At 71.4% G+C, this 57671-nt stretch carries 52 protein-coding genes (2 of these 52 only partly in view); 22 read left to right on the forward strand and 30 right to left on the reverse strand.

Annotated features, from left to right (window positions below; all coding sequences use genetic code 11):
* Positions 1-945, reverse strand: the 5' portion of a protein-coding gene (locus IE278_RS05910) for a DeoR/GlpR family DNA-binding transcription regulator (protein WP_107020346.1). 18 nt of this gene lie to the left of the window's left edge; 945 of the gene's 963 nt are visible here — the first part of the coding sequence; it begins with the start codon at positions 943-945; the stop codon falls past the left edge of the window.
* A 239-nt stretch (positions 946-1184) separates the two neighbouring features.
* A complete protein-coding gene (locus IE278_RS05915; protein ID WP_189769485.1) occupies positions 1185-2633 on the reverse strand; it encodes an NAD(P)H-quinone dehydrogenase in 1449 nt (482 codons plus the stop codon).
* A 153-nt stretch (positions 2634-2786) separates the two neighbouring features.
* On the opposite strand from IE278_RS05915, the gene IE278_RS05920 reads away from it, so the two are divergent.
* From IE278_RS05920 to IE278_RS05930, 3 genes are all read left to right on the forward strand, one after another.
* Positions 2787-3224, forward strand: a complete 438-nt coding sequence (locus IE278_RS05920; RefSeq protein ID WP_107020348.1) for a gamma-glutamylcyclotransferase family protein — start codon at positions 2787-2789, stop codon at positions 3222-3224.
* A 111-nt stretch (positions 3225-3335) separates the two neighbouring features.
* The gene (locus IE278_RS05925; protein ID WP_189769487.1) at positions 3336-4160 is read left to right on the forward strand and encodes a purine-nucleoside phosphorylase; all 825 of its coding nucleotides are present in this window, start codon (positions 3336-3338) and stop codon (positions 4158-4160) included.
* A gap of 139 nt (positions 4161-4299) precedes the next feature.
* Positions 4300-5940 (forward strand): phospho-sugar mutase, encoded by a 1641-nt coding sequence (locus IE278_RS05930; protein ID WP_189769489.1) that lies wholly within the window; start codon positions 4300-4302, stop codon positions 5938-5940.
* Positions 5941-5986: 46 nt separating this feature from the next.
* Here the strand turns inward: IE278_RS05930 and IE278_RS05935 are convergent, their stop codons facing one another.
* From IE278_RS05935 to IE278_RS05945, 3 genes are all read right to left on the reverse strand, one after another.
* On the reverse strand, positions 5987-6874 hold the full coding sequence (locus tag IE278_RS05935) for a hypothetical protein (RefSeq protein WP_373311911.1): 888 nt from the start codon (positions 6872-6874) through the stop codon (positions 5987-5989).
* 75 nt (positions 6875-6949) lie between these two features.
* Entirely contained in the window at positions 6950-8641 is a 1692-nt protein-coding gene (locus tag IE278_RS05940; protein WP_189769491.1) for a hypothetical protein, read from the reverse strand.
* Between the two features lie 340 nt (positions 8642-8981).
* A complete protein-coding gene (locus IE278_RS05945; protein WP_189769492.1) occupies positions 8982-9659 on the reverse strand; it encodes a PH domain-containing protein in 678 nt (225 codons plus the stop codon).
* A 454-nt stretch (positions 9660-10113) separates the two neighbouring features.
* Here IE278_RS05945 and deoC point away from each other — a divergent pair, with 454 nt between their 5' ends.
* Genes deoC through IE278_RS05960 form a run of 3 tightly spaced genes read left to right on the forward strand, consistent with a single transcriptional unit; the run spans position 10114 to position 13467 of the window.
* Positions 10114-11073, forward strand: a complete 960-nt coding sequence (gene deoC, locus IE278_RS05950; protein ID WP_189769494.1) for a deoxyribose-phosphate aldolase — start codon at positions 10114-10116, stop codon at positions 11071-11073.
* A gap of 17 nt (positions 11074-11090) precedes the next feature.
* The gene (locus tag IE278_RS05955) at positions 11091-12527 is read left to right on the forward strand and encodes an aldehyde dehydrogenase family protein (RefSeq protein ID WP_189769495.1); all 1437 of its coding nucleotides are present in this window, start codon (positions 11091-11093) and stop codon (positions 12525-12527) included.
* On the forward strand, positions 12520-13467 hold the full coding sequence (locus IE278_RS05960) for an aldehyde dehydrogenase family protein (protein ID WP_189769496.1): 948 nt from the start codon (positions 12520-12522) through the stop codon (positions 13465-13467). The genes IE278_RS05955 and IE278_RS05960 overlap by 8 nt, the downstream gene beginning before the upstream one ends.
* Before the next feature lie 196 nt (positions 13468-13663).
* On the opposite strand, the gene IE278_RS05965 is transcribed toward IE278_RS05960, so the two are convergent.
* Positions 13664-14068 carry a hypothetical protein gene (locus IE278_RS05965; RefSeq protein ID WP_189769497.1) on the reverse strand — a complete coding sequence of 135 codons (405 nt, stop codon included), beginning with the start codon at positions 14066-14068 and terminating at the stop codon, positions 13664-13666.
* Between the two features lie 127 nt (positions 14069-14195).
* Between IE278_RS05965 and IE278_RS05970 the strand changes: the two genes are divergently transcribed.
* Positions 14196-14852: a uridine kinase gene (locus IE278_RS05970; RefSeq protein WP_246569996.1), complete on the forward strand. Its 657-nt coding sequence runs from the start codon at positions 14196-14198 to the stop codon at positions 14850-14852.
* Positions 14853-15216: 364 nt separating this feature from the next.
* Here IE278_RS05970 and IE278_RS05975 read toward each other — a convergent pair whose 3' ends face one another.
* Positions 15217-15978 carry a SigE family RNA polymerase sigma factor gene (locus IE278_RS05975; RefSeq protein ID WP_189769500.1) on the reverse strand — a complete coding sequence of 254 codons (762 nt, stop codon included), beginning with the start codon at positions 15976-15978 and terminating at the stop codon, positions 15217-15219.
* 342 nt (positions 15979-16320) lie between these two features.
* Here IE278_RS05975 and afsQ1 point away from each other — a divergent pair, with 342 nt between their 5' ends.
* The 5 genes from afsQ1 (at position 16321) to IE278_RS06000 (ending at position 20370) form a co-directional block, all read left to right on the forward strand.
* Positions 16321-16998 (forward strand): two-component system response regulator AfsQ1, encoded by a 678-nt coding sequence (afsQ1, locus tag IE278_RS05980; protein WP_099505496.1) that lies wholly within the window; start codon positions 16321-16323, stop codon positions 16996-16998.
* On the forward strand, positions 16995-18590 hold the full coding sequence (locus IE278_RS05985; RefSeq protein WP_281403127.1) for an ATP-binding protein: 1596 nt from the start codon (positions 16995-16997) through the stop codon (positions 18588-18590). Before afsQ1 ends, IE278_RS05985 begins: the two co-directional genes overlap by 4 nt.
* Positions 18590-19306 (forward strand): hypothetical protein, encoded by a 717-nt coding sequence (locus IE278_RS05990; protein WP_246569998.1) that lies wholly within the window; start codon positions 18590-18592, stop codon positions 19304-19306. The genes IE278_RS05985 and IE278_RS05990 overlap by 1 nt, the downstream gene beginning before the upstream one ends.
* Before the next feature lie 192 nt (positions 19307-19498).
* Positions 19499-20065: a VanZ family protein gene (locus IE278_RS05995; protein ID WP_189769501.1), complete on the forward strand. Its 567-nt coding sequence runs from the start codon at positions 19499-19501 to the stop codon at positions 20063-20065.
* 101 nt (positions 20066-20166) lie between these two features.
* Positions 20167-20370 carry a PspC domain-containing protein gene (locus IE278_RS06000; RefSeq protein ID WP_189769503.1) on the forward strand — a complete coding sequence of 68 codons (204 nt, stop codon included), beginning with the start codon at positions 20167-20169 and terminating at the stop codon, positions 20368-20370.
* Positions 20371-20524: 154 nt separating this feature from the next.
* Here IE278_RS06000 and IE278_RS06005 read toward each other — a convergent pair whose 3' ends face one another.
* Both IE278_RS06005 and IE278_RS06010 read right to left on the reverse strand, forming a co-directional pair.
* A complete protein-coding gene (locus tag IE278_RS06005; RefSeq protein ID WP_189769505.1) occupies positions 20525-20875 on the reverse strand; it encodes an ATP-binding protein in 351 nt (116 codons plus the stop codon).
* Between the two features lie 126 nt (positions 20876-21001).
* Positions 21002-22156: an adenosine deaminase gene (locus IE278_RS06010; RefSeq protein WP_189769507.1), complete on the reverse strand. Its 1155-nt coding sequence runs from the start codon at positions 22154-22156 to the stop codon at positions 21002-21004.
* Between the two features lie 113 nt (positions 22157-22269).
* Here IE278_RS06010 and IE278_RS06015 point away from each other — a divergent pair, with 113 nt between their 5' ends.
* Positions 22270-23034: a dienelactone hydrolase family protein gene (locus tag IE278_RS06015; RefSeq protein ID WP_189769509.1), complete on the forward strand. Its 765-nt coding sequence runs from the start codon at positions 22270-22272 to the stop codon at positions 23032-23034.
* 388 nt (positions 23035-23422) lie between these two features.
* Here IE278_RS06015 and IE278_RS06020 read toward each other — a convergent pair whose 3' ends face one another.
* Entirely contained in the window at positions 23423-24376 is a 954-nt protein-coding gene (locus IE278_RS06020; protein WP_194709344.1) for a LysR family transcriptional regulator, read from the reverse strand.
* A 62-nt stretch (positions 24377-24438) separates the two neighbouring features.
* Between IE278_RS06020 and IE278_RS06025 the strand changes: the two genes are divergently transcribed.
* Together IE278_RS06025 and IE278_RS06030 are read left to right on the forward strand one after the other, a co-directional pair.
* Entirely contained in the window at positions 24439-25749 is a 1311-nt protein-coding gene (locus tag IE278_RS06025) for an MFS transporter (protein WP_189769513.1), read from the forward strand.
* A 188-nt stretch (positions 25750-25937) separates the two neighbouring features.
* Positions 25938-26960, forward strand: a complete 1023-nt coding sequence (locus tag IE278_RS06030; protein ID WP_189769515.1) for a sigma-70 family RNA polymerase sigma factor — start codon at positions 25938-25940, stop codon at positions 26958-26960.
* Here the strand turns inward: IE278_RS06030 and IE278_RS06035 are convergent.
* Positions 26844-27230, reverse strand: coding sequence for an STAS domain-containing protein (locus IE278_RS06035; RefSeq protein ID WP_189769517.1), 387 nt, complete (start codon positions 27228-27230; stop codon positions 26844-26846). The two genes, IE278_RS06030 and IE278_RS06035, sit on opposite strands and share 117 nt — an antisense overlap.
* 429 nt (positions 27231-27659) lie before the next feature.
* Between IE278_RS06035 and IE278_RS06040 the strand changes: the two genes are divergently transcribed.
* The gene (locus tag IE278_RS06040) at positions 27660-28580 is read left to right on the forward strand and encodes an AEC family transporter (protein WP_189769519.1); all 921 of its coding nucleotides are present in this window, start codon (positions 27660-27662) and stop codon (positions 28578-28580) included.
* A 66-nt stretch (positions 28581-28646) separates the two neighbouring features.
* Here the strand turns inward: IE278_RS06040 and IE278_RS06045 are convergent, their stop codons facing one another.
* The 12 genes from IE278_RS06045 to IE278_RS06100 form a co-directional block, all read right to left on the reverse strand.
* Positions 28647-29924 (reverse strand): thymidine phosphorylase, encoded by a 1278-nt coding sequence (locus IE278_RS06045; protein WP_189769858.1) that lies wholly within the window; start codon positions 29922-29924, stop codon positions 28647-28649.
* A gap of 85 nt (positions 29925-30009) precedes the next feature.
* Entirely contained in the window at positions 30010-30423 is a 414-nt protein-coding gene (locus tag IE278_RS06050; RefSeq protein WP_189769521.1) for a cytidine deaminase, read from the reverse strand.
* Positions 30420-31682 carry an ABC transporter permease gene (locus IE278_RS06055; RefSeq protein WP_189769523.1) on the reverse strand — a complete coding sequence of 421 codons (1263 nt, stop codon included), beginning with the start codon at positions 31680-31682 and terminating at the stop codon, positions 30420-30422. Before IE278_RS06055 ends, IE278_RS06050 begins: the two co-directional genes overlap by 4 nt.
* Positions 31679-32803 (reverse strand): ABC transporter permease, encoded by a 1125-nt coding sequence (locus IE278_RS06060; RefSeq protein ID WP_189769525.1) that lies wholly within the window; start codon positions 32801-32803, stop codon positions 31679-31681. Before IE278_RS06060 ends, IE278_RS06055 begins: the two co-directional genes overlap by 4 nt.
* Positions 32800-34518: an ABC transporter ATP-binding protein gene (locus IE278_RS06065; protein ID WP_308434878.1), complete on the reverse strand. Its 1719-nt coding sequence runs from the start codon at positions 34516-34518 to the stop codon at positions 32800-32802. Before IE278_RS06065 ends, IE278_RS06060 begins: the two co-directional genes overlap by 4 nt.
* 266 nt (positions 34519-34784) lie before the next feature.
* Positions 34785-35834 carry a BMP family lipoprotein gene (locus IE278_RS06070; protein ID WP_189769530.1) on the reverse strand — a complete coding sequence of 350 codons (1050 nt, stop codon included), beginning with the start codon at positions 35832-35834 and terminating at the stop codon, positions 34785-34787.
* A 790-nt stretch (positions 35835-36624) separates the two neighbouring features.
* Positions 36625-37713 (reverse strand): BMP family lipoprotein, encoded by a 1089-nt coding sequence (locus IE278_RS06075; RefSeq protein ID WP_189769531.1) that lies wholly within the window; start codon positions 37711-37713, stop codon positions 36625-36627.
* A 234-nt stretch (positions 37714-37947) separates the two neighbouring features.
* Positions 37948-39198: an amidohydrolase gene (locus tag IE278_RS06080; protein ID WP_189769532.1), complete on the reverse strand. Its 1251-nt coding sequence runs from the start codon at positions 39196-39198 to the stop codon at positions 37948-37950.
* Positions 39199-39566: 368 nt separating this feature from the next.
* A complete protein-coding gene (locus tag IE278_RS06085; protein ID WP_189769533.1) occupies positions 39567-40799 on the reverse strand; it encodes a hypothetical protein in 1233 nt (410 codons plus the stop codon).
* A gap of 64 nt (positions 40800-40863) precedes the next feature.
* Positions 40864-41802: an N-acetylneuraminate synthase family protein gene (locus tag IE278_RS06090; protein WP_189769534.1), complete on the reverse strand. Its 939-nt coding sequence runs from the start codon at positions 41800-41802 to the stop codon at positions 40864-40866.
* A 14-nt stretch (positions 41803-41816) separates the two neighbouring features.
* Positions 41817-43115, reverse strand: a complete 1299-nt coding sequence (locus IE278_RS06095; protein ID WP_189769535.1) for an N-acylneuraminate cytidylyltransferase — start codon at positions 43113-43115, stop codon at positions 41817-41819.
* 133 nt (positions 43116-43248) lie between these two features.
* Positions 43249-44583: a DUF6716 putative glycosyltransferase gene (locus tag IE278_RS06100; protein WP_189769536.1), complete on the reverse strand. Its 1335-nt coding sequence runs from the start codon at positions 44581-44583 to the stop codon at positions 43249-43251.
* Between the two features lie 198 nt (positions 44584-44781).
* On the opposite strand from IE278_RS06100, the gene IE278_RS06105 reads away from it, so the two are divergent.
* The 3 genes from IE278_RS06105 to IE278_RS06115 are packed head-to-tail and all read left to right on the forward strand — an operon-like array spanning position 44782 to position 48268.
* Positions 44782-45759 carry a glycosyltransferase family 2 protein gene (locus IE278_RS06105; protein WP_189769538.1) on the forward strand — a complete coding sequence of 326 codons (978 nt, stop codon included), beginning with the start codon at positions 44782-44784 and terminating at the stop codon, positions 45757-45759.
* A complete protein-coding gene (locus IE278_RS06110) occupies positions 45756-47090 on the forward strand; it encodes an alpha-2,8-polysialyltransferase family protein (protein WP_189769540.1) in 1335 nt (444 codons plus the stop codon). The genes IE278_RS06105 and IE278_RS06110 overlap by 4 nt, the downstream gene beginning before the upstream one ends.
* Entirely contained in the window at positions 47087-48268 is a 1182-nt protein-coding gene (locus IE278_RS06115; RefSeq protein WP_189769542.1) for an acyltransferase family protein, read from the forward strand. The genes IE278_RS06110 and IE278_RS06115 overlap by 4 nt, the downstream gene beginning before the upstream one ends.
* A gap of 116 nt (positions 48269-48384) precedes the next feature.
* On the opposite strand, the gene IE278_RS06120 is transcribed toward IE278_RS06115, so the two are convergent.
* Entirely contained in the window at positions 48385-49026 is a 642-nt protein-coding gene (locus IE278_RS06120) for a TetR/AcrR family transcriptional regulator (RefSeq protein WP_189769544.1), read from the reverse strand.
* A gap of 89 nt (positions 49027-49115) precedes the next feature.
* Here IE278_RS06120 and IE278_RS06125 point away from each other — a divergent pair, with 89 nt between their 5' ends.
* Positions 49116-50696, forward strand: coding sequence for an FAD-dependent monooxygenase (locus IE278_RS06125; RefSeq protein ID WP_189769545.1), 1581 nt, complete (start codon positions 49116-49118; stop codon positions 50694-50696).
* A gap of 31 nt (positions 50697-50727) precedes the next feature.
* On the opposite strand, the gene leuE is transcribed toward IE278_RS06125, so the two are convergent.
* On the reverse strand, positions 50728-51381 hold the full coding sequence (gene leuE / locus IE278_RS06130; protein WP_189769546.1) for a leucine efflux protein LeuE: 654 nt from the start codon (positions 51379-51381) through the stop codon (positions 50728-50730).
* A gap of 128 nt (positions 51382-51509) precedes the next feature.
* Here leuE and IE278_RS06135 point away from each other — a divergent pair, with 128 nt between their 5' ends.
* A complete protein-coding gene (locus IE278_RS06135; protein WP_189769547.1) occupies positions 51510-52358 on the forward strand; it encodes a L,D-transpeptidase family protein in 849 nt (282 codons plus the stop codon).
* A gap of 247 nt (positions 52359-52605) precedes the next feature.
* On the opposite strand, the gene IE278_RS06140 is transcribed toward IE278_RS06135, so the two are convergent.
* From IE278_RS06140 to IE278_RS06160, 5 genes are all read right to left on the reverse strand, one after another.
* Positions 52606-53871, reverse strand: coding sequence for a hypothetical protein (locus tag IE278_RS06140; protein ID WP_189769548.1), 1266 nt, complete (start codon positions 53869-53871; stop codon positions 52606-52608).
* A complete protein-coding gene (locus IE278_RS06145; RefSeq protein WP_189769549.1) occupies positions 53871-54560 on the reverse strand; it encodes an RNA polymerase sigma factor in 690 nt (229 codons plus the stop codon). Before IE278_RS06145 ends, IE278_RS06140 begins: the two co-directional genes overlap by 1 nt.
* A gap of 327 nt (positions 54561-54887) precedes the next feature.
* A complete protein-coding gene (locus IE278_RS06150) occupies positions 54888-55682 on the reverse strand; it encodes a hypothetical protein (protein WP_189769550.1) in 795 nt (264 codons plus the stop codon).
* 39 nt (positions 55683-55721) lie between these two features.
* Entirely contained in the window at positions 55722-56339 is a 618-nt protein-coding gene (locus IE278_RS06155; RefSeq protein WP_189769552.1) for an RNA polymerase sigma factor, read from the reverse strand.
* A 115-nt stretch (positions 56340-56454) separates the two neighbouring features.
* On the reverse strand, positions 56455-56910 hold the full coding sequence (locus tag IE278_RS06160) for a hypothetical protein (RefSeq protein ID WP_246570070.1): 456 nt from the start codon (positions 56908-56910) through the stop codon (positions 56455-56457).
* Between the two features lie 430 nt (positions 56911-57340).
* Between IE278_RS06160 and IE278_RS06165 the strand changes: the two genes are divergently transcribed.
* Positions 57341-57671, forward strand: the start of a protein-coding gene (locus IE278_RS06165; protein WP_308434877.1) for an FG-GAP-like repeat-containing protein. Its footprint extends 2363 nt past the window's final position; only the first 331 of its 2694 coding nucleotides appear in the window; its start codon is at positions 57341-57343; its stop codon lies off the right edge, out of view.

The following is a 57671-nucleotide window of genomic DNA, read 5'->3' on the forward strand; positions in this document are numbered from 1 at the left end:
GGCGACCCGCGCCCGCTCGCTCTGTGCCTGATCGCCCAGCACCGCCGCGGCGCTGCGCAACTGCGGCCCCGCGCCGGGCACCTGACCGCGTCGGGGCCCGGGCAGCGGCACGTCCCGGCGTGGCGGCTGGCGCCCCGCCGGGACCGTATCGCCGCCCGATCCCCCCGCTCCGGCCACCGCGATCTGTACGCCCTGGTCGGCCAGGGCCTGCAGTTCGGTGGCCGCGCGATCGTCCTGGGCCGGTGGCTCGTCCGTGACCAGCCGGGTGATCACATCGGTCGGCACCGTCTGGAACATCGTGTCGGCGCCGAGCTTGGTGTGATCGGCCAGGACGACGACCTCGGCGGCCGCCTGGACGAGCGCGCGGTCGACGGAGGCCGACAGCATGTTGGAGGTGGACAGGCCGCGTTCCGCGGTGAGCCCGCTTCCCGACAGGAAGGCCCGGGAGACCCGCAGCCCCTGGAGGGACTGTTCGGCCCCGCTGCCCACCAGGGCGTAGTTGGAACCGCGCAGGGTGCCGCCGGTCATCACGACTTCCACACGGTTGGCATGGGCCAACGCCTGGGCCACCAGCAGGGAATTGGTGACGACGGTCAGCCCCGGCACCCGCGCGAGCCGGCGAGCCAGCTCCTGCGTGGTGGTTCCCGCCCCCACCACAATGGCCTCGCCCTCTTCGACGAGACCCGCGGCGAGGTCGGCGATGGCCGTCTTCTCGGCGGTCGCGAGATGAGATTTCTGCGGAAAGCCGGACTCCCGCGTGAACCCGCCCGGCAATACCGCACCGCCATGTCGGCGGTCGAGGAGTCCTTCTGCCTCCAGTGCGCGCACGTCCCGCCGTACGGTCACTTCGGAGGTCTGGACGACGCGGGCGAGCTCACGGAGCGACACGGCTCCATTTGCTCGCACCATTTCGAGGATCAATTGACGACGTTCTGCAGCGAACACGAAACTGACAGTAACCCCAACGACCGTCTGCTTTCAGCAGTTTGCGCCGAATAACAGAAGTTGTTCGCATGGCAGTACCCGAAGTGGTATACGCGCCTAATCCGGGCGCCTATGCCGCGTGAATGGTCGGCGACTCCCCGTGACCAGAGGGACAGCCGGTCCCCGTGACCAGCGAGAAACCACTCAGGGCACCGCTTTCCCCACCTCGTCCGGGTTCACTTCGGGACCCGTTTCCGGACTCAGCCCTCGCCCGTGGACTTCCGGGTGTGCAGCTGACGGGCCACCTCGGCGATCGAGCCCGACAGGGACGGATACACCGTGAAGGCCTTCGCGATCTGCTCGACGGTCAGGTTGTTGTCGACCGCGAGCGAGATCGGGTGGATGAGTTCCGAGGCGCGCGGCGCGACGACCACACCGCCGACGACGATCCCGGTGCCGGGACGGCAGAAGATCTTCACGAAGCCGTCCCGGATGCCCTGCATCTTGGCGCGCGGGTTGCGCAGCAGGGGCAGCTTCACGCACCGGGCGTCGATGACCCCGCCGTCGACGTCCGCCTGCGAGTAGCCGACGGTGGCGATCTCGGGGTCGGTGAAGACGTTCGACGAGACCGTCTTGAGGTTGAGCGGGGCGACCGCGTCGCCGAGGAAGTGGTACATGGCGATACGGCCCTGCATGGCGGCCACGGAGGCCAGCGCGAAGATCCCGGTGACGTCACCGGCCGCGTACACGCCGGGCGCGGTGGTCCTGGAGACCTTGTCGGTCCAGATGTGCCCGGACTCCTGCACCTTGACCCCGGCCTCCTCCAGGCCCATGCCGTCGCTGTTGGGGATGGCGCCGACGGCCATCAGACAGTGCGAGCCGGTGATGACGCGGCCGTCGGCGAGCGTCACCTCGACCCGGTCGCCCACGCGCTTGGCGGACGCGGCGCGCGAGCGGGCCATGACGTTCATGCCGCGGCGCCGGAACACGTCCTCCAGGACGGCCGCCGCGTCGGGGTCCTCGCCCGGCAGCACGCGGTCGCGGCTGGAGACGAGCGTGACCCGCGAGCCGAGGGCCTGGTAGGCGCCGGCGAACTCGGCGCCGGTGACACCGGAGCCGACCACGATGAGCTCCTCCGGGAGCTCGTCCAGGTCGTAGACCTGCGTCCAGTTCAGGATGCGCTCGCCGTCGGGCTGCGCGTCGGCCAGCTCACGGGGGTGCCCGCCGGTGGCGATGAGCACGGCGTCGGCGACGAGTGTCTCCTCGCTGCCGTCCGCGGCCCGTACGACGACCTTGCGGGAGCCGTCCAGGGCCTGCATGCCCTCCAGCCGTCCGCGGCCCCGCAGCACCCGTGCCCCGGCACGCGTCACGGAGGCCGTGATGTCGTGGGACTGGGCGAGCGCGAGGCGCTTCACCCGGCGGTTGACCTTGCCGAGGTCGACGCCGACGACGCGCGCGGGCTGGTCGATGTGAGGAGTGTCATCGGCGACGATGATCCCCAGTTCCTCGTACGAGGAGTCGAAGGTGGTCATCACCTCGGCCGTCGCGATGAGGGTCTTGGACGGCACGCAGTCGGTGAGCACCGACGCACCGCCCAGGCCGTCGCAGTCGACGACGGTCACCTCCGCGCCGAGCTGCGCGGCCACCAGGGCCGCTTCGTATCCGCCGGGTCCGCCGCCAATGATCACGATCCGAGTCACGTACTCCATTGTCCCGCACGCTTCAAGGTGCTTCCGCACGGGGGCGCTGTCCGGGTGTCGCGGGCGGGTGTCACGGGCGGGCGATCCGGCCGGTACGGGTGTGCGATCCGGGGCCGCGGTTACGGGAGAGTCACACGCGTCCGCTGCCGTACCCTCGGTCCCATGTCGCTCTACGCCGCGTACGCCGGCAATCTCGACCCGCGGCTCATGACGCGCCGCGCACCCCACTCTCCGCTGCGCGCCACGGGGTGGCTCAACGGCTGGCGGCTGACGTTCGGCGGCGAGCACATGGGCTGGGAGGGCGCGCTGGCGACGATCGTCGAGGCCCCGCGCTCGCAGGTCTTCGTCGCCCTGTACGACATCGCTCCCCCGGACGAGGAGTCCCTGGACCGCTGGGAGGGTGTCGGCCTCGACATCTACCGGCGGATGCGCGTACGGATCCACACGCTGGAGGGCGAGGAGTCGGCGTGGCTGTACGTCCTCAACGGTTACGAGGGAGGGCTCCCCTCAGCCCGTTACCTCGGCGAACTCGCGGACGCGGCGGAGTCGGCGGGCGCCCCGCACGACTACGTGATGGAGCTGCGCAAGCGCCCCTGCTGACCCCCGGGGCACTCCGCCGTCAGGCTTCGGCGGAAACAACAAGACAACGATCGCAAACCCGTGACCATCAACATCTACGCGCGTAGGCCACGAGCGGCTACCCTCATGCGCGTGAACGCATCTCTTCTTCCGGACGACATCCAGGGCGACCCGTACGCCGCCGCCGACGCCGCCGCCGCGCGCCTGCGGGAACTCTCGGGCGCCGAGACCCACGACGTCGCCCTCGTGATGGGCTCCGGCTGGGCGCCGGCCGTGGATGCCCTCGGCGACCCAGAAGCCGAGTTCCAGGTCACCGACCTGCCCGGCTTCCCGCCGCCTGCGGTCGAGGGACACGGCGGCACGGTCCGCTCCTACCGGATCGGCGACAAGCGGGCGCTCGTCTTCCTGGGCCGCACCCACTACTACGAGGGCCGCGGGGTCGCCGCCGTCGCGCACGGCGTCCGGACGGCCGTCGCCGCCGGCTGCAAGACCATCGTGCTGACCAACGGCTGCGGCGGGCTGCGCGAGGGCATGCGGCCCGGGCAGCCGGTCCTCATCAGCGACCACATCAACCTGACGGCGACGTCCCCGATCGTCGGCGCGAACTTCGTCGACCTGACGGATCTGTACTCGCCGCGGCTGCGGGCGCTGTGCAAGGAGATCGACCCGACGCTCGAAGAGGGCGTGTACGCGCAGTTCCCCGGCCCGCACTACGAGACGCCCGCGGAGATCCGGATGGCGCGGGTCATCGGAGCCGACCTGGTGGGGATGTCGACCACGCTCGAAGCGATCGCCGCGCGGGAGGCGGGGGCGGAGGTGCTCGGCATCTCGCTGGTGACGAACCTCGCCGCGGGGATGACGGGCGAGCCGCTGAACCACGAGGAGGTCCTCCAGGCGGGCCGCGACTCGGCCGCCCACATGGGCGCCCTCCTGACCCAGGTCCTGGACCGCCTGTAGTCCTGGTCGTCCTCGCCTCCGCCGCCCCTACCCCCCCGCTCGAGCGAAGCCGAGAGTGGGGGAGGGTAGGGGCGGCGGGGGCGAGAGAAGTCCGGGGCGGGGTACACCGACACGTACTACGAACGAAAAGAGGACCCTCGTGCAGGACGGACTCATCGCGCGGGCCAAGGCATGGCTGGCCGAGGACCCCGACGCGGACACCCGCGAGGAACTCGCCAAGCTCATCGACGCCGAGGACACCACAGAACTCACCGCCCGCTTCACGGGCACCCTCCAGTTCGGCACAGCGGGCCTGCGAGGCGAACTCGGCGCCGGCCCGATGCGCATGAACCGCGCGGTCGTCATCCGCGCCGCCGCCGGCCTCGCCGCGTACCTGAAGGCGAAGGGCCAGACGGACGGCCTCGTCGTCATCGGCTACGACGCCCGTCACAAGTCGATCGACTTCGCCCGCGACACCGCCGCGGTCATGACGGGCGCGGGCCTGCGCGCCGCCGTGCTCCCCCGCCCGCTCCCCACGCCCGTACTCGCGTACGCCATACGGCATCTGGGCGCGGTGGCGGGCGTCGAGGTGACGGCCAGCCACAACCCGCCGCGCGACAACGGCTACAAGGTCTATCTCGGCGACGGCTCCCAGATCGTCCCCCCGGCGGACGCCGAGATCGCCGCCGAGATCGCCGCGGTCACCGCCCTCGCCGACGTCCCCCGCCCGGACTCCGGCTGGCAGACCCTCGACGAGGGCGTCCTGAACGCCTACCTGGAGCGCACGGACGCGGTCCTGGCCCCCGGCTCCCCGCGGACCGCCCGCACGGTCTACACGGCGATGCACGGCGTCGGCAAGGAGACCCTCCTCGCGGCGTTCGCGCGGGCCGGCTTCCCCGCGCCCGTCCTCGTCGCCGAGCAGGCCGAGCCGGACCCCGACTTCCCGACCGTCGCCTTCCCCAACCCGGAAGAGCCCGGCGCGATGGACCTCGCCTTCGCGAAGGCCCGCGAGACCGACCCCGACCTGATCATCGCCAACGACCCGGACGCGGACCGCTGCGCCGCGGCCGTGAAGGATGCGGGGAACGGCGGCGACTGGCGCATGCTGCGCGGCGACGAGGTCGGCGCGCTCCTCGCCGCACACCTCGTCCGCCGGGGCGCGCGCGGCACCTTCGCCGAGTCGATCGTCTCGTCCTCCCTCCTCGGCCGCATCGCCGAGAAGGCGGGTCTGCCGTACGAGGAGACGCTGACGGGCTTCAAGTGGATCGCCAGGGTGGAGGGCCTGCGGTACGGCTACGAGGAGGCGCTCGGCTACTGCGTCGACCCCGACGGCGTACGGGACAAGGACGGCATCACGGCGGCCCTCGCCATCACGGAGCTGGCCTCGGAGCTGAAGGCGGAGAACCGCACGCTCCTCGACCTGCTGGACGACCTCGCCGTCGAGCACGGGCTGCACGCCACGGACCAGTTGTCCGTCCGGGTGGACGACCTCTCCGTCATCTCCGACGCGATGCGCCGGCTGCGCGAACAGCCGCCGACGCATCTCGCGGGCCTGTCCGTCACCAGGACCGAGGACCTCGCCCTGGGGACGGACCTGCTGCCGCCCACGGACGGTCTGCGCTACACGCTGGACGGCGCCCGCGTCATCGTCCGGCCCAGCGGTACGGAGCCGAAGCTGAAGTGCTACCTGGAGGTCGTGGTGCCGGTGGGTGCGCACGACGAACTGCCGGCGGCCCGCGCGAAGGCGGCGGAGCTGCTGTCGGCGGTCAAGCGGGACCTGTCGGCGGCGGCGGGTATCTGAACCACCTGGCGGGCCGAGGGCGACGGGGCCCGTCGCCCTCGGTCCGTCACAGCCCGTACCGGCTCTTCAGGTGGCGCCAGAAGTCGCGGAACATCCACTTGTCGAACTCCGTGACGGACGTGGCGCTGCCCGCCTTCATGAGGAAGCAGCACTGGCCCGTCGGCGTCCAGTCGTAGAAGTCGTCGAGGCCGAAGGTGTGGCCGACCTCGTGCAGATAGATGTGGATGTCCTCCTGGGACAGCGCGCCGGTGAAGTACTCCTGGCCGACCCGCTGGCCCCAGTCGCCGCCCGCGCCGCCCTGGAAGCCCTTGGTCAGCCAGAGGGACTGGTCGTAGTGGCGGGCCGCGCCGCCGGGACACTTCGAGTAGTCGCCGTCCTGGTGGAAGAACCGGCCGCAGTCGGGCGCGCACTGCGGGGCGCCGCCGCTGTCGAGGTTCCCGGCGTAGACGTCGACGGAGTTGTCGGTCCACTGGAGGGTGGAGCGGTTCTTGACCGCCCAGCCGACGATGTTGACGGGCACGCTGGTGTACGGCCAGGCGTTGTGGCCCGTGCCGTTGTCCAGCATGGCCGCCGTCCACTTGCCGAACTGCTTCTTCAGCGCGGTGTGGATCTGGTCCCGCAGGGCCGTGCTGACGGGGGCGTCGGACTCCCAGCGGACGCAGTAGTTGATGCTTCCCCGGTTGGCCATGACCTGGTCCCAGCCGTAGTTGCGGAAGCCGTACAGGTCCGGGTAGGTCGTCGAGACGTGGTTCCACACCTCGTTCAGCGGCTGCACCAGGTTCGCGGGCGGGTTCCACTGGTCGGCGGCCTTCGCCTGGGACGCCGGGAGGAGGGGCGCGGCGACCAGCGCGACGAGTGCGGCGAAGACGGTGACGAGCCGCGTCAGGTGTCTGCGTACGGGGGATGCGGTGAGCACAGTGGGCACGGTGATCACGGTGAACTCCTCGGTGGGGGACGGGATTTCACCCTCAGGTCGCCACCGGCACGGGTACGGGTTGCCTACTGCCCCTCAGCCCCACACCACCAGGACCGCCGCCCACACCAGCGCCAGTACGACGGCCAACGGCCAGAGCGGGCGGCCCCGTTCGGGGGTGGTGCTGTCCCCGGTGGGCCGCAGCGCCGGGTCCTCGCGCATGGCCGACAGTTCGGCGGCCAGCGCGTCGTACGGGTGCACCAGACCGCGCCGCCGTTCGAACCACGCCCAGCGCGGCGCCGCGACCGACCAGTCGTCGCCCCGCCAGCGCAGCTTCAGCTCGAACGAGCGACGGCGTACGGAGCGGATGTCGTCCCAGGGGACGTGCCGGGGGCCGCGCAGCCCGGTGACCCACAGACCCGAGCGGTCCGCGGTGATGCGCCAGGCGAGTTTCACGGGAACGCGGGCGGCTCCGTAGAGACCGAGCGCGACGGCCAGGACCAGCTTCCAGGAGGGCAGTTCGGCCTCGGTGAACCCGGCCCAGGTGAGCCAGGCGCCCCACTGCACCAGCAGCGCGGCGGCCACCCAGTCCAGCCAGCCCGCACGCCAGCGGCGCACCGGGGCGGGCGCGCGGTCCACGACCGACTCCCGGGCCTGCCGCACCAGTTGACGGTTCTGCTCCTCGCGGGCCTTCTCCCGGGCGACACGCCGCACACCGGCGCTCGGCGACAACGGGCGGACCGGTCCCGCCGACCACTCCGTCAGCGGCGGCTGGTCCGGGTCCTCGTCCGCGCTGAGGACCACGACCTCGGCGCCGTCGAAGGGCGCGCCGAAGAGGACGGCCTCACGGACGGGCCCGGGAACATCGTCGTCGACCGCGTCGAGAAGCCGCTCCAGCTCTTCACCGGCGTCGGCATCGCCACCATCGGCATCGGCGGAGCCGGACGGGTCCTCGTCACCGTCCTCTCCGTCCTCGTCCTCGTCCGACGCACCGTCGTACGACGTCAGTTCCACCGTGAACAGCGGTCGCGTCGCCGCGAGGTCGTCCGCCGCGTACACCTCCGTGGTGCCCTGCGCGTCGTCGCGTACGAGGACACGCAGTACGGGTGCGGGGGCGCGGCGCAGTGCGACGGCCCGGTGGCGGCCGAGCCACGCCGAGACCAGGGCGGTCAGACCGAGCCCGGTCAGATAGAAGGCCATGACCCAGGAGCCGCGCCGGTCGTCGACCGTGCCCCACAGATTCGCGGTGACGCCGGTGACCACACCGAACCCGAGCACCAGGAGGCCGAGCGGGAGCAGGAAGCGGCCGCGCCGCACCGGGGCCTCGCCGTCGGGGACCTGGGCCGTGCCGTCCCCGGCGGCCTCCAGGGCCTGTTCCAGCTGGGCACCGCGGGCCCGCAGGCGTACGGCGACGGCGGCCCAGGAGACCACCACGATCGACGCCCCGACGGCGGTCACCGCCCAGGGCAGGGACGACGCCTGCACCGCGAGCCCCAGAAGCAGGGCGGGCGCTCCGGCCCAGACCAGTTCGGGCCGCGCGAGCACCCACAGGACGTACACCGCGAAGCCCGCCGCGACGAACGGCCACAGTCCGCCGAGCATCGCGGCCCAGGCGCCCGCGCAGAGCGCGAGGGTGGTCACGGCGCCGGCGATCGACCGGCGCACCCGCAGGAACGTCCAGCGCGACGGCAGCGCGGCCGACCAGTTCGCGGCCCGGCCGGCCGTCCAGTCCCGGCAGTCGTCGGGTATCGCGGCCGCGGGCAGTCGCAGCGGCTCGTCGTACGACACATGCACTCCTGGATCGCGTGGAAACGCCGGTGCCGACACCGGCGCGGGCACCGGTGGTGACAGTAGCGAGCGAAACGACCCGCCCGGGCCGGCGGACGTCCCGGCGCCCGATGCGGGTGCCGCCCTCTCGTACGGGCGGGCGTGGCCATCCGCCTCAAGAGGACGCGCTACGCGATACCCAGGAGCGCGGAAAACCGCGATACCCAGGAGCGCGGAAAACCGCGATACCCAGGGGCGCGGGGAACCGCGATACCCAGGGGCGCGGGGAACTGCGCGAAAGGGGGCGAGGGGGCGGAGCCCCCATGCGGTGACGGGACGGGTAGGGGCGGCGGGGGCGGAATCAGGCCACGGACAGGAGGATCGCCAGCAGGACCGCTCCGGCCGCAGCGGGGGCCATGACCTCGTAGGCCCAGCGCACGGACACATCACCCTTTGCCTGCGGGTCCTTGCCGTGGGCCGCCAGCAGTTCGCGCAGTTCGTCCACGATCTGGTCGCCCGGGGCGCGTACGGGGCCGGTGGCCTGCGGAGCGGGGTGGGGGGCCTGCCGGGTCTGTCCGAGGCGGCCCCGGGCGTCCGTCGTGTCGCCGCGGGCCTCCTTGCGTGCCGCTCGGTTGCGGGCCCGCAGGGAGACCGGTACGGACCAGAGCTGGTACTTGGTACCGCTCTTGTCGAGTACCTCGTTCGAGTAGCCGGATCTGAACGCCTCGACCGCTCCCCAGGGCAGCGTGATCACCCGGAAGGGGTTACGGATGCGCAGGCGCTGCTCGTTCGCGTACACCGCGGGGCGGAGCGTGAAGGCGGCGACCAGCGGCACCAGCACGAGCAGCGTGGCCAGCGCGATCCACGGGGTGCGGCCCTCGCCCGTGACCAGCGCGTCGATACCGAGCCAGGCCGCGATCGCGAGCAGGAGGACGCCGCCCGCGATACCGGAGGGGGACCGGTAGACCCTGTCCTTGAACTGGGGTTCCGGAGGGTTCGGGAGGTCCGGTGCGGGTGGCTGGTGGTCCGGGGTCGTCATGAACCCGATTCTGCCTGACCGCCCCCACGGGGGTCGCTCCGCGGGTGAGCCGCCTACGACACGCAAGCCACGCGGGTGGACCGCGCAGCCCCCCGCGCCCCTAGCGGGGTCCGCCCGGACGACACTGCCAGGTGCAGGTCGGTCGGTGTGACTCGCGCAGTTCCCCGCGCCCCTAGCGGGGCGCCCCGCTAGGGGCGCGGGGAACTGCGCGGCCAGCCCCCACCGCCCGCACGAACAACAAAGCCCCACCACCCCCACCCAGGGGCGCGGGGAACTGCGCAGCCGGCCCCCACCGCCCGCACCCAACAACAGACCCCGACCACCCCCACCCGGGGGCGCGGGGAACTGCGCAGCCAGCCTCCACCGGGCCGCACCCGACAACACCCGGGCCGGCCCACACCCCGGCAGGGGGCTGTACAGCCGCTACGCGCGTAGATATGCTCGGGTGGTGACCATGCCCACCACTGCATCCTCCGCAGCTCACGCACTCACGGACGTCACCGCGTCGGACGGCTCGTTGCGCCGGTTCCTCCACGGGCTGCCCGGCGTCGACACGGTCGGCCTGGAGGCGCGCGCCGCCTCACTCGGCACCCGTTCCGTCAAGACCACCGCGAAGGCGTACGCCATCGACCTCGCCATCTCGATGGTCGACCTGACGACCCTGGAAGGCGCGGACACCCCCGGCAAGGTCCGGGCGCTCGGCGCCAAGGCCGTCCACCCGGACCCCACGGACCGCACGGCCCCGACGACCGCCGCGGTCTGCGTCTACCCCGACATGGTGGCCGCCGCGAAGGAGGCCGTAGCCGGCTCCGGCGTGCTGGTCGCCTCGGTCGCGACCGCCTTCCCCGCCGGCCGCGCCGCGCTCGACGTGAAGCTGGCCGACGTGAAGGACGCCGTCGCCGCGGGCGCCGACGAGATCGACATGGTCATCGACCGCGGCGCGTTCCTCGCGGGCAAGTACCTGAAGGTGTACGACGAGATCGTCGCCGTGAAGGAGGCCTCGGGCGCCGCCCGCCTGAAGGTCATCTTCGAGACCGGCGAGCTGTCGACGTACGACAACATCCGCCGCGCGAGCTGGCTCGGCATGCTGGCGGGCGCGGACTTCATCAAGACCTCGACGGGCAAGGTCGCCGTCAACGCGACCCCCGCGAACACCCTCCTGATGCTGGAGGCCGTCCGCGACTTCCGCGCGCAGACGGGCGTCCAGGTCGGTGTGAAGCCCGCCGGCGGCATCCGCACCACGAAGGACGCCGTCAAGTTCCTGGTACTGGTCAAGGAGACCGCGGGCGAGGACTGGCTGGACAACCACTGGTTCCGCTTCGGCGCGTCCTCGCTCCTCAACGACCTGCTGATGCAGCGCCAGAAGCTGGCCACCGGCCGCTACTCCGGCCCCGACTACGTGACGGTGGACTGATCCCCATGGCTTCCGCAATGGATTCCGCATTCGCATACGCACCGGCGCCCGAGTCCCGCTCCGTCGTCGACATCGCGCCCTCCTACGGCCTGTTCATCGACGGCGAGTTCACCGAGGCCGCCGACGGCAAGGTCTTCAAAACGGTCAGCCCGAGCACCGAGGAAGTCCTCTCCGAGGTCGCCCAGGCCGGTGAGGCGGACGTCGACCGCGCGGTGAAGGCCGCCCGCAGGGCCTTCGAGAAGTGGTCCGCGCTGCCCGGCTCCGAGCGCGCCAAGTACCTGTTCCGTATCGCCCGGATCATCCAGGAGCGCAGCCGCGAACTGGCCGTCCTGGAGACGCTGGACAACGGAAAGCCCATCAAGGAGACGAGGGACGCCGACCTCCCCCTCGTAGCCGCGCACTTCTTCTACTACGCGGGCTGGGCGGACAAGCTCGACCACGCCGGCTTCGGGTCGAACCCGCGCCCCCTGGGCGTCGCCGGCCAGGTCATCCCCTGGAACTTCCCGCTCCTGATGCTCGCGTGGAAGATCGCCCCGGCGCTCGCGACGGGCAACACGGTGGTGCTGAAGCCCGCCGAGACGACCCCCCTGTCCGCCCTGTTCTTCGCGGACATCTGCCGCCAGGCGGGCCTGCCCAAGGGCGTCGTCAACATCCTTCCCGGTTACGGCGACACGGGCGCGGCCCTCGTCGCGCACCCGGACGTCAACAAGGTGGCCTTCACCGGCTCCACCGCCGTGGGCAAGGCCATCGCCCGCCAGGTGGCGGGCACGAAGAAGAAGGTCACGCTCGAACTGGGCGGCAAGGGCGCCAACATCGTCTTCGACGACGCGCCCATCGACCAGGCCGTCGAGGGCATCGTCACGGGCATCTTCTTCAACCAGGGCCAGGTCTGCTGCGCGGGCTCCCGCCTCCTCGTCCAGGAGTCGATCCACGACGAGCTGCTCGACTCCCTCAAGCGCAGGCTCGCCACGCTGCGCCTGGGTGACCCGCTCGACAAGAACACCGACATCGGCGCGATCAACTCCGCCGAGCAGCTCGCGCGTATCTCCTCGCTCGTCGAGCAGGGCGAGGCCGAGGGCGCCGAGCGCTGGTCCCCGTCCTGCGAACTGCCGTCGTCCGGCTACTGGTTCGCCCCGACGCTCTTCACGAACGTCACCCAGGCGCACACCGTGGCCCGCGACGAGATCTTCGGCCCGGTCCTGTCCGTCCTCACCTTCCGCACCCCGGACGAGGCGGTCGCGAAGGCCAACAACAGCCAGTACGGACTCTCGGCGGGCATCTGGACCGAGAAGGGCTCCCGCATCCTGGCGGTCGCGGGCAAGCTGCGCGCGGGTGTCATCTGGTCCAACACGTTCAACAAGTTCGATCCGACCTCGCCGTTCGGCGGCTACAAGGAGTCGGGCTACGGCCGCGAGGGCGGTCGCCACGGCCTGGAGGCGTACCTCGATGTCTGACAAGCCGAAGAACACCGAGAAGACCAGCGAGAAGACCACCGACAAGAAGGCCGAGCAGCACCGGCGTCTGAGCGTCTTCAAGACCTACAAGCTGTACGTCGGCGGGAAGTTCCCGCGTTCCGAGAGCGGCCGGGTGTACGAGGTGACTGACCCCAGGGGCACGTGGCTGGCCAACGCGCCGCGCGCGAGCCGCAAGGACGCCCGTGACGCGGTCGTCGCCGCCCGCAAGGCGTTCGGCGGCTGGTCAGGCGCGACCGCGTACAACCGCGGCCAGGTCCTCTACCGCGTCGCGGAGATGCTGGAGGGCCGCAAGGGCCAGTTCGTCCAGGAGGTCGCCGACGCCGAGGGCCTGTCGAAGGCGAAGGCCGCCGAGCAGGTCGAGGCGGCCATCGACCGCTGGGTCTGGTACGCGGGCTGGACCGACAAGATCGCCCAGGTCGTCGGCGGCGCGAACCCGGTGGCGGGCCCGTACTTCAACCTCTCGTCCCCCGAGCCGACGGGGGTCGTGACGGTCCTCGCCCCCCAGGAGTCGTCCTTCCTCGGCCTGGTCTCGGTGCTCGCCCCGGTCATCGCGACCGGCAACACCGCGGTCGTGATCGCGAGCGAGAAGTCCCCGCTCCCCGCGCTGTCACTGGGCGAGGTCCTGGCGACCTCCGACGTCCCGGGCGGCGTGGTGAACATCCTCACGGGCGGTACGGCGGAGATCGCCGCCCCGCTCGCCGCCCACCAGGACGTCAACGCGATCGACCTGGCGGGCGCCGACGAGGCGCTCGCGAAGGAACTGGAGATCGCGGCGGCCGACAACCTCAAGCGGGTCGTCCGTCCACAGCCTGTGGATTACTCCGCCACGCCCGGCACCGACCGCCTCACGGCCTTCCTGGAGACGAAGACGGTCTGGCACCCCACGGGAGCGCTGGGCGCGTCCGGCTCGTCCTACTAGGGCGACGCTCCACCGGGCCGGCCCAGGCAGCGTTCCACCGAGTCGGCGTCCGGCCCACCAGAGCGGGAGAGCCGCGCTTCCCCACCGTCCGGGGGAGGCGCGGCTCTCCCTCGCCACCGTCCGGGGAGGCGCCGTTCTCTCCCGCCACCGTCCGGGGATGCACGGTTCCCTCGCCCGCCCCGCGGGTTCGTACGGTTCAGGCGCCCAGCAGGGTCGTCACCTGGCCCAGTACCGGAACGCTGCCCAGCGACTGGGCCTGGGCGACCGGCGCCGTCAGCATGGTCGTCGCCATCGGCGGGAAGTCGGCCACCTGCGTGCCCAGCCCGTTGTCGAGCGGGTCGACGCCCGTGCCCGCCAGCGGGTTGGGCTTCAGTCCCGCGACCGGACCGGTCACGTACCCGACCGTCCCGGTCATGGCCTGGAGACCGGCCTGCGGGTCGATGTTGCCCAGCGAGGTCGGGCGGGTGCGGATCACGTCCACCACGGGGTCGGTGTCCGCGACGGCCGCGGTCGCACCGGCGCCGACCGCGATCCCCGCGGTGGTGAGGGCCAGCAACGCGCGCCGGGCGGTCGGGTTCTGAAGGGCCGAGTGTCGTGCCATCGCTGCTGCCACCTTCTGCTGCGCAAAGTAATCAGGTCGACACGTAGGGTAGTTGAGGGGTGACGTGCACTCCAAAGACGACCCGCGGACTCGGCCGGGAGCGGATGATGCCGCACACTGGTGTCTCGTGAGTTCCCATCTCCCGAATTCCCCGGCAACCGCCCGTGTCGTACTGCTGTGCGGCCCCTCCGGCTCCGGCAAGTCCCTTCTCGCGGCCCGCTCCGGCCTTCCGGTGCTGCGGCTCGACGACTTCTACAAAGAGGGCCACGACCCGACGCTGCCGCAGGTCGTGGGCAGTTCGGACATCGACTGGGACCACCCGCTGTCCTGGGACGCGGACGCGGCCGTCGCGGCGATCGCGGAGCTGTGCGGGACGGGGCGTACGAGCGTTCCCGTGTACGACATCTCGCTGAGCGCGCGTACGGGTGCCGAGACCGTCGACTTCGAGGGGACCCCGGTCTTCATCGCCGAGGGCATCTTCGCGGCGGAGATAGTGGAGCGGTGCCGGGAGGCGGGGCTGCTGGCCGACGCGCTCTGTCTGAGCCGGGGAGCCGTGACGACGTTCCGGCGGCGGTTCCTGCGGGATCTGCGCGAGGGGCGGAAGTCCGTGCCGTTCCTGCTCCGCAGGGGGTGGCGGTTGATGCGCGACGAGCGGTCGATCGTGTCGCGGCAGACCGCGCTCGGGGCGTACGCGTGTGATCGCGACGAGGCGCTCGGGCGGCTGGCCGCCGTTTCGCGCTCCGCGCCGGAGGTTGTGGATGACGTGCGGGTGAGCGGGGGCTGAGCTCGCGCAGTTCCCCGCGCCCCTAAAAGACTGCGCCGTTCCCCGCGCCCCTAAACAGCAAAAGATTGCGCCGTTCTCCGCGCCCCTGAAAGCACGGGCAAGAACAGCGGGACCGGTTGGGCCCCCCGGCCCCTCCGGTCCCGCTGCTCTTCGTGCTCCCCCGTGGTCCCCCCGGACCCCGTTGTCACTCCCCCGAAGCCGTCCGTCGCCTCCCCCGAAGTGACGGACCGCCCCTTGTTGCCGTCCGCCGTCTCCCCCCGGAGCGGCGGACCCCCCGTGCTGTTCGCCGCCTCCCCCGAAGTGACGAACTTTTCCGTGCTGTCCGACGCCTCCCCCCGGAGTGCCGGACATCCCCCCACACCCTTCAGGCGACGAGCTCCCCGAAGGACTCCTCCTCGTCACGGCCGAAGCTGAGGACGTCGTCCTCGCGCAGCCGGCGGAGCGACCGCCAGATGCTGGACTTCACCGTGCCGACACTGATGTCGAGGATCTCCGCGATCTCCGGGTCCGTGCGGCCCTCGTAGTAACGCAGGACCAACATGGTGCGCTGGAGTTCGGGGAGCCGGGCGAGCGCCTGCCACAGGACCGCGCGCAGCTCCGTGCCGCGCATCGCGTCCGTGTCGCCGGCCGTCTCCGGCAGCTCCTCGGTCGGGTATTCGTTCAGCTTGCGGCGGCGCCACGCGCTGATGTGCAGATTGGTCATCGTGCGGCGGAGGTAGCCCCCGACCGCGGCCTTGTCGCTGATGCGGTCCCATGCCCGGTACGTCGAGAAGAGGGCGCTCTGCAGCAGGTCCTCGGCCTCGAAACGGTCGCCGGTCAGGTGGTAGGCGGTCGCGTACAGGGAGGCGCGGCGCTCCTGGACGTAGGCGGTGAACTCCGCCTCCGACACCGAGTGCCGCTCCCCCGTGACCTCCCCGTACGCCGCCCCCGTTCCCCCGTGGGCAGCCCCCGTGCCGCTTCCCCCCGCATGTGCGTCAACCACCGTCATGTACGACCCGGTGTGCTGACGCCCGGTGCCGCGAGCGCACCCCCGCCCGCTCACGGCACCGGACTTCTCGGTGCTCCTCGTGACGTCGTGGAGCCGCGTGATTACTGCGCCAGTGCTGGTGCTGTGCAGCGTGTTCATCTCGCGCCCCCCGTCGTGGAGTTCCGGTTCTCCGGTACTTCGCCTACTTCGCCGCCGACTGTCCCGCCGGCTTCGCTGTGGTGCTTCCGTGCTTGTGACCAAAAGCTTGCCGGGGTCACTTCATGACGGTGTCCCCCGACTGTCACAGACCTGTCACAGGGGCCGGGACCTGTCCGGCACTTCCCGTCACCGTCGATTTCCACAGCCCGATCACAGAGAAGCGTCGTACGGCTACTCATCCGGCACACTCGGCACGCCTCGGCCACGCACTCGTGCGCGGGACATGTGTGGGAGCGCTCCAACAGTCGATACCCGCCCACGTCATGGGACAGAATGACGTCCGTGCCTTCCCTGTTGCTGATCGAGGACGACGACGCCATCCGGACGGCCCTGGAGCTCTCGCTGACGCGCCAGGGACACCGGGTGGCCACCGCTGCCACCGGCGAGGACGGACTGAAGCTGTTGCGCGAGCAACGGCCGGATCTGATCGTCCTCGACGTGATGCTGCCAGGCATCGACGGATTCGAGGTGTGCCGGCGCATCCGGCGGACGGACCAGTTGCCGATCATCCTGCTGACCGCGCGCAGCGATGACATCGACGTCGTGGTCGGTCTGGAGTCCGGTGCCGACGACTACGTGGTCAAACCCGTGCAGGGGCGGGTGCTCGACGCCCGGATCCGGGCCGTGCTGCGCCGCGGCGAGCGCGAGGCGAACGACTCGGCGACCTTCGGTTCGCTGGTGATCGACCGTGCCGCGATGACCGTGACGAAGAACGGCGAGGATCTGCAGCTGACGCCCACCGAGCTGCGGCTGCTGCTGGAGCTGAGCCGGCGGCCCGGCCAGGCCCTGTCCCGGCAGCAGTTGCTGCGGCTGGTGTGGGAGCACGACTACCTCGGCGACTCACGGCTCGTCGACGCGTGCGTGCAGCGGCTGCGCGCGAAGGTGGAGGACGTGCCGTCCTCGCCGACCCTGATCCGTACCGTGCGCGGCGTCGGCTACCGGCTGGACAATCCTCAGTGACCAAACCGCAGGACAAGCTCCGTGGCTGGGCGGCGGCCCGTCGGACGGTCATGGCGGGGCTGCGCTTCACCAGTCTTCGGCTGCGCCTGGTCGTGGTGTTCGGGCTCGTCGCGCTGACGGCCGCCGTGTCGGCGTCCGGGATCGCGTACTGGCTCAACCGCGAGGCCGTCCTCACCCGTACGCAGGACGCGGTGCTCGGTGACTTCCAGCAGGCGATGCAGACCCGCGCCAGCACGCTGCGGCAGCATCCGACGCAGGGCGAACTGCAGCGCGCCGCCGGGCAGATGGCCAACAGCAGCCAGCGTTTCAGCGTGCTGCTGATCGCCGAGGACGAGAACGGCGAGACCGTCCGCGGCAACTCCGACCTGGACACCTTCACGCTGGAGGACGTACCGCAGTCCCTCCAGAAGGCGGTGAACAAGGAACAGAAGATCTCCTCGCACAACAAGTACGCGTACCACCTGTACTGGCAGCGGACCGTGCAGGGCGACAAGCCGTATCTGGTGGGCGGTGCCAAGGTGATCGGCGGCGGGCCGACCGGGTACATGCTCAAGTCGCTGGAGCCGGAGGCCAAGGACCTCAACTCGCTCGCCTGGTCGCTGGGGATCGCGACCGGGCTCGCGCTGATCGGCTCGGCGCTGCTCGCGCAGGCCGCCGCGACTACCGTACTGAAGCCGGTGCACCGGCTGGGGACCGCCGCCCGGCGGCTCGGCGAGGGCAAGCTCGACACCCGGCTGCGGGTGTCCGGTACGGACGAACTCGCCGATCTGTCACGGACGTTCAACCGCACGGCGGAGTCGCTGGAGAAACGCGTCGCGGACATGAGCGCCCGGGACGAGGCGTCCCGGCGCTTCGTGGCGGACATGTCGCACGAGCTGCGCACCCCGCTGACCGCGATCACCGCGGTGACCGAGGTGCTGGAGGAGGAGCTCGACGCCGAGACCGGCAGCGTCGACCCGATGATCGAACCCGCGGTGCGGCTCGTCGTCAGCGAGACCCGGCGGCTGAACAACCTCGTGGAGAACCTGATGGAGGTCACCCGCTTCGACGCGGGCACCGCCCGGCTCGTCTCCGACACCGTCGACATCGCCGACCAGATCACCGCGTGCATCGACGCGCGCGCCTGGCTGGACGCGGTCGAACTGGACGCCCGGCGCGGCATCATGGCGCACGTCGACCCGCGCCGCCTGGACGTCATCCTCGCCAACCTCATCGGCAACGCCCTCAAGCACGGCGGTTCCCCGGTGCGGGTGTGCGTGCGCGAGGAGGGCGCCGACCTGGTCATCGAGGTGCAGGACCACGGCCCCGGCATCCCCGAGGACGTCCTGCCGCACGTCTTCGACCGCTTCTACAAGGCGAGCGCCTCCCGGCCGCGCTCCGAGGGCAGCGGCCTCGGCCTGTCCATCGCCCTGGAGAACGCGCACATCCACGGCGGCGAGATCACCGCCGCGAACTCGCCCAAGGGCGGCGCGGTCTTCACCCTGCGCCTGCCGCTGGACTCCTCCGAGCCGAAGGACCCCGAGGACCACGGGGACCCGGGCGCCGAGGACACCCACCGGGCCGACGCCGACCGCACCGAGGGGGGCGTGTGATGCCCGTACAGGACACCCGGGACACACCGGGTATACGTGCCTCGGGCGCGACCCGATCGACAGGCGCGGCCCTTGCGGCCCGTTCGACCGGGACGGCTCTTGCGGCCCGTGCGGCCCACGCGGTCCGGCTGGCGCTCGTTCTGCCGCTGCTGGCCGTGGTGCTCGCCGGGTGCGGGATCCGGGCGACAGAGGTGCCGACCGACTTCGGGCCCGCGCCCTCCCGGGTGCCGTGCGCGCTGACCGGCCCCGACATCGGTACGCAGTCCTCGCGCGGCATCCTCGTCCAGGTGTTCCTCGTCTGCTCCTCCCAGCTCGCGCCGGTCGACCGGACCGTACGCATCGAGGCGGGCCCCGCGGAGACGGACCGGGTACGCGCCGCGCAGGCCCTCCTCGACGAGCTCTCCGAGTCCCCGTCGGACGCGGAGAAGCAGGCGAACTACTCGACGACCGTGCCGAAGGGCCTGACGGTGGCCGGCCCGCGGCGCACCGACCCGGGGGACGCGCTCCGGCTGAGCACGGCGCCCGCGGAGCTGACCCCGTACGCGCTGGCACAGATCATCTGCACCTTCAGCGACTCCGAGGCCGCCTCCGACGACGGCACGGTGACCCTGGGCGGCCCCGGCACCGACGCCTCGCGGCGCTACGAGTGCACGGAGGCCGTGCGTACCCGGCCGGGCACGGAGACCCCGCCCTCGACGCGGACCGACGGGACCTGAGTCCCTTCCGCCTTGCGGGAGGGCGCCTTCCGGGCCGTCCTTGAGCCGCCCTTCCGTCCCGCGGACGGGCGCCTTCCGGGGCTGTCCTGAAGCCGTCGGCCGGAGCCGGGCTGTGGCGCACGCCTCACCCGTGCGGGCCAAGCGCCGCCGTCACACGGAACCGATCCTGCCGGTGGCCGCGTCTTGGGGGGCGTGCAGCGTCAAGGCTCGAACGGCGAAACCGCCGTGAACCGCGTCCGTGCGACGGGAGGTCTCCTCCTCGTCGCACATCTCGCGCTTGTCGCCTGGGTCACGCTGCGGCCGCTGGACGTGCCCTGGGTGAGCGCGGCGAACCTGCGTCCGTTCGCCAGCATCAGGGCCGATCTGGAGATGGGCCCCGAGGCGGCGGCCCGCGCCATCGGCAAGGGTCTGCTGCTGCTCGCCCCGCTCGGGGTGCTGCTGCCGCTCGCGGGCGGCCGGCTCGCCGTCTCCCCGCTGCTGTCCCTGATGCGGACGGTCGCCGCGGGCGCGCTGCTGTCGATGGGGATCGAGCTCCTGCAGACCGGGGTGCCCGGCCAGGTCGTCGACGTCGACTCGCTGCTGCTGAACACCGTCGGCGTGGCGCTGGCCCATCTCGCCGTCGTACCCGCCGCCCGGGCCGCGCTGCGCCGCAGGGCGCTGTTGCGGAGCCGGGCCGCCGCGCTGCGCCGCAGGGAAGCGGTGGAGGAGTCGACTCAGGGTCTGACCCCGACGATTCCCAGGGTCGGCATCGCTCCGTAGAGTGACGCCCGTGACTCTTCGTGTCCGTACCGTGGATGTCAGACGGGGCGACCGCACAGGAAGCCCCGGATCCGTCCGACGACGCTCACGAAGGAGTCGCCATGAACCGCCTTGCCCGCCCCACCGACAGCCGGATGATCGGCGGAGTGTGCGCAGTGCTGGCGCGGCGCTTCGGCACCTCCGCGACCACGATGCGCGTGATCTTCCTGCTGTCCTGTCTGCTGCCGGGCCCGCAGTTCCTGCTCTACATAGCGCTGTGGATCCTCTTCCCCTCCGAGGGCAAGGCGACCCGCACAGCCTGGTGACCCACACGGCCGGGTGACCCACACGGCCAGGTGACCCGCACGGCCTGGTGGCCCCGCACACGAGAACGCCGATGGGGCGCACCCGAGCGGGGGTGCGCCCCATCGGCGCGTACGGGGACGGGGTGGGCCCGGTTCGGCCCGAGCGGGATGCCGCTCAGCCCAGCGGGATGCCGTTGACCGGCGCGCCGTGCGTGGGCAGGCCCTGGATGGGCAGTCCGCCGAGCAGACCGGCGACGGGCGCGGCGGGACCCTCGGCGAGGAGGTTCGCGAGGGCCGGCTGGGCGGCGGTGACAGCACTGCCGAGCGCGTTCTGGCCCTGGAGGACCGCCTCGCCCGTGCCGGGCAGGGCCTTGGCGGCGCTGTCCACGGGCAGCGTGCTGGTGGCGTTGCCGAGCGCCGGGACCTCCGGGAGCGCGGGAGCGGCGTTGGCGGCGCCGGCTCCGGCGGCGGCGAAGGCGGCACCGAGAGCGGCGACACCGAGGGTCTTGGCAGCAGACTGCTTCATCTTCGTCCTTGCATGCTGTGACGGGGATTTTGAGCGGTCCGAAACGGTAATCACGTGCGAGCGCGCCCCGCAAACATCGAAAAGCGGCCGAGTCGTCCTCACCCGGCCGCTTCCCTTCCTTCTGCTTCAGCCCTCTTCGCGCACAGAACCGCTGGTGGAGGCGGTCTGCTGGAACAGCCATTCGGACTTCAGCTCGGCATAACCGGGCTTGATCACATCGTTGATCATGGCCAGTCGTTCATCGAAAGGAATGAATGCTGATTTCATCGCATTGACTGTGAACCACTGCATGTCGTCGAGCGAATAGCGGAAGGCGTCGACAAGGTGCTCGAATTCCCGGCTCATGCTGGTGCCGGACATCAGGCGGTTGTCGGTGTTCACGGTCGCCCGGAAGTGCAGCCGCCGCAGCAGCCCGATGGGGTGGTCGGCGTACGAGTCGGCGGCGCCCGTCTGCAGGTTGGAACTGGGGCACAGCTCCAGCGGCACCCGCTTGTCGCGTACGTACGAGGCGAGGCGGCCCAGTTCCACCGTGCCGTCGTCCTGCACCTGGATGTCGTCGATGATGCGCACGCCGTGGCCCAGCCGGTCGGCGCCGCACCACTGGAGCGCCTGCCAGATGGAGGGGAGCCCGAAGGCCTCGCCCGCGTGGATCGTGAAGTGGTTGTTCTCCCGCTTCAGATACTCGAAGGCGTCCAGGTGACGGGTGGGCGGGAAACCCGCCTCGGCGCCGGCGATGTCGAAGCCGACGACGCCCAGGTCGCGGTAGCGGTTGGCGAGTTCGGCGATCTCCAGGGCGCGGGCCGCGTGCCGCATGGCGGTGAGCAGGGCGCCGACCCGGATGCGGTGGCCGTTCTCGCGGGCCAGCCGCTCGCCCTGCCGGAAGCCCTCGTTGACGGCCTCGACGACCTCTTCGAGCGTGAGCCCTGCTTCGAGGTGCTGCTCGGGCGCGTACCGCACCTCGGCGTAGACGACGCCGTCCTCGGCGAGGTCCTCGGCGCACTCGGCGGCGACGCGCACCAGGGCCTCGCGGGTCTGCATGACGGCGCAGGTGTGCGCGAAGGTCTCCAGGTACCGCTCCAGCGAACCGGAGTCGGCGGCCTCGCGGAACCAGATGCCGAGTTTGTCGGCGTCCGTCTCCGGGAGGCCCGTATAGCCCGCGTCTCGGGCGAGGTCGACGATCGTGCCGGGGCGCAGGCCGCCGTCCAGGTGATCGTGCAGCAGGACCTTCGGCGCCCGGCGGATCTGCTCCGAGCTCGGGGTGTTCTTGGTCTGGCTCGTCATTTCCGCACTCTAACGCCTACGCGCGTAGATCTCTCCTCGCGCGGATCCGTCGATATGTAACGGTGACCGTGCGGACGGATGGCGTACACCATTACTTCTGACACTGTTTTGTCATGGCACAGCAAGCGACGCCGGTTCGCACGGCACGGCTGGGGCGGGCGCTCGGCACGGAGCCGACGGCGGTGAGCGGCGTGGTGCTGCTGCTGCCGGGCGGCGAGGAGACCTCTTCCCGCAGACCCTCACCGATGCTGGCGGCCGCGTCCGTAAGGGCGTTGGGCCGCCGGCTCACCCGCGCGGGACGCACGGAGGGGCTGGCGGTGCACGTGGTGCACTACCGGTTCCGCGGCTGGAACGGCAGCGAGGCGCATCTGGCGCGGGACGCCGAGTGGGCCGCCGACGAGGTCGTACGGCGGTACGGGGACGTGCCCGTCTGCCTGGCCGGGGTGGACATGGGCGGGCGGGCCGCCCTGCGCACCGGAGGCCACACCGCCGTCAACTCCGTGCTGGCGCTGTCCCCCTGGCTGCCCGAGGAGGATGTCGCGGCGCCGCCCGAACCGGTGAAGCAGCTCGCGGGGCGGCGGGTGCTGATCGTGCACGGCACCAACGACCAGCGGACCGACCCCGAGTTGTCGTTCCGGCTCGCGGCGCGGGCCAAGAAGGCGAACCGGGACATCTGCCGGTTCGAGGTGCACTCGGACCGGCACGCGCTGCACGCGTTCCGGGACGAAGTGCACGCGCTCGCGGAGGACTTCGTGATGGGCGCGCTGTTCGGCCGGGCGTTCTCCCGCCCCGTGGAGGACGCGCTCGCGGCTCCCCCACCACTGGGGCTGCGGATGCCGCTCGCATCCGGTTTCGGACGATCGCTTCACCATCGGTGAGGTTCCCGGGCCGGCGGTGCCTGCGGGTGCGGTTGCGGCTCGGCCGCCACCTCCCGCGCCGCCACCCCGGCCGCCACCTCCCGCGCCGCCACCCCGGCCGCCACCTCCCGCGCCGCCACCCCGGCCGCCGCCCAAGTCCCCGACGGTGGCGTGGCGGCTCGCGCAGTCGGTGGTGAGGGCGGTGATGCCGGTGCCCGGCATCACCGCGTAGTCGGAGTCGGCCGGGCCGAGGGTGGTCCAGTTGCCACCCGCCCGGGGAGGAGCCCCGTACGCGCGGTCGTCCGCGGGCGGCGACGGGGTGGGCAGCGTGCGGCCGAAGTCGTCGGCGAAGGGCTTCTTGTTCTCGGTGAACGTCAGCCGCGGTCCGGGCAGCGGACGACCCGGTCGGTCACTCCGGCAGGAGCGTTCCCCTTTTCGAGAGCAGGAACTTCTTGAAGGCCGCCACCGGTGGTGTGTCCGGGTGGCCGTCCAGCCAGGCCACACCGATCTCCCGGGCCGCCCTGGGGGCCGTGACCGTCAGTTCCACCACTCCTGGGCGGGGGACGGCCGGCGGGGGCAGGAGGGCCACTCCCAGGCCCGCCGCCACCAGGCCACGCAGGGTCTCGGCCTCCTCGCCCTCGAAGGCGATCCGGGGGCGGAAGCCCGCCTGCCGGCAGAGGTCGTCGGTGATGCGGCGCAGGCCGTAGCCCGGTTCCAGGGTCACGAAGGCCTCGTCGGCGGCCTCGGCGAGGCGGATACGGCGGCGGGAGGCCAGCCGGTGGTCGGCCGGGACCACCAGGCGCAGCTTCTGCTCGTCCAGGCGGCGGCCGACCAGGTCGGGGGCGTCCGGGACGGGCGAGGTGAGGCAGAGGTCGAGTTCGCCGGAGCGCAGGCGCTCGATCATCGCCTCGCCGTAGTTCTGGACGAGGCTGAAGCGGACGCGGGGGTGGTCGACGCGGAAGGCCCGGATCAGCGCCGGTACCGTCTCGGAGCCCATGGTGTGCAGGAAGCCGAAGGCGACCTTGCCGGTGGTGGGGTCGGCGTCGGCCCGTACCTCGTCGGCGGCCCGCTCGATCTCGGCGAGCGCCCGCTCCACGGAGCCGAGGAACGTACGGCCTGCGGGGGTGAGGGAGACCGTGCGGCCCCGGCGGGCGAACAGGTCCACTCCCAGGTCCTGTTCGAGGCGGACCATCGCCCGGGACAGCGTCGACTGCGGGACCTGCATCTCCTGCGCGGCCCGCGTCACATGCTCGGTGCGGGCGACCCCGGCGAAGTACGCAAGGCGCGGGGCGAGCACGGCGACGATGTCTTCTGTGTCACCGGACGGTGACAGGCGACCCTCTGACCTCTGCTGATGCATCACAGGAACGATTATGGCGATTCCATGCATTGGACGGATGACGGGGAGGACTTTAGGTTCGAAACATGCCTTCCGCCAGTACCGGGGCGTCCACCCGCGTGGTCGCCCCCTCCGCCGCCCGTTCCACCGAAGTGACCGCCGACGCCACCGAAACGGTCCCCGTCGACACCCGGCTGACCCCGGGCGGGCCCGGCTACCGCCGGATGAGCTTCGCCCTCTTCCTCGCCGGGGTCGCGACCTTCGCACTCCTCTACTCCACCCAGGCCCTCCTCCCCCTCATCTCCGGCGACTTCGGAGTGACGGCGAGCACCGCGAGCTGGACGGTGTCGGCGGCGACCGGCGCACTGGCCCTGTTCGTCCTGCCGCTGAGCGCGCTCTCCGAGCGGTTCGGGCGGCGTACGTTGATGACGGCGTCCCTCGCGGTCGCGGTGACCGTCGGGCTGCTCGTGCCGTTCGCCCCCTCGGTCGGCTGGCTGATCGCGCTGCGGGCCGTCCAGGGCGCGGCGCTGGCCGGGCTGCCCGCCTCGGCGACGGCGTACCTGGCGGAGGAAGTACGGCCGAAGGCGCTCATCACCGCCATCGGCCTGTTCGTGGCGGGCAACAGCGTCGGCGGGATGAGCGGCCGTGTCATCACCGGCTGGGTCGCGCAGGAGTGGGGCTGGCGGGTCGCCGTCGCGGTGATCGGCGTGATCGCGGTGGGCTGCGCCGTCGCCTTCCGGCTGCTGCTCCCGGCGCCCCGGCACTTCAAGGCCGGTTCGCTGCGCCCCGCGGCACTGGTCCGCACGGTCCGCGACCACCTCGCGAACCCGCTGCTGCGCAGGCTGTACGCGATCGGCGCGCTGTTCATGACGGTGTTCGGCGCCGTCTACACGGTGATCGGCTACCGCCTCGCCGACGCCCCGTTCTCCCTTCCGCAGGGCCTCATCGGCTCGATCTTCCTCGTCTACCTGGTCGGTACGGTCTCGGCGTCCACCGCCGGAAAGCTGGTGGACCGGCTCGGGCGGCGCGGCGCGCTGTATCTGGCGGGCGCCACGACGACCGCGGGCCTGCTGGTGTCGCTGGCCGACTCGATACCTCTCGTCCTGCTCGGGCTCGTGCTGATCACGGCCGGGTTCTTCGCCGGGCACGCGGTGGCGTCCTCCTCCGTCAGCCACACGGCGAAGGAGGGCCGCGCCCAGGCCTCGGCGCTGTACCAGTCCGCCTACTACCTGGGCTCCAGCGCGGGCGGCACGCTCGGCGCGGTCGCCTACCACTCCGGCGGCTGGGCGGGGACGGTCGCGCTCGGCCTGCTGGCGGTGGTCGGCGTCGTGGGGATCACGGTGCTCGGCTCGCACGCGGCCCGGACACAGCGGCGGCTGGTGGCCGTACGGCACTGACACACCCGGGCCTCCCTGGGGGCAACCGGCGTACAGGTGGGTGCAGGTCAGGACAGTATCTGTCCTGACCTGCACCTTTTCCGTCTCGGGGGGCCATTGTCAGTGGGCTGCGGTAGCTTCCGGAGTGCCGGTACCGCAATGGGGCGGTACTCGCACGGCGGACAAGGCCACACAGGGGTGGGTTGGCTATGAGCGACGGTACGGCGACGGTGGAAGACCTCGACGTCCGGCTGGAGAAGCACCGGGTCGAGCTGACGGGGTACTGCTACCGGATGCTCGGCTCGTCCTTCGAGGCCGAGGACGCGGTCCAGGACACGCTGGTGCGCGCCTGGCGCAGCTACGACAAGTTCGAGGGCCGATCCTCGATGCGTTCGTGGCTGTACCGGATCGCGACGAACGTCTGCCTGGACATGCTGACCGCCGGCAACAAACGGGCCCGGCCCATGGATCTGACGGACTCGACGCCCCTCGCGCAGGCCGCCCTGACGCCGCGCGCGGACCACACCTGGCTGGAGCCGATGCCGGACGCGCGCGTACTGCCGACGGTCGCCGACCCGGCCGAGGCCGCCGTGGCCAAGGAGTCGGTGCGCCTCGCCTTCATGGCCGCCCTGCAGCAGCTGCCGCCCAAGCAGCGGGCCGTGCTCATCCTGCGCGAGGTGCTGGCGTGGAAGGCGAGCGAGGTGGCCGAGCTGCTCGGCACCACGGTCGCCTCCGTGAACAGCGCGCTCCAGCGAGCCCGCGCGACGCTCTCGGAGAGCGGGAGCGACAGCGCGGCGGCCCGGGCCGTCACCTCGGACCCGCTCGACGAGGAGCAGCAGAAGCTCCTTGAGCGCTATGTGGCGGCCTTCGAGGGGTACGACATGGCGGCGCTGACGGCCCTCCTGCACGAGGACGCCGTGATGACGATGCCGCCGTTCGACCTGTGGCTGACCGGGCCCTCGGACATCACGGGCTTCATGACGACCCTCGGTGCGGCCTGCGCGGACTCCCGTCTGGTCCCGGTCGCGGTGAACGGCCTGCCGGGCTTCGCCCAGTACAAGCCGGAGCCCGAGACGGGCGGGTACACGGCGTGGGCCGTGCAGGTCCTGGAGATCTCAGAGGGGCGGATCACCGGGTTCCACTGCTTCCTCGACACGCAGCGGTGGTTCCCGCTGTTCGGGCTGCCTCTCCAGCTCGAAGGGCAGGGCGACGAGGGCGAGCAGCGCCCGTAGGGCGGGGTCCGGGGCGCGGAGTCTGATGCGGCCTCCGGCGCGGCGGGCCGCGAGCTGCATCCTCGCGAGCGCGTCGATGGTCGTCAGGCCCGGGGGGCCCAGGGCGGTGACGTCGCAGACGACGACGTGGGTGGTGGTGTGCTGCAGCCGTATGCGCACGGCTTCGCAGAGCCTCGGCACGTCGTCCTTGGTGACGGGGCCGGGCAGTACGAGTACGGGGGGTGTCGTGGCGTCCACGTGCGGTAGACCCGGCGGGGGCGCGGAACTCATCGCTGGGCTTTGGCTTGGGGCCACGCTCAGGGGGTGACCTGCGGTCGGCCGGGGTGTTGTCGGGTGCGGGTGAGTGGGTGCCGGGTGCGCAGTTCCCCGCGCCCCTGAAAAGCCCGGCACCGTTGTCGGGTGCCGGCCCGGTGGGGGTTGCCCGCGCAGTTCCCCGCGCCCCTCAAGAGCCCAGCGCCGTTGTCGGGTGCGGGTGCGTGGGGGTTGCCCGCGCAGTTCATAGCCCCCTCAGGGGCGCGGGGAACTGCGCGAACGGGGGCGAGGGGGCGGAGCCCCCATTCGGTGGCGGGGCGGGGCGGAGAAGGGAAGGGCCGTGGGGGTCTCGCTCGGCTCTAGGGTTGGGTGTATGACCCATGAATACTCGCCCGTCCCGCCTCGAATACCCGGCCTCCGCCGAACCCCGGGCTCACCGGAGGTCCCGTGCAGGGGGTGCTGAACGGGTTCGCGGTCATCGCCGTCGTCATCGGGGTCGGCTATGTGATCGGGCGCCGGGGGTATCTCGGGGACAACGGGCGGGAGGTGCTGACCAAGCTCGCGTTCCATGTCGCCACTCCCGCGCTGCTCTTCACCACCCTCGCGCGGGCCGACCTGTCGGTGATCCTGTCGAACCGGCTGCTGGTGACGGCGGTCAGTACCTTCGCGGTGGCGGGGATCTTCGTCGCGATCGGTGCGGTACGCCGGTGGGGCGTGGGCCGTACGACGATCGGCGCGCTCTGCTCCAGTTACGTCAACGCGGGCAATCTCGGTATCCCGATCGCCGTGTACGTCCTCGGGGACGCCTCACTCGTCGCGCCGGTCCTGTTGTTCCAGCAGATCGTGATGACGCCGGTCGCCCTGACGGTCCTGGACCTGTCGGGCGCGGGCGAGAAGCAGCCGCTGTGGCGGCGGGTGACGGCCCCCGTCCGCAACCCCGTCGGGATCGGCTCGCTCTCCGGGGTGGCCGTCTCGGCGACCGGGCTCACCGTCCCCGGGCCGGTCATGGATCCGCTGACCCTGATCGGGAACATGTCGGTCCCGGCCGTGCTGCTCGCCTTCGGCATCTCCCTGTGCGGCAGCACCATGCCGGGCCGCGGGCCCGACCGGGCGCCCGTGCTGCTGTCCGTCGCCCTCAAGTCCGTGGGGCAGCCACTGGCCGCATGGGCCCTGGCAGCGGGCGTCTTCGGCCTGCGGGGCGAACCCCTGCTCGACGTGGTCGTCACCTCGGCCCTGCCGGCCGCCCAGAACCTCTTCACCTACGCCTCCCGCTACCGCGTCGGCGAGATCCTGGCCCGCGAGTCGATCCTGCTGTCGACGATGCTGGCGGTCCCGGTCCTGGTGGTGATCGCGGCGTTGCTGGGGTGACGCGCCTGGCGGAGGGGACCGGCGGGCGTCCGCCGGTCCCGTTCACCCGTAGGACGAGGTCGCAGGTCAGGCGATGCGTTCCAGTACCACCGGTGCCGCCGTGAACGCCGTCCCGGTGGCGGCCACGTCGTACGAGCCCGCCACCGACTCCAGTGCGTACTCGAAGCGGTCGGGGGTGTCCGTGTGGAGGGTGAGGAGGGGCTGGCCCTCGGTCACCGTGTCGCCCGGCTTGGCGTGGAGTTCGATGCCCGCGGCGGCCTGCACCGGGTCCTCCTTGCGGGCGCGGCCCGCGCCCAGGCGCCAGGCGGCGACGCCGATGCCGTACGCGTCCAGGCGGGTCAGGACGCCGGAGGCCGAGGCCTTGACGACGTGCTGTTCGCGGGAGGTGGGGAGCGGGGCGTCCGGGTCGCCGCCCTGGGCCGCGATCATGCGGCGCCACGCGTCCATCGCCGAGCCGTCGGCCAGCGCCTTCGCCGGGTCGGCGTCCTTGATGCCCGCCGCGTCCAGCATCTCGCGGGCCAGCGCGAGGGTGAGTTCGACGACGTCGGAGGGGCCGCCGCCCGCCAGTACCTCGACGGACTCGCGCACCTCCAGGGCGTTGCCCGCGGTCAGGCCGAGCGGGGTGGACATGTCGGTGAGGAGGGCGACGGTCCGTACGCCGTGGTCCGTGCCGAGGCCGACCATCGTGGAGGCCAGTTCGCGGGCGTCCTCGATCGTCTTCATGAAGGCGCCGGAGCCGACCTTCACGTCCAGGACGAGCGAGCCCGTGCCCTCCGCGATCTTCTTCGACATGATCGAGGAGGCGATCAGCGGGATCGCCTCGACCGTGCCGGTCACGTCCCGCAGCGCGTAGAGCTTCTTGTCCGCGGGGGCCAGGCCGTCGCCCGCCGCGCAGATCACCGCGCCGACCGAGTCCAGGACGGAGAGCATCTCGTCGTTCGAGAGCGCGGCGCGCCAGCCGGGGATCGACTCCAGCTTGTCGAGGGTGCCGCCGGTGTGGCCGAGGCCCCGGCCGGACAGCTGCGGGACGGCCGCGCCGCAGGCCGCCACGAGCGGGGCCAGCGGGAGCGTGATCTTGTCGCCGACGCCGCCCGTCGAGTGCTTGTCGGCGGTCGGGCGGGACAGGGACGAGAAGTCCATGCGCTCGCCGGAGGCGATCATCGCCGCGGTCCAGGTGGAGATCTCCCGGCGGTTCATGCCGTTGAGCAGGATCGCCATGTTGAGGGCGGCCATCTGGTAGTCGGCCACGTCGCCGCGCGTGTACGCGTCGATGACCCAGTCGATCTGCCCGTCACTGAGCTCGCCGCGGTCCCGCTTGGTGCGGATCACGGAGATGGCGTCCATCGACAACGCGCTCATGGCGTCCCTTCGGTAGTGCGGCGATCAGTAGTGCGGCGGCCCCCGGAGTTCTCCGGGGGCCGCCCTTGGATTACTTGGTGAGGTGGTCCGGCCCGAAGGCCTGCGGCAGCATCTCGGAGAGCGGCAGGAGACCGGCCGGGGTCTCCAGGACGAGGTCGGGGCCGCCGAACTCGTACAGGAGCTGGCGGCAGCGGCCGCACGGGACGAGGATCTCGCCGCGGCCGTCCACGCACGTGAAGTGCGTGAGCCGGCCTCCCCCGGTGTTCTGGAGCTGCGAGACCAGCCCGCACTCCGCGCACAGACCGAGTCCGTACGAGGCGTTCTCCACGTTGCAGCCGGAGATCACCCGGCCGTCGTCGACCAGGGCCGCGACCCCGACCGGGTAGCCCGAGTAGGGGGCGTACGCGCGGGACATCGCCTCGCGCGCCACCTCCCGCAGGGCCTCCCAGTCGACGGGCGCGGGAGCGGTCTCGGCCGTCGTCACTTGCCCTGCCCTCGGCGGTACGGCATACCGTCCGCCTTCGGCATCCGCAGGCGCTGCGCGGAGAGCGCGAGGACCAGCAGCGTGACGACGTACGGGGTCGCGGTGACGACCTGGTTCGGGACCTCGTTGGTGGTGGTGTACCAGAGGAAGACCAGGACGCCGATGAGCGTGGTGACCGCCGCGTGGACGTACCGCTTCTTCCATACGAAGTACGCGGCGCCGATGACCAGCAGCAGGGCCAGCAGGAGCAGCAGCGCGTGGACATTGGTGCCGCCGCCGCGGAGCTTGAGGCTGTCGGTGTAGCCGAACAGGCCGGCGCCGAGCGCGAGTCCGCCCGGCATCCAGTTGCCGAAGATCATCGCGGCGAGGCCGATGTAGCCACGCCCACCGGTCTGGCCCTCCAGGTAGATGTTGGAGGCGACCAGGGAGAGGAAGGCGCCGCCGAGGCCGGCGAACCCGCCGGAGATGACGACGGCCAGGTACTTGTACTTGTAGACGTTGACGCCGAGGGATTCGGCGGCCACCGGGTTCTCGCCGCAGGAGCGCAGCCGCAGCCCGAAGGAGGTGCGCCACAGCACCCACCAGGTGGCCGGGACGAGCAGGACGGCGATCACGGTGAGCGGCGACAGGTCGGTGAAGAGGCCGCCGACGAGACCGGCGAGGTCGGAGACCAGGAACCAGTGTTTGCCGTTGAGGGTCTGCAGCCAGTCCGAGAGCCCTGGGATGTCGAAGGTGCCGAGCGAGTCGACGGGCGGCGACTGCTTCGACGTACCGCCCTCCTCGCCCTCGAAGGCGAAGGTGGAGAGGTAGCGGGTGGCGCCGAGCGCCAGGATGTTGATGGCCACACCGGAGACGATGTGGTTGACGTTGAAGGTGACGGTGACGATCGCGTGCAGCAGGCCGCCGAGGGCGCCGCCGATGATGCCGAACGCGACACCGGTCCACGGGCCCCACTGGAAGCCGGCCCAGGCACCGAACCAGGTGCCGAGGACCATCATGCCTTCGAGGCCGATGTTGACGACGCCCGCGCGCTCGGCCCACAGACCGCCGAGGCCGGCGAGGCCGATCGGTACGGCCAGGCGCAGGGCGGTGGACATCTGGCCGGTGGAGGTGATGCCGTTCGCGTCGGTGATGAGGCGGACGGCGGAGACCAGGACCAGCAGGCCCGCGATGAGCAGGAGCAGGACCGGGAGCGAGATACGGCGGCGGCCCCGGGCGGGCTTGGGCGCCTGCGGCTTGGCGACGGTTGCGGTGCTCATCGGGCAGCCACCTCCTTCTTGGAGTTGTCGTTGGCGGCAGCGGCGGCCAGTTCGGCGCCGACGCGACGCTGCTGGCGGCGCAGGCCCCAGACGCGTACGGCCTCGTAGGAGACGACGACCGCGATCACGATGAGACCCTGCATGATCACCGCGATCTCCTTGTCGTACGCCACCGGGGTCGCGTAGTCGAGAGCGGGCGAGGCCTTGTCGAGGAAGGCCACCAGCAGGGCGGCGAAGGCGATGCCGACCGGGTTGTTGCGGCCGAGCAGCGCGATGGTGATGCCGGTGAAGCCGAGGCCCGTCGGGAAGGACAGGCTGTAGGTGTGGGCGTCGCCGAGGAGGATCGGCAGGCCCGCGAGGCCCGCCATGCCGCCGGAGATCAGCATCGCGGTGAGGACCATGCGCTTGGCGTCCACGCCGGAGGCGGCGGCCGCGGTCTCGGAGGCGCCGGTGGCGCGCAGGTCGAAGCCGAAGCGGGTGCGGTTGAGGACCAGCCAGTACAGGATGCCGGCGAGGACGGCGATCAGGGTGAAGCCGTAGATCTCGCCCGCGTCGCCCATGTCGAAGCCGGGGAACCAGCCGGACTCCTTCATCACGCCGGTGGTCTGGTTGTTGCCGAGCGGCTGGCCCCAGACCTCGGTGAGGGTGAGGTAGCCGATGAGGCTGGTGGCGATGGCGTTGAGCATGATCGTCGCGACGACCTCGCTCACTCCGCGGGTCACCTTGAGGACACCGGCGATACCGGCCCAGAAGGCGCCGGTGAGCACGGCGATCAGCATCAGGAACGGGATCTGCAGGGCGGCGGGCAGTGAGACGTGCGCGCCGACCACCGCGGTCATCATGGCGGCGAGGCGGTACTGGCCGTCGACGCCGATGTTGAAGAGGTTCATCCGGAAGCCGACGGCGACCGCGAGGGCGGCGAGGTAGTAGACGCCCGCCTGGTTGATGATCAGGACCTGGACGTCGGCGAAACCGGCCTGCTCGAACATCAGGGTGTACGGCTCGATCGGGCTCTTGCCCGAGGCGAGCAGCACGAACGAGGTCAGCACCACGGCCGCCACGAGCGCGATGACCGGTCCGGCCACCGCGAGGAGCACGCGCTCCTTGTCGAACTTCTTCATCGGGCCTCGTCCTCCGGGGCTGCCTCTGCGGCTTCCGCTACCTGGCTTGACTGCTCTTCGTGCTCGACGTGCTCCAGGTGACCGGAGGCGGCGCCCGTCATGGCCGAGCCCAGCTCCTCCGGGGTGATGGTCGCCGGGTCGGCGTCCGCGACGAGCCGGCCGTTGTAGATCACCCGGAGGGTGTCCGAGAGGCCGATCAGCTCGTCCAGGTCCGCGGAGATCAGCAGGACCGCCAGGCCCTCACGGCGGGCCTCGCGGATCTGGTCCCAGATCGCGGCCTGCGCGCCGACGTCCACACCGCGGGTGGGGTGGGCGGCGATCAGAAAGCGCGGCTTGTGGCTCATCTCGCGGCCGACGATCAGCTTCTGCTGGTTGCCGCCGGACAGGGAGGCCGCCGTGACGTCGATGCCGGGCGTCCGGACGTCGTACTCCTCGACGATGCGGCGGGTGTCGGCCTGGGCGCCCTTGATGTCGAGCCACCTGCCCTTGCCCTTGGAGTTGGGCTTCTCGGTGACATGGCCGAGGATGCGGTTCTCCCACAGCGGCGCTTCGAGGAGCAGGCCGTGGCGGTGGCGGTCCTCGGGGATGTAGCCGACGCCCTGTTCGCGGCGCCTGCGGGTGGGCCAGGAGGTGATCTCCTCGCCGATGAAGCGGATGGCGCCCGAGTCGGCGTTCTTGAGGCCGATGAGGGCGTCGACCAGTTCGGTCTGGCCGTTGCCCTCGACGCCCGCGATGCCCATGACCTCGCCGGCGTGGATGGTGAAGGTGACGTCGTCCAGGACGCGCTTGGCGTCGCCGCCGGCCGCGTCGAGCGCGAGGGATCCGGCGGCCGGGGTGTCACCGACGGTGCCGGTCTCGCCGAGCGAGGCGCCGCCCGCCGCGTACACGGTCAGGCCCTCGACCTGGATGACGGGCTTGTCGGTGACCGTCGACTCGGCGGTCTCGGGGGTGGGCAGTTCGCTGCCGACCATCATCTCGGCGAGCTGCCGGGAGGTGGTCTCGGCGGGGACGGCCGTGCCGACCGTGGTGCCGCGGCGGATGACGGTGATCTCGTCGGCGACCGACAGGACCTCGCCCAGTTTGTGGGAGATGAAGATGACGGACAGGCCCTCCGCCTTGAGCTCGCGGAGGTTGTCGAAGAGCGCGTCGACCTCCTGCGGCACGAGGACGGCGGTGGGCTCGTCGAGGATCAGGATGCGGGCGCCGCGGTAGAGGACCTTGAGGATCTCCACGCGCTGGCGGTCGGCGACCCCGAGGTCCTCGACGAGGGCGTCCGGGCGGACCCCGAGGCCGTACCGCGCGGAGATCTCCTTGATCTTCTCGCGGGCGCCGTTGCCGATGCCGTACAGCTTCTCGCTGCCGAGGACGACGTTCTCCAGGACGGTGAGGTAGTCGGCCAGCATGAAGTGCTGGTGGACCATGCCGATGCCGCGCGCGATGGCGTCGGCGGGGCTGGCGAAGGTCACCTGTTCGCCGTCGACCGCGATGGTGCCCTCGTCCGGCTTCTGCATGCCGTAGAGGATCTTCATCAGGGTGGACTTGCCGGCCCCGTTCTCGCCGACGAGGGCGTGCACTGTGCCCTTGCCGACGGACAGGTGGATGTCGTGGTTGGCGACGACACCGGGGAAACGCTTGGTGATTCCCGCCAGTTCGACCGACACGGTCGACGGTGACGTTGACTGTGCGGCGAGCGGAGGGCTGCTGGACGCGTCGATGGCGTACTCCTTGGAAAAGGGGCCATCTACGCGCGTAGCGCCCCTGCTTCAACTACTACTGCGGAGTCGGATGTTCCGGGCATATGCAGGCCATACAGGCTTTCAGCCGCCTCCCAGACAGACCCGGATCATCCGCCGCGCGAACGGGGCGCGAGAAGACCATCCTTCCCACACCCCGTTTTCGCGACCGTAACGCTGCCATTACAGCGCCCGATTGACCATGGTTCCCGCGAGCGGTTCCGGTGAACGGTTCCGCCGAGGGGTCACTACGAGGTCTTGACCTTGATGGTGCCGTCGTTGATGCCCGTGGTGGCCTTCTCCAGGGCCGCCTGGAGCTTGGCGTTGCCCTTGAAGTCGGGGTTCGAGTCCGCGAGGCCCACGCCGCCGGTCTTGAGGGAGGCGCGCACGACACCCGTCTCGGGCTTGCCGTCCTGGACCGACTTGGCGAGGTTGTAGACCGCGCCCTCGACGTCCTTGGTGGCCGACGTGAGGATGTACTGCTTGTACGCCTTGAGGGCGTCCTGGCTGTACTGGTCGGAGTCGACGCCGATCGCCCACACCTTGGCGGCGGAGGCAGCCTCGATGACACCCTGACCGGACAGGCCCGCGGCGTGGTAGACCACGTCGGCGCCGTCCTCGATCTGGCCCTCGGCGGCGGTCTTGCCCTTGTCGGGGCTGGCGAACCCGCCGTCCTCGGCCTTCTCGGTCAGGAACTGCGAGACGACCTTGACCTTCGGGTTGGTGTCCGCGACACCCTGCTTGTAGCCCGCCTCGAACTTGTGGATCAGCGGGATGTCCACGCCGCCGACGAAGCCGACGGTCTTGGACTTGGTGGTGAGGGCCGCCGTGACGCCCGCGAGGTACGAGGACTGCTCCTCGTGGAAGACCATGTCGGCGACGTTCTTCTTGTCGATCGTCTCGTCGTCGACGATCCCGAAGGTGGTCTTCGGGAACTTGTCGGCGACCTCGGCGACGGCCGGCGCGTAGGCGTAGCCCACGCCGATCACCGGGTTGTAGCCGGCCTTGGCCAGCGTCTGCAGGCGCTGCACCTTGTCGGCGTCCGACTCGCCGTCGGTGGGCTCGACGGCCTTGGAGCCGTACTTGAACTCCGAGGCGGCCTTCTCCATTCCGCGGGTCGCGGCGTCGTTGAAGGACTGGTCGCCCTTGCCGCCGACGTCGTACGCGAGGGCGATGCCCTTGCTCTTACCGTCGCCGCTGTCAGCGGCGTCGTTGGACGTGCCGCCGCAAGCAGCGAGGGCGGCGGTGAGGGTAGCGGTCGCAACGCCCGCGACAGCGATTCGGGACACCCGGCGCATGGAACGTGACTCCTTTGTGCAAGCGCCCATACCAGGCGCTGGTTCCGCCGCAGCGTAACGCGCGTAGACCAGACGGAAAACCCCTTCTGTCCGGTCCGTTATCGAGCTGTGGCCACAGATGCCGTACAGACTACGGAACGTCGAACGCCCCTTGCGGGAGGCAAGGGGCGTACGACCTGCGACGCAGGTATGTGGGGGCGCTACTGGGGGGTACTCGCGGGAGTTGTGACGGGTGTGTCGCCGGGCGCGGGGCGGCGGGGGTGAGCCGCGCGGTTCCCCGCGCCCCTGAAACGCACCTGCCGGCACGTGGTCGGGTGCGGGCGGTGGGTGGCTGGCTGGCTGGCTGCGCAGTTCCCCGCGCCCCTCAAAGACTGCGGCGCGTCGACGAGTGCGAGCCGGCGGGGGCTGGCCGCGCCGTTCCCCGCGCCCCTGGAAAGACCGCCCGCGGCGCGTCGTCGGCCGGCGGCCGGGCGGGCCGCTCCCCACGCCCCCAAAGAGGGCGGTACGTCGACGGGTGCGGGTCCACCGGGGCTGGCCGCGCCGTTCCCCGCGCCCCTGAAAGACCGCGGTGAGGCGGGCGGCGTCGTTCCCGTGCCCCTTGAACACCCGCACCCGGTAGCGCACGGCCACCCCCAGCGCCCCAAAGGGGCGCGGGGAACTGCGCGGCCCACCCCCACCGCCCGCAGCCACGAACGCACCCCCACCAGTCCCCCTGAGGGGCGCGGGGAACGGCGCGGCCAGCCCTCGCCGGCCCGCAGCCACAAACGTGGCCCCGTCGGCAGGAGTGGGCTCAGTCGGTCTTGACCGTTACCGTGCCCGCGACTATGTCCGACTTCGCCTTCTCCACCGCGTCCACGACCTCCGTCATCTCCTTGTACTTCGGGTTCGAGTCCGCGAAGCCCACTCCGCCCGACTTCAGGTCGCCCCGGTGCTCACCGGACAGCGGCTTTCCGTCCACGACGGACTTGGTCACCTCGTAGACCGCGCCGCCGACGTCCTTGAGCGCGGAGCCGAGGATCCACTCCTTGGACGCGGCGAGGGCCTTCTGCTTGTACTGGTCCGAGTCCACCCCGATCGCCCAGACCTTCTGCGCCGCGGCCTCCTGGATGACGCCCTGGCCGGACAGACCGGCCGCGTGGTAGATCACGTCGGCGCCGGCCTCGACCTGCCCGCTGGCGGCCTCCTTGCCCATGCTCGGGTTGGAGAACCCGCCGTCCTCGGGCTTCTCGGTCAGGTACCGCTTCTCGATCTTGATCTTCTTGTCGACCGACTCGACACCCTGGACGAAGCCGTCCTCAAACTTGTGGATGAGCGGGATGTCCACCCCGCCGATGAAGCCGACGTGCTTCTTCTTGCTGGCCTTGGCCGCGGCGACACCGGCCAGGTAGGAGGCCTGCTCCTCGGCGAACACCATGTCGGCCACGTTCTTCGCCTGCACCTGGGCGTCGTCGATGACGGCGAAGGTGATCTTCGGGTACTTGGCGGCGACCTCCTTGACCGCCGGGGCGTAGATGTAGCCGACGCCGACGATGGGGTTGTAGCCGGCCTTCGCCATCTGGGTCAGCCGCTGCACCTTGTCGGCGTCCGACTCGCCGTCGCTCGGCTCGATGTCGTTGCCGCCGATCTTGAATTCCTTCCGGGCCTTCTCGAACCCGGCGTAGGCGGCGTCGTTGAAGGACTGGTCGCCCCGGCCGCCGATGTCGTAGGCGAGCCCGATGCCCTTGCCCTTGTAGCCGGACCCGGAGCCGGACTCGGTGTCGCCGCCCGACGACTCGTTGCTGGTCTCACCGCAGCCGGCGGCCGCCACGACCACGACCGCGACGGCGACAGCGGCTTGAGAAAGCCTTGTTCTCCGAGAGATCCGAGATATCCGACGCATGAGAGAGCACCCCTTACATTCCCCAACGGCGCCGTTGCCGACGCTGACTGCGGCGCACAGTAACGCGCGTAGAAGGGGAGGGGAACGGGGTTCATCACTGCCGTTATCGATTCGTGCCGACGGCCGGTTACGAACGCCCGCCGCCGGTTACGTACGAGTGACACAAGGGGACGAAGGGATACCGAACAGGGCACCCCTTCGCCCGTGATTCACCCGTTGCCCGGCGTCACCGCGTCAGCCGCGCGCCTGCAGCAGGGCGGCCGCCGTGAAGAGCTCGACGCCCACCGTGATGGCCGACTCGTCGGCGTCGAAGTCCCCCTGGTGGAGGTCCCGCACGGTCCGCTCCCCCGGCGTGCGCACCCCGAGCCGGGCCATGGCGCCGGGCACGTGCTCCAGGTACCAGGAGAAGTCCTCCCCGCCCAGGCTCTGCTCGGTGTCCTCCACGGCGTTCGCCCCGAGCCGGGCGGTCATCGCCGCGCGCAGCAGATCGGTGGCGCCCGGCTCGTTGACGACCGGCGGTACCCCGCGTACGTAGCTGATCTCGGACTTCGCCCGGTGGAGCGTGGCGACCTCGTCGATCGCGGCGTGCACCAGGTCGGGGGCGGCGTGCCAGGCGGCGAGGTCCAGGCACCGTACGGTCCCGGAGAGTTCGGCGTGCTGCGGGATCACGTTGCAGGCATGTCCCGACTCGATGCGTCCCCAGGTCAGGGAGAGTCCGGAGCGGGCGTCGACCCGGCGGGCGACCACGGCCGGCACGTCGACGGCGACCCGGGCGGCGGCGGTGACGAGGTCGGTGGTGAGGTGGGGCCGGGCGGTGTGCCCGCCGGGTCCGTCCAGCGCGACCTCGACCCGGTCGCAGGCGGAGGTGATGGGCCCGTACCGCAGGCCGATGCGCCCGGCGTCGACGCGCGGGTCGCAGTGGACGGCGACGATGCGGCCGACACCGTCGAGGCCGCCGTTCTTGATGACATCGGGGGCGCCGCCGGGCAGCACCTCCTCGGCGGGCTGGAAGATCAGGCGTACGGCCCGGTCGAGGAGGCCCCGCTCGTGCAGGTCGGCGAGGACGAGGGCGGCGCCCAGTACGACGGTCGTGTGCACGTCGTGGCCGCAGGCGTGGGCCCGGTCGGGCACGGTCGAGCGGTAAGGGCTCCGGGTCTTCATGTCCGGGATGGGCAGGCCGTCGATGTCCGCGCGCAGGGCGAGCATCGGAAGCGCGGGGTCCGGTACGCCGATGTCACAGATGAGCCCGGTTCCCGTGTCGAGCACGCGGGGCCGCAGACCGGCCCGTTCCAGCCGCTCCTTGATCGCGGCGGTGGTGCGGAACTCCTGGTTCCCCAGCTCCGGGTGCATGTGCAAGTCACGTCGGAACGCGACGAGTTCGGCGCGTAGGTGCTCGGGCAGCGCGCCGGGGAGCGCTGCCCCCTCGGACAACGCTTCCCCGGTGGACGCTTTCCCGGACGAATCGGCCTCGGACTCTTGCGACATCAGTTGGTTCACCCTCTGAAGGGTAGGGCGACGCGACGACCAACTGCCCTGCGATCAACAAAACTTCAACGCGTTCGGGGCAGGAAATCTAGCCGCGTGGCGCATACAGATGGACTGGCTTGGGTACACTCGCCCGGCTTTTTGGACCTGCGGCTCCCACGCCTGCCCAGGCGGATCCGGATCCGGCCTTCCTTGTGGGAAAACCTCCGAGCGGCGACGCCCATTCCCGGGTCCCCGGAAACAGGCTCTCTACGCATACCACGCATACGTACAGGGGAACGGTTCCGTTCACCTGCCGGACAGTCCCGCGGCGGGGCCCGGCTTCCGGCCCCTCAGATCACTCGGGCCTCTCAGGCCCCTATGGTCCCTCAGGTGGCCGTGATCGTCGACAGGCGGTGGACGTCGCGTGCCGTGTCCGTGACGCCGGAGAGGAAGCCCTGGGCCCGGGGCGAGGCGTTCTCCGTGAGCCAGGCCGGGTCGATGTCGAAGACGGCGACCTTGACGTCCGTGCCGGCCAGTGCGAGCGGCAGGGTGTGGACGACCGTGGAGGGGAAGCTGAGGATCGTGCGGCCGATGGGTCCACGGCGGGCGATCAGCTCCAGCGGGAGGTCCGGGCGGACGATCTCCAGGCCGGTCTCGACGGCGAGGCGGTGCAGCTTCTCGGGGCTCTCCCTGCGGTGGGCGAAGTAGCGGGTGGCCCCGTAGGTGCCGGCCAGCCCCTTCACCGCCTCGAGATAGCGGTCGGGGTCCACCACACCCGTCTCCACCAGGGACGTGCCGACCAGGTCGGCGCCCTTGGTGATGCGGGGCGGGCCGAAGCGCGCCCGGGTCCACGCGAAGTCGTTGGCCGAGACGTCGACGCCCTCGGGCGTCTCGTCGATCGGCATGGAGGAGAAGATCTCCACCCGGCGTCCGGCGCCGGGGGTGAGCCGGCGGCGGGCCCGGGCCGAGACCGGTGCGAAGACCAGGTCCCGGGCCCCTGGGCGCCCGCCGCGCCGGTGCCAGCGCACCAGCCGTTCACCGCGCGCCAGCTGGGAGACGAACTCCATGGTCGCGGTCCCGTCGTCCACGACGACGAGGTCGCGGGCGCGGGTGATGGTCAGCAGCAGCTGCACGTACCGCGAGAAGGGGTCGCCCATCACGATGCGCCGGGCGCGCCGCAGCAGCGGCGCGAGTCCGCCGACCGTGTGGAAGGGCGCGGTCGTGCCGCCCCTCGCCTCCTCCCAGCGCACGTCGTACCCCTCGTCCCTGGCCAGGTCGGCCATGCGCCGGAGCTGCCCGCGGGTCATCGGGTCGGTGGGCGACAGGACCACGAGGGTGAGGCCGGTACCGGCCTCTCCCGGCCTGGCGTCACCGGACCTGCCGGACCCGCCCGATCCGCCGGGCCTGCCGGACCGGCCGAACCTGCCGGTTCCGCCGGGCCGACCGGCTCCCAGTTCCGGACCCGGGGGTCCGGAGGTCTCGCCGGTGCTCCTGAGGGCCGCCGCCTTCAGGGCGTGCGCGTGCGCCCACTCCAGGACGTTCAGGAGCTGCACCGGGCTTTCCACGAAAGCCAGCGTGGCGGGTGACTGGGGGCCGGTGGACCCGGCGCGGGGACTCATCGACGTACGACCGTCGCTTCCCTGGAATCGGAAGGGTGGGAGTGCCGAAGGGGTGGGGAGTGGATCAGACCGCGACGGGCTCGCCCGCGGCGGCGGCGATCTCGGCCTCGGCGACGACACCCGAGACGCGGCGCAGCTTCTTCATCGGGCCCAGCTCGGACTCGTAGACCTTCTTGACGCCGTCGCCGAGGGAGGCCTCGATGGTGCGGATGTCGCGCACCAGGCGGGTCAGGCCCTGCGGCTCGACGGAGGCGGCCTGGTCGGAGCCCCACATCGCGCGGTCGAGGGTGATGTGGCGCTCGACGAAGGTGGCGCCGAGGGCGACCGCGGCGAGCGTGGTCTGCAGGCCCGTCTCGTGACCGGAGTAGCCGATCGGGACGTTCGGGTACTCGGCCTGGAGGGTGTTGATGACGCGGAGGTTGAGCTCCTCGGCCTGCGCCGGGTAGGTCGACGTGGCGTGGCACATCAGGATGTTGTCGCTGCCGAGGACCTCGACCGCGTGGCGGATCTGCTTCGGGGTCGACATGCCGGTGGAGAGGATGACCGTGCGGCCGGTGGCGCGCAGGGCGCGCAGCAGCTCGTCGTCGGTCAGGGAGGCGGAGGCGACCTTGTGGGCCGGGACGTCGAACTTCTCCAGGAAGGCGACGGCCTCGGTGTCCCACGGGGAGGCGAACCAGTCGATGTTCTTCGACTTGGCGTACTCGTCGATCTGGCGGTACTCGTCCTCGCCGAACTCCACGCGGTGGCGGTAGTCGATGTAGGTCATGCGGCCCCAGGGGGTGTCGCGCTCGATGTCCCACTGGTCGCGCGGGGTGCAGATCTCCGGGGTGCGCTTCTGGAACTTCACGGCGTCGCAGCCGGCCTCGGCGGCCGCGTCGATCAGCTTGAAGGCGTTCTCGAGCTCGCCGTTGTGGTTGATGCCGATCTCGCCGACGACATAGACGGGGTGGCCGGGGCCGGCGGTCTTGGAACCGAAGGTACGCAGACGGGAGTTGGAGCTCATGGTGGAGACGTTCCTTACTTGTCGAGGGAGTCGAGAGAGGGGCCGAGGATCCAGCTGGCGATCTCTCGGATCGCGCCGTCGCCACCGGGGACGGTGGTGACCGCGCGTGCGGCGCCGCGTACGACGTCGTGGGCGCTCGCGACCGCCACGGGCCAGCCGACCAGGGCGAAGCACGGGAGGTCGTTGACGTCGTTGCCGACGTAGAGCACGCGCTCGGGCGCGATGCCCTGTTCCTCGCACCACTGCTTCAGTGCGAGGTCTTTCCGGTCGATGCCGTGCAGCACGGGGATCTTGAGCTTCCGTGCGCGGGCGGCGACGACCGGGTTCTGTTCCGTGGAAAGGATCAGCATCGTGAGGCCGCTCCTGCGGAGGGCCGCGATACCGAGTCCGTCGCCGCGGTGCACGGAGACGAACTCCTTTCCGTCGGAGTCGATCAGCACCCTGTCGTCGGTCTGGGTGCCGTCGAAGTCGAGGACGACCGCGTCGATGTCGTCGGCGGTCGGGAGGGTGCCGGGCCGGTTCGCGTCGAAGAGCGGCGCGAGGGCCCGGGCGCGGGCGAGGTCGTGCGGGTCGTCGATCTCCAGGACCCGCGCGGGGTCGGTGCGCACGAGTTCGGTCCGCCCGAAGAAGCGGTGCTTGTGCTCGCGCAGTCCGGCCGCGTTCATGGCGTAGGCGGCGCCGGTCTCCAGGAGGTCCTGGGGGCGGTCCTGCCTGCGCGGGCGGAACGACTTGTCGTGGTTGACGCCGTAACCGCCGTCGGTGGCGGTGGTGTTGGCGACGGTCGTGCCGCCACCGACGGTCCGGGTCAGCTCGGTGTCGACCGCGGCCGGGTCGTCGTCGGCGTCGCGCCAGATGAACCCGTGGAAGGGGGCGACGGTCAGCGCGGTGTCCGCGCCGTTCTCCACGACCGCGCCGGCCACTCCGTCGATGTCCTCGCGGATGATGAAGGGGCTGGTGCACTGCACGAGGAGTACGGCGTCGACGGCGGAGCCGTGCAGGGCCTCGTGGGCGTCCATGGCGTGCAGGACGGCCGCCTCGGAGGTGGCGGTGTCGCCGGCGATGGCGGCGGGCCGCAGCACGACCTCGGCGCCGGCCTGACGGGCGGCGGAGGCGATCGCCTGGTCGTCGGTGGAGACCACGACGTCCGTCACCAGCCGGGCCGCACGGCATTCGCGCACCGCCCGGGCGACCAGCGGCACCCCGCCGACGGGCAGCAGGTTCTTGGCGGGGACGCCCTTGGAGCCGCCCCGAGCGGGAATCACCGCGAGCACACGGGCCACCGGCTTCACGCGCCCCGCTTCCGAGTTGGTCATTGGCTGTACTCCTTGGTCGACAGTCGCGTGGAAGGGGCCCGCCGTACGGCGCTCCCGCAGGGGCGCGGGGACCTGGGCGCCCGGCCACGCCGAATCCGCGGGTTCACAGCGGCCTCCGCCGCGGAGCGGGACGTCACAGCTCCCCCATCCGCCGGATGACCGGGGCCACCCGCTGCACCCCGTGCCGGTACGCGCCGCGTGCGGCGCGCCGCACGATCTGCCGCACGGCCCCCGGCTCCCGGTCGGCGTCGGGCGCGCCGGGCAGCGGACTGCCGTCCGGCGCGAGGTGGTGGCGGGCGAGGATGCCGGGCAGGTAGCCGGGCGCGGTGACGGGCGTGTAGTAGGGGGCGAGGTCGGGCAGCGTGCCGCCGCCGAGCAGGCCGGCGATCCGCTCGCGGGCCGCGTCGAAGGCCGTCTCGTACGAGCCGTCGGCGCTCACGCCCTGCCGGGCGACCCACCGTTCGTCGGGCGTCGGGATGTGCCCGCCGTCCAGCTGGTCCCAGGAGGCGAGGCAGCCGGAGCCCACGAAGTGGTGGTTGCCGAGCGACTCGCGCACCCCGAGGTCGGTGAGGACGACGGTGGGGATCCGGCGGTGCAGGGATTCGAGGGCCGCCGTGGAACTGACGGTGACCAGCAGGTCCGTACGGTCGAGGACCTCGCCCATGTGCCCGTACACGAGGCGGAAGTTGGCGGGCAGGCCGCCCGGGATCCGCTCCGCGAGGCGCTGGTAGGGCTGTTCCTCGATGTGCGTGGTGTGCTCGCCCGGCTTGGACCGCAGCTTCAGCAGGACCTCGCGGTCCGGGTGCAGCCTGGCGTGCTGGACGAGCCGGTTCAGCAGGTACGTACGGTCCTTGCGGCTCTCCGGTACGGAGGGCTGCGCGGCGAAGACGACCGTGTACGGGTCGTGCTTCTCGTACGGGGCACCGCCGAGGAACGGCAGGGCGACCTCGGTCACCGAGGAGGCGTCGGCGCCCACCCCCTCGTACACGGCGGTGAAACGGTCCGCGTCCTGGCGGGAGTTGGCGAGGACGAGGTCCGCGCCGTGCCGCAGGAGCAGTCCGTCGGCGAGCTTCTCGTAGACGACGCCGACATAGCCGGTGACGACCACGGGCCGCTTGGTGCTGCCCGTCGCCGCGCGCTCCCGCCACTGGTGGGAGAGCCCGTGCAGCATCGCCTGGACGCCGCCCCCGACGAGGGACAGGACGAGGACGTCGTACGCGGCCTCCTCCCTGGCCATCTCCCGGAGGAACTCGACGGAGGTGACCTCCCGCAGGGAGTCGGCGCGCACGCCGACCTCTTCGAGCTGACGGGCGGTGGGGGTCGCACGGCCCCGCAGGAGGTAGCCGTCGAGCCTGATGTCCGAATCGGCCGGTGCGATACGGTTCGCGGTGAGCGCGCCCCATTTCCACCGGGTATCGGAATCGGCGAGGACGGCTACTCGCAGGGACTTCGTGGTACTTGCTGGCACACCGAAGACGCTAGGAAGCGATTCCGATCCCCGGCCCAACCGGAATACAACAAAGGGTTAACAGCACACCGCCGAATGGCGACGCGGGCCCGGATCGGGACGCAATAAGGCCCGGTTCACCATTCCGCCACGTGTCGTTCACCTGACATCTCACCGGCGGTCAAGACGAATGACGGGCCGCCGCCTAACGTCACGTGAGTGGTCAAGCTCTCCGTCATCGTGCCGTTCTACAACGTGCAGCAATATGCGCCCGACACCCTGAAGAGTCTGCGTGCCAACGCACGCGACGACTTCGAGTTCATTCTCGTCGACGACTGCTCCCGCGACGAGACGCCGGACATCCTCGCGCGCGCGGAGCGCGAGCTCCCGGGCGCGGTGCATGTCAGACACGAGCAGAACGGAGGACTGGCCACCGCGCGCAACACCGGCATCGACGCGGCACGTGGCGAGTACCTCACGTTCCTCGACGGGGACGACTGGCTCGCCCCCGGCTATTACGAGCAACTGCTCGCCTCCATCGAGGGGTTGGGCTGCGACTTCGTGCGCACGGACCATGTCCAGTGCACCGCGCGGGCCCGCACCATCCACCGTGTGCCGTACGGCAGGCGCGGTGTCGTCCTCGATCCGCGCGAGGCGATCCTGCCCGCCGACCGCTCCACCTCCGTCGACTACGCGTACGCGTGGGCCGGCATCTACCACCGCAGACTGGCCGACCGGGGCCTGCTGCACTTCACCGACGGGCTGCGCACGGCCGAGGACCGGCCGTGGATCTGGAAGCTGCACCGGGAGGCGGAGTCGTTCGCCACGGTGGGCCTGCTCGGGGTGTTCTACCGGCGCGGTGTCGCCTCGTCGCTGACGCAGATCGGTGACGTACGGCAGCTCGATTTCATTCGCGCGTTCGACCAGGTGATAAGCGAGACGGCACAGGACCGGGACGCGGATAAACTCCTGCCGAAGGCCGTGCGGACCTACTGTGCGATTATTTCCCATCACCTGGGATCCATCGAAAGGTTCGAGCCGCCAGTGGCACGAAAACTGAAGTCGATGAGTGCCGTCGCATTGCGGCGTATGCCGCAGGACGTCCTCGATGACGCCCTCGACTCCATGGACATACAGCGCGCGACGCGACTGCGTCGGCTGCGTCGCCGGCCCGCCGCCGCGGGGGTGTCCGCGTGACCACCCAGATCTTCATGGCGTCGACGCTGTACGGCACGGCGACGCTCGCCGCGGCCGTCGACGCCGACTGCTTCCGCCCCGCCGACCGGCGCATCCTGCTGGTCTCCAACAACTCGGCGACACCCGAGACGACACCCGGCGTCGACGAGATGCCCGGTTTCACGCAGTTGCGCGGCCGCTTCGACGACGTGCTGTCGTGGAACGAGACCATCTCCCCGTTCCACCCCGGCGGCTGGGCCCCGCGGCTCGACGACGTACCGCTGTGGGAGCGCCATCTGCGGCTCGCCTGGGGGCTCGGCGACGACGACGTCGAACTGATCGTCGAGTCGATCCAGGTGCACCCCGCGCTGGGCCTCACCCAGATCTTCATGGGCGCCCCCGTCACCGTCTACGCCGACGGCCTGATGAGCTACGGCCCGACCCGCAACAAGATCGACCCGCTGGTCGGCACCCGCATCGACCGGCTCCTCCACCTCGACCTGGTGCCGGGGCTCACCCCGCTGCTGCTCACGGAGTTCGGTGTCGGACCGGAGATCGTGCCGACCGCGGTCTTCACCGACGTCCTGACCGAACTCGTCAAGACGGGCGACGAGTTGCCCGCCATCGACGAACCGGCCCTGCTGCTCGGCCAGTACCTCTCCGCCCTCGGCATCCTCACCGCCGAGGAGGAGGAGGACCTGCACGTACGGATGCTCAAGGGCGCCGTCGAACTCGGGCACGAGCGGCTGGTGTTCAAGCCGCACCCGAGCGCACCGGCCCGCTGGTCGCGCGCCCTGGAGAAGGAGGCCGAGCGGATCGGCGCCGACCTCACGGTGCTCGACACCCCGGTCCTAGCCGAGGTGCTCTACCAGCGGATGCGTCCCGCGCTCGTCGTGGGCTGCTTCTCCACCGCCCTGCTCACCGCCTCCGCGCTGTACGGCCTCCCGGTCGCCCGCATCGGCACCGAGCCGCTCCTCGAACGCCTCACCCCGTACGAGAACAGCAACCGCATCCCCGTCACGATCGTGGACGCGCTGCTCCCGGAGCTGACGGACCGCACGGCGGTCACCGAACAGCGCCAGGGCATGACCGCCGACGAACTGTCCGAGCTGGTACGGGCCGTGGGCTTCGCCATGCAGCCCAAGATCTACCCGGACACCCGGGCGGGCGCCGAGCAGTATCTGACACGGCGGCTGAACGACCACACCTGGCGCTACTTCAAGCGCCGGCGCCTCACCTCGCTGGGACTGCCCGGCGCGGTACCGGCGCAGCTCGCCTTCATCCCGCGCAATGCGACCGTACGGCGTGTGGCCAAGCGCGCCCGATCCCTGAAGAGGGCCACACTCGGATGAGCACCGTGGAATCGTCGCCCGCCCTGACGTCCTCCCCGGGGGCGGACTCCGCTCCCGGAGCGGGCGCCTCCGTGGAGACGGGTGACAGCGCGCCTGTCCCTCCCCGGATAGTTCCCAAGAAGCACGCCCCGCGCCTGCGCGCGCTGGACGGGCTTCGGCTGATCGCCGCGCTGATGGTCGCCGCGTACCACTACGGCGGCCGGGACGGCGAGGTGACCGGGGCCTGGGGCACCTCGCCGCAGCTCCAGTTCCCCACCCTGCACACCTGGTTCGCGTACGGCTGCCTTGGTGTGCAGATCTTCTTCGTGATCAGCGGCTTCGTGATCTGCATGAGCGGCTGGGGACGGAGCCTGCGCTCGTTCTTCGCCTCGCGGGTCTCGCGGCTGATGCCGGCGTACTGGGCGGCGATCGTCATCGTCACGGCCGTCTTCGCGCTGCCCGTGGTCGCGTACCACGCCGTCTCGCCCAGCGACGCGCTGGTGAACCTGACGCTCATGCAGCAACCGCTGGGCGCCGACCGGGTGCTCGGCGTCTGCTGGACGCTCTGGGCCGAGGTCCGCTTCTACGCGCTGTTCGCGCTCTGTGTGGTCCTGCCCGGCGCGACCCGGCAGCGCGTGATCCTGTTCTGCGCGGGCTGGACCCTCGCCGCGGCCATCGCCCAGGAGGCGCGGGAGCCGCTGCTCGACCTGATCCTGATGCCCGAGTACGCGCCGTTCTTCATCGGCGGTGTCGGCCTCTATCTCGTGCACCGCGACCGGCGTGACGCGTACGCCTGGGGCATCGTGCTGGTGAGCTGGCTGATCGGCCAGCACTACGCGGTGGCGAGGCTGTGGCACGCGCCCGACCCGCAGTTCTTCTCCAACCGCAGCTCGACCGGGATCATCCTCGTCGTCACCCTGGGCTTCGTGGCGGTCGCCGCGGTCGCGCTGGGCTGGCTGAACCGGGCGAACTGGCCGTGGCTGACGGTGGCCGGGGCGCTGACGTACCCCTTCTACCTGGTCCACGAGCACCTGGGCTGGGTCGCCATCAAGGCCTACCACCAGAGCCTGGGCATCCCGTCGTACGCGACGGCGCTGCTGACGGTCGTGACGATGCTGATCCTGGCCTGGCTGCTGAACCGCTTCGTCGAGGACCGGCTGACCCCGCGGCTGCGCTCGGCCCTGTCGAAACCACGCTGAACCCGTACCGGCCCGGGCCGGACGTCAGGCCCCGGGCCGGGCGTCCGGCTCAGCCGGTTTCCAGGTCGGACCGGACGTCCCGCTCAGCCGGTATCCGGCTCCGGCCGGCGTTCGGCTCAGCCGGTTCCGCGGCCGGCCTCGATCCCGGCCAGCAGTAGCGCGAGCCCTTCCTCGAAGCCCTCGTCGTACCCCTCGAAGATCACCGCACCCGCGGCCGCCGACAGGGGGTGGTCGGCGAGCCGCTCGGCGCGCGCGTCCATGTCGTACCCCTCGCGGCGCTCCCCCGGCAGGGGATACACGCCCTGCTCCTCGGTGACGAAGCCCAGCGTGTACAGGTACGCGGTGGTGAAGGCGCGTACCGCCTGCCGGAGGGTGAACCCGGCGTCCACGAGGGCGCGCAGGTTCTCCTCCATCTGGGCGGCGTGCACGGTGCCGGTGAAGCGCGAGCCGCTGAAGACCTTGGCCCCGTCGCGATAGCTCAGCAGCGCGGCGCGCAGACCGCGGTTGGCCGTCAGGAGCCGCTCGCGCCAGTCCGTGTCCGGCGGGATCGGGGTACCGGCGATCATCCGCCGGTACATCTCCGTCGCCATCTCGTCCAGCAGCGCCTGTTTGTCCTTGAAGTGCCAGTAGAGGGCGGGCGCCTTGACGTCCAGCTCCTTGGCGATGACGCGGAGGCTGAGGCCGTTCAGGCCGACCTCGTTCAGCAGACGCAACGCCGTGTCGGCCACCAGCGCTCGGTCGATCTTCCCTACAGCCACGGTCGCACCCTATCCGGAGGCCCCTCCTTGACAGCTTAACGCCGTTAAGTGCATTCTCGACCCACAAGGAACTTAACGACGTTAAGGAGATGGCTGCCGTGAACCCTGGGGACAGCACCGCCACACCCGCCGAGACCGACGTCCTGATCGTGGGCGCCGGGCCCACCGGACTCGCCCTCGCGCTCGACCTCGCCCGGCACGGCGTCCGCGCCCTCGTCGTGGAGCGGGCCGACGCCCTCTTCCCCGGCTCACGGGGCAAGGGGATCCAGCCGCGCACGCAGGAGGTCTTCGACGACCTCGGCGTGCTGGACGCGCTCCGGGCCGGCGGCGGCACGTACCCCGTCGGAATGGTCTGGAAGGACGGGCGGCGGCAGGGTGAGCACCGGATGTTCGACGAGGTCGAGGCGACGGAGGCCGACCCGTACGCGGGCTTCGCGCTGATGGTCCCGCAGTGGAGGACGCAGGAGATCCTGTACGCGCGCCTGGTCGAGCTGGGCGGCGGTGTCGCCTTCGGCCGGGAGCTGGTGGGCCTCGTCCAGGACGCCGACGGGGTGACGGCGGACTTCGCGTCCGGCCCGCCGGTGCGCGCCCGCTATGCCGTCGCCGCGGACGGCGGCCGGTCGGCAGTGCGGCGCGCGCTGGGCATCGGGATGACCGGCGAGACGGTGGACCCGGCTCCCGCAGTGGTCGCGGACATCCGCGTGAGCGGCCTCGACCGCGACAACTGGCACTTCTTCCCGCCGACCGGGCCCACCGGGCCCGCTGACGGCGAGGGCGACAAGGGCAACAAGAGTGACAAGGGTGACAAAGGTGGCAAGGGCCGCAAGGGTGGTGGTGGTCTCGGGGGCGACTTCCTGGGGATCTGCCCGCTTCCCCACACCGAGGACTTCCAGCTGGCGGCCGGCTTCTCGGACCCGTCCACCGAGCCGGACCTGTCCCTCGACGGCATCCGCAAGCTGGTCGCCACACGCACGCACCTGTCGGCGGACGACGTGACCGAGGTCCGCTGGGCCTCCGACTTCCGGCCGCGGGCCGCGATGGCGGACCGGTTCCGGGACGGGCGGGTCTTCCTGGCGGGCGACGCGGCCCATGTCCACTCGCCCGCGGGCGGCCAGGGCCTCAACACCAGCGTCCAGGACGTCTACAACCTCGCCTGGAAGCTCGCGGCCGTGCTGCGGGGAGCCGCTCCGGCGGCCCTCCTCGACTCGTACGAGGAGGAGCGGATGCCGATCGCCGCGCAGATGCTGGGCCTGTCCACCGGCGTCCACCGCGGCGAGGTACGGCGCGGCGCGGCCACCCAGCAGCTCGGCCTCGGCTACCGGGGCTCCGCGCTGGCGGTGGAAACCCGTGCGGACCTGCCCGAGGAGGCCCTCCGGGCGGGCGACCGCGCACCGGACGGAAACCGGGCCGGGATCCGCCTCTTCGACGCCTTCCGCGGCCCGCACTGGACGCTGCTCACGGTCGGCACGGACACGGAGGTGCCGGAGCTACCCGGCACCCGCACGGTCCGCTTCCCGGCCTACGAGGCGTACGGAACCGGGGTGTTCCTCGTCAGGCCCGACGGTTACGTGGGCTGGGCGGGCGAGTCGGACGGGTCGATCGGCTCGGCCGGGTCGATCGGATCGGCGCGGGGACTGGCGGAGTACGCGGCGCGCGTGGGCGTCGCCTGAGCCCTGCCCTGGACGGAACCCGGACGGGAACTCAGACGGAACTGGCGAGCGACAGCTTCACGGCGAAGCCCAGGAAGAGCGCGCCGGCGGCGGAGGTGGCCCCCGCGGAGAGCCGCCTGCGCCGCCGGAAGGCCGCCGCCAGCTTCGTCCCGCCGAATATCAGCGCGCTGAGGTAGAGGAAGCTCGCGATCTGGGCGAAGACGCCTAGCACGACGAACGAGAGGGCCGGATACGCGTAACCGGGATCGACGAACTGGACGAAAAAGGCCACGAAGAACAGGATCGCCTTCGGGTTGAACAGGCTGATGACGAGCGCCCGCCGGAAGGGTCGCTCCTCGACGGCGGGCACAGCGGCCTCCGCGGCCTCGTCCCGCTCCCGCCGCGTCCGCCACATCTGCCACGCGGCCCGCAGCATCCCGAACGCCAGCCAGGTCAGATACCCGGCGCCCGCGTACTTCACGATCCCGAACAGCAGGGCGTTGGCCTGCAGCAGGGACGCGACACCGGCCGCGGACAGCGTCATCAGCACGGCGTCACCGCACCAGACACCGGCGGAGGCCTGATACCCGGTCCTGATCCCCCGCCGCGCGGCGACGGACAGCACGTAGAGCGAGTTGGGCCCCGGCAACAGCACAATCAGTACGAGACCCACGAGATAGGTGGGGAGATCGGTTACGCCAAGCATGAGAGGCAGTGTCGCATCCGGGTAGGACACCGCACGATGGGGTTCCGCGGATGAGACAGCCGCTCGGAGGTCACCACGGCACATCGATGGCGATCGGTGACCGGATCGATGAGCGGCGGGGGGTTCAAATGCGTACATCAGGTGTGTGGAGATCAGTCGGAGCGGCGACGGCGCTGGCGGTGCTCGCCGTGGTGAGCGGGTGCACCATCCAGCCCGCGGGCCCGCCGGGCGCCTCACCGGCCGGTTCGCCGTCCACCGGTGCGCCGTCGTCCGCCGGTGCGTCGCCACCGGCCGGCCGTTCGCCGGGCGACGCCAAGCCGCCGGATTCCGCCGGGCAGCCCGCGCCGAAGGTCCTGTGGTCGCCGGGCGACCGGGGCGGCGGCGTACGGGAGTTGCAGGCCCGGCTGCGACAGGTGCTGTGGCTCTACGAGGGGCCGACGGGGACGTACGACGCCTCGACGGTCTACGCGGTCAAGGGTTTCCAGGGCAAGCGCGGCCTGCCGAGGACCGGTACCACGGACTCGGTGACCTGGCAGCGACTGCTGGGGATGACCGACGAGCCGGGCAAGTGGGACCTGTACGCGTCGGGCGGCCAGCCGGCCGCGAAGCCGGACCCGCGCTGTCTGACGGGCCGGGTGCTGTGCATCAGCAAGACCAGCCGCACCCTGCGCTGGATGATCGACGGCCGGACGGTCTCGACGATGGCGGTGCGCTTCGGCACGGAGTACACGCCCACCCGGGAAGGTGTCTTCAACGTCTACTTCAAGTCGCGCCATCATGTGTCGACGCTCTACGACTCACCCATGCCGTACGCGATGTTCTTCAGCGGCGGCCAGGCGGTCCACTACTCCGCGGACTTCGCGGGGACGGGCTACTACGGCGGCTCGCACGGCTGTGTGAACGTACGGGACGAGAGCAAGATCGCGACGGTGTTCTCGCAGGTGAGGGACGGCGACAAGGTCGTCGTCTACTGGTGACGGCCGTGCGGCGGAGAAGGTGTGCGGGCGCGGGCGGGACCGGGGGAACGTGTCCCGCCCGCGCCTTTTGTGCACTGAGCCGTGAGTACGGGGGGAACCCCGGCTCGTGCGCCAGCCGATGACCAGTCGGCTCGCTTAGTACTGCGTCGGGACGGCTGAAAACGTCACACCGGGCCAGCGCACGCGGGCGGACCGGGCGAAAACGCGGGCCGGAGACGGCGGTGCGGGTCGACGGCGGCGGTGCAGGTCAGAAGCTGCGGGCCGGTTCCGCGAGGGCGCTGATCCCCGGGGTCGGGGCCGCCGCGCCCTCGTCGCCCCGGAAGGTACCCGCGCCTACGTGCCCGCGGTCGTCACCGCCGCGGCCGCTCCCGCCACCAGCGCCACCGTTGTCACCACTGCCGCCGTTGCCGCCGTTGCCATCGCCGCCGCGGTCGTCGCCGTTGCCGCCCTTGCCGTTGTCGCCCTTGTCTCCGTTGCCGGCACCGGAGTGCCCGGAACCGGGGTCGCCCCAATCGTCGGAGTCACGGCGGTTCCAGTTCTTCAGGATGCCCCTGCAGTACTTCTGCACCTGCTCGGAGCCCCGGGCCGCGTCCTCCAGGGTGCGCCTGCGGCCGGCATCGAGGTCCTTGCCGTCACGGACGTCACGGCAGGCCGAGGCGATCCTGGCCCACCGCTGCCGTTGCCGGTTCTCAGGCCCGGTGTCGTCCGCGTCGGGCTGCGCGCCCGTACCCGTACCCTCGGGTGCCCCGCCGCTCGGTGCGGAACTCTCGCCGGTCGGTGCGCCGGAGCTGCCCTCGGGCCGCGGGTCGTCGCCGCCGCGACGGGTCGCCCCGGGGGACGGCGTGCGGAGCGGGCGGTCCGGAGTGACGGCGGCCGTCGCGGAGGCGCCCGGTTCCGGCTCGCCACCGCCGAAGGCCAGGACACCGGCGGTGGCGGCCACCGCGACCCCGCCGATCATCCCGGCGGCCAGCGCGGCGGCGAGGCCGTAGCGCACGGGGCGGCCCCACGGGGAGCGGGCGCGTTGGTCCGGGGTGAAGCGGCCCAGCCGGACGAGGCCCGCGTCCAGGGAAGCCCCCAGGGACGAGGAGGGCGCCGGGGAGGGGAAGGGCGCCGCGGAACGCGTACGGGAGGGGCCGGCGAGGGCCGACTCCTCGCTCCTGCCGGAACGCGCCGAGCGGAAGGCGGCCATCACGGCTTCCTCACCAGGGAGTTCGGCACCGCGGTCGGCATTGTGGTCGACATCGAGGTGGGCACTGAGGTCGGCATCGCGGTCGGAGCCGCGTTCACCACCGGTCGGCGCGGACTCGGCTCCCGACGCGCCCGTGGCGCCCGGCCTGCCCAGCGCACCCAGTTCGTCGAGTGCCTCGGCGAGGCGGTCGGCCTGGGCGCGGATGTCGGCGTCGACGGCTTCGAGCGGTTCTCCGCGCAGCAGCCGTTCCGCCGCGTCGCGGTCCAGCCACCGGCCGGAGGGCCTGGGATCGTCCCCCGGGAAGACACAGCGCTCGTCGGCCATCACATGTCCTTCTGCGTACGCGAAGGCGTATGCGTCACACCGGCCGACGTCACCGCACGGGTACGGGACTCCGTGTGCGGGGGTCTCTGCTGGGGTACCGAGCTGAGGGAGCCCACCGATTCCGGAGCAGCCGCCTCCGGGTCCGCGCCGAGCAGTTCCGCGAGGCGTTTCAGTCCGCGGTGCGCCGCCGTGCGGACGGCGCCGGGCCGTTTGCCGAGGGTGTCCGCGGCGGTCTTGGCGTCGAGGCCGACGACGACACGCAGCACGACGGCTTCCGCCTGGTCCTGCGGGAGCTGGGCGATGAGGGAGAGGGTGCGGCCCGTGGCGAGCGCCTCGATGGCCTCACCCGCGGTGTCGGACTCGGCCGCCCTGCCGGTCAGCTCGTTCTCGTCGCCGCCTATCGCGGGGCGCCGGCCGCGCATCCGTATGTGGTCGAGCGCGCGGTTGCGGGCTATCCGGGCCGCCCAGCCGCGGAAGCGGTCGGCGTCCCCGCTGAACCGTTCCAGGTCCCGGGCGATCTGCAGCCAGGCCTCGGACGTCACGTCCTCGGCGTCCGGGTCACCGACCAGCGTCCGCACATACCCCAGGAGCCGTGGATGCACGGCTCGGTACACAGTCCGGAACGCGGTCTCGTCCCCGTACTGTGCGGCAAGCACCGCGGCGGTCAGCTCCGCGTCGTCCCCCAGCACCGCGCCCCTTATTGCGCCCAGCCGGTACCGCTGTCGCGGACCGGGTTCTCTCCGTCGTGGTCTCTCGGTTGATGGTTGCGGTCCTGCCCCGCATCCGGCGCGAAATGCACGTTACGGCTTGAAACCGGGGCGCGTCCATGTCCGTAGAACTTGCAACTAACTCGTTGCGGCGTGGGGTGTGACACAAAACGCACCGTCGGCGCTGAGGAGAGTACGGGCCGCCGCGCGGCCCGTGCCGCGCGACGGCCGGGGCCTCTCCTGTGGGGGGTGGCGGCCCCGGCCGTTGCCATCGGCGGAGCCGGCGCTCCGCACCCTCAACCGCTCTCGCTACTTCGCGCTCTTCGTGTTCTTGGCGCTCTTCGCGCTCTTCGCGCTCTTCTCAGCCTTCGGGCTCCGCGTGACACCGTTGCCCGGCGTCTTCGACGGCTTGGCCGATTCACGCGCCTCAGCCTTCTCGGCCTTCTCCGCCTTCTCGGCTTCCTTGGCGCTCTTGCCGTCCTTGCCGCTCTTGCTGTTCTTCTTTTCCTTCGCCTCGGTCGACTGCGCCGCGCAGTACGCCGCCACCTCGTCCTCGCCGCCCGCGGCCCGGACCAGCCGCTGCCAGGCGGTCGAGTCGAGCGCCTTGCCCCGCTTCTTGACGGAGTCGTACGCGCGGCAGTGGGCCGCGGTGTCCTGAGCGGTCCAGGGCCGGTCGGCCGAACCGGACCCGGCCGCACCGGATGTACCGGACGCACCGGCCGCACCGGGTGTGCCGACACCGGCCGGGGCGCCGGGGTCGGCCGCGGAACTGCTCGACGGCAGCCGGTCCCCGTCCCGCTCACCCCCGTCGTCCCGCCCGCCCACGCCCGAGCCGATGGCCGCGACCGCCACCCCGCCGAGCGTCACGCTCGCCGCCAGCGCGACCAGCGTCGTCCGCAGCGACCAGCCGCGCCGCTCGCCCGCTGGCCGCCAGTCGTCCCGGCGCCGGGTACGGACCGCGCCGTGCGCCCCCTCGTCCCGGGCGTCCCGGAACGCGGCGAGGGCCCGCTTCTCGGCGTCGGCGTCCACTTCCTCGCCCCGTACGGCGGCGGCGAGCAGGGCACCGAGGTCCGGGCGGGTGCTGTCGCCCTCTCGTTCACCCATGTCCGCATCCACTTCCGCCGCCGGAGGACTGTCTGCCGTTCATCCCGACTCCCCCAGCGTCCGGGGCCCGTCTTCCGTCACACCCTCGGTGTCGAGGCGCAGCGCCAGCCGCTTCAGACCCCGGTAGGCGGCGGTGCGTACCGCGCCGGGGCGTTTGCCCAGGACCCGTCCGGCCGCCGGACCGTCGAGACCGACGACGACCCGCAGCAGGACGGCCTCGGCCTGGTCGCGCGGCAGGGTCGAGAGGAGTTCGAGGGCGTACTGCGTACCCAGGGACTCCAGGGCCTGGTCGTCCGTGCTCTGGGCCGAGGGCAGGTCGAACATGTCCTGTTCGAGCTCGGACGCCCGCGGCCGTACCTTCTGCCGCCGCAAGTGATCGAGCGCCCGGTGCCTGGCGATGGTCGCGGTCCAGCCGCGGAACCCCGCCCCGTCCCCGCGGAACCGGCCCAGGTCACGGGCGATCTCCAGCCACGCGTCCGAGGCCACGTCCTCCGCCTCGGCGCCGACCAGGCCCCGCAGATACCCGAGCAGTCCTGGCTGCACGATCCGGTACGCGACCGCGAAGGCGTCCTCGTCCCCCTGCTGCGCCCGCGCGACGGCCACGCCCAGCTCCCCGTCGGACGACCGCACGCGGCGGGACTCCCCTCCCTGGCCCAACACTGCCTCGTTCGCACCGGGTTCGGACTTCCTGTACCGCACCCGCACGACGCGGCGCGGACCGATGCGATCACACACACCCTCAAGGTCATCTGCGCCGGACGGCGCGGAAATGTCACAGCCCGTCAGTTTCAGCCCCTCGGTCACGGTCCGCCGCCGCCCACCCCGACTTCCCTGCCGGGCCCGGCAGTCCGGCCCGCGCCCGCCCGTGCAACTGCAGATAGAACGTGCGCAGGGACTCCCGCTCCCCCGCCTCGAACCGCTTGACGACCTTGCCCAGCGGATTCCACACCCGCCCGTCCGGCATCCGTACGCCCACCGGCTGGCCGAACAACTCCCGCTGCCCCGGGTCGAACTCGACCCACGCCGCACCGGCCCGCCGCACCAGCACCTCGCCCGCGTACACCCCGAGCCCGAACAGCACCCGCCCCACGGCCGCGTGGTCCCGGCCGCTCCTGCGCAGCCCGTCGACGATGAAGTCGACGACGCGCAGGCTCGCGACGGAGTAGTCCAGCGGCAGTCGGTTGCGGGCCGTGACGTCCCGTACGAACCGTGCCGCGTGCTGCCGCATCCGCAGGTCGGCCGAGAGCCTGCGGGCCGCGCGCGGTGGCTCTCCCGACTCCGTACTCGTCCCCACCACGCCTGCGCCCCCTCACTCGGCCACGTCCGGACCGCGAGAGCCACGGCCGGTCCGCAACACCAAGCGGACGGGGTGACCCGAACATCACACGTCCCCATGGTGACAAAGGTCACGCGGCAATTCATCGGAATCCGTACAACCTTCCATCCCTCCCAGCTATCTCACCCGCTTCGGAGTGACGCACCGCACAGCCCTGTTGGGTGATGTTTGGTCCGGTGTCGGCGCTGAATTAAGAAGCCACCTGTGTGACAGGTGGGTTTTTTGTGCTGCTTTTCTAGGGGTGGGGTATTTGAGTCGCCGGACGAGTCATGCGTACAAACCGCTGAGTCTGAAGCGGAGAGCGTGGCTGACGACAGGGGCCGTGGTGCTGGCCGGGGCGGGCGCCGTGACGTACGCCGTGGCGAACCCGGGTGACGACCCGTCGGTGGACGCCTCGCGCGGCAAGCGGCCCGTGAAGGTGCACGAGCTGACGATGAGCAGCGAGGGCACGGGCCGCCGCGAGGTGGAGCGGACGAGCACCGCCCAGTTCTCGCTGCTCGGCATCTCCTGGACCGGCGCGAAGACCGAACTCGACGGCACCGCCCAGGTACGGACCCGCGACCTCGGTTCGGGCGAGTGGACCGGCTGGCAGAACCTGGACCTGGAACTCCACCCGGTCGACAAGGCGGAGCCGGGCGCCAAGGACGCGCGCG

It is taken from the genome of Streptomyces tauricus, from assembly GCF_014650955.1.
Lineage (GTDB): Bacteria > Actinomycetota > Actinomycetes > Streptomycetales > Streptomycetaceae > Streptomyces > Streptomyces tauricus.

Bases quoted from the DNA above. Each gene is read 5' to 3' on its own strand.
- IE278_RS05915 (WP_189769485.1), bottom strand. From the start codon at position 2,633: ATGGAGTACGTGACTCGGATCGTGATCATTGGCGGCGGACCCGGCGGA.
- IE278_RS05920 (WP_107020348.1), top strand. From the start codon at position 2,787: ATGTCGCTCTACGCCGCGTACGCCGGCAATCTCGACCCGCGGCTCATG.
- IE278_RS05945 (WP_189769492.1), bottom strand. From the start codon at position 9,659: ATGACGACCCCGGACCACCAGCCACCCGCACCGGACCTCCCGAACCCT.
- deoC (WP_189769494.1), top strand. From the start codon at position 10,114: ATGCCCACCACTGCATCCTCCGCAGCTCACGCACTCACGGACGTCACC.
- IE278_RS05955 (WP_189769495.1), top strand. From the start codon at position 11,091: ATGGATTCCGCATTCGCATACGCACCGGCGCCCGAGTCCCGCTCCGTC.
- IE278_RS05960 (WP_189769496.1), top strand. From the start codon at position 12,520: ATGTCTGACAAGCCGAAGAACACCGAGAAGACCAGCGAGAAGACCACC.
- IE278_RS05965 (WP_189769497.1), bottom strand. From the start codon at position 14,068: ATGGCACGACACTCGGCCCTTCAGAACCCGACCGCCCGGCGCGCGTTG.
- IE278_RS05975 (WP_189769500.1), bottom strand. From the start codon at position 15,978: ATGAACACGCTGCACAGCACCAGCACTGGCGCAGTAATCACGCGGCTC.
- IE278_RS05990 (WP_246569998.1), top strand. From the start codon at position 18,590: ATGCCCGTACAGGACACCCGGGACACACCGGGTATACGTGCCTCGGGC.
- IE278_RS06000 (WP_189769503.1), top strand. From the start codon at position 20,167: ATGAACCGCCTTGCCCGCCCCACCGACAGCCGGATGATCGGCGGAGTG.
- IE278_RS06005 (WP_189769505.1), bottom strand. From the start codon at position 20,875: ATGAAGCAGTCTGCTGCCAAGACCCTCGGTGTCGCCGCTCTCGGTGCC.
- IE278_RS06010 (WP_189769507.1), bottom strand. From the start codon at position 22,156: ATGACGAGCCAGACCAAGAACACCCCGAGCTCGGAGCAGATCCGCCGG.
- IE278_RS06015 (WP_189769509.1), top strand. From the start codon at position 22,270: ATGGCACAGCAAGCGACGCCGGTTCGCACGGCACGGCTGGGGCGGGCG.
- IE278_RS06025 (WP_189769513.1), top strand. From the start codon at position 24,439: ATGCCTTCCGCCAGTACCGGGGCGTCCACCCGCGTGGTCGCCCCCTCC.
- IE278_RS06030 (WP_189769515.1), top strand. From the start codon at position 25,938: ATGAGCGACGGTACGGCGACGGTGGAAGACCTCGACGTCCGGCTGGAG.
- IE278_RS06035 (WP_189769517.1), bottom strand. From the start codon at position 27,230: ATGAGTTCCGCGCCCCCGCCGGGTCTACCGCACGTGGACGCCACGACA.
- IE278_RS06045 (WP_189769858.1), bottom strand. From the start codon at position 29,924: ATGGACGCCATCTCCGTGATCCGCACCAAGCGGGACCGCGGCGAGCTC.
- IE278_RS06055 (WP_189769523.1), bottom strand. From the start codon at position 31,682: ATGAGCACCGCAACCGTCGCCAAGCCGCAGGCGCCCAAGCCCGCCCGG.
- IE278_RS06060 (WP_189769525.1), bottom strand. From the start codon at position 32,803: ATGAAGAAGTTCGACAAGGAGCGCGTGCTCCTCGCGGTGGCCGGACCG.
- IE278_RS06070 (WP_189769530.1), bottom strand. From the start codon at position 35,834: ATGCGCCGGGTGTCCCGAATCGCTGTCGCGGGCGTTGCGACCGCTACC.
- IE278_RS06075 (WP_189769531.1), bottom strand. From the start codon at position 37,713: ATGCGTCGGATATCTCGGATCTCTCGGAGAACAAGGCTTTCTCAAGCC.
- IE278_RS06080 (WP_189769532.1), bottom strand. From the start codon at position 39,198: ATGTCGCAAGAGTCCGAGGCCGATTCGTCCGGGAAAGCGTCCACCGGG.
- IE278_RS06085 (WP_189769533.1), bottom strand. From the start codon at position 40,799: ATGAGTCCCCGCGCCGGGTCCACCGGCCCCCAGTCACCCGCCACGCTG.
- IE278_RS06090 (WP_189769534.1), bottom strand. From the start codon at position 41,802: ATGAGCTCCAACTCCCGTCTGCGTACCTTCGGTTCCAAGACCGCCGGC.
- IE278_RS06095 (WP_189769535.1), bottom strand. From the start codon at position 43,115: ATGACCAACTCGGAAGCGGGGCGCGTGAAGCCGGTGGCCCGTGTGCTC.
- IE278_RS06115 (WP_189769542.1), top strand. From the start codon at position 47,087: ATGAGCACCGTGGAATCGTCGCCCGCCCTGACGTCCTCCCCGGGGGCG.
- IE278_RS06125 (WP_189769545.1), top strand. From the start codon at position 49,116: ATGGCTGCCGTGAACCCTGGGGACAGCACCGCCACACCCGCCGAGACC.
- leuE (WP_189769546.1), bottom strand. From the start codon at position 51,381: ATGCTTGGCGTAACCGATCTCCCCACCTATCTCGTGGGTCTCGTACTG.
- IE278_RS06135 (WP_189769547.1), top strand. From the start codon at position 51,510: ATGCGTACATCAGGTGTGTGGAGATCAGTCGGAGCGGCGACGGCGCTG.
- IE278_RS06140 (WP_189769548.1), bottom strand. From the start codon at position 53,871: ATGGCCGACGAGCGCTGTGTCTTCCCGGGGGACGATCCCAGGCCCTCC.
- IE278_RS06150 (WP_189769550.1), bottom strand. From the start codon at position 55,682: ATGGGTGAACGAGAGGGCGACAGCACCCGCCCGGACCTCGGTGCCCTG.
- IE278_RS06160 (WP_246570070.1), bottom strand. From the start codon at position 56,910: ATGCGGCAGCACGCGGCACGGTTCGTACGGGACGTCACGGCCCGCAAC.